Origin of the sequence: Nostoc sp. ChiQUE02, from assembly GCF_034531305.2 — a bacterium.
In the GTDB taxonomy this organism is placed as follows: Bacteria; Cyanobacteriota; Cyanobacteriia; order Cyanobacteriales; family Nostocaceae; genus Nostoc.
In genome coordinates this window covers 1-57,671 of sequence record NZ_JAVRBN020000023.1, presented here as the reverse complement: position 1 = coordinate 57,671, position 57,671 = coordinate 1, and the positions used below count along the sequence as shown (strand labels likewise).

Here is a 57,671-nt window from a genome sequence, read left to right as displayed (position 1 = left end):
TTAAATTCTACATTGTAGAAAGTATATTCCTGCCCACGAGTTTGACCTACACAAGAAGCATAATTACTGCGTAAAGGTGAAACAAATTCCACAAACTGTTTATTATTGGATGCAACTAACTTAGTTGTATCTGCAAACTCTCTGGTATCAGCCACTACCGTATGTTCAGCACCGCCTTCATAAGGCAGAACAAACCACCACAGCCCAATTTTTTGAGGACATGTACCACTGCTACGTTGTACATTCAGTGTTACATGAGGTGCAGAAATCGCTCCTGGCTCTTGCTGTGTCTGTGCTTGCGCTGTAGTAGCTATGGTTCCTGCTACAACTAAGGGGCATAAAATAGTACCAATAATTGGGAATTGTACCAAATTTCTCATAACTTGAATGTTTTAAAATTTCAGGTATCTAAATAACATCGACTTTCATACATTTGTAAAAGTGCCAACTTATTAAGAAAGGCAAGAGGGAGGAGGAGTCAAGTAAAAGATACAAATTAAAAACAGAAAGCAAGACTAAAACCTTTTACCCTCAATCATCAAATTTATAATCCTCTTTCTGCCTCCTGCCTCCAATTGAAACAATCGTGTTGTCAGCTACAGTTATATTCCAGGAAAGTGAGCAACAATATTGGTAAATAACTAGAAATGCAGCCGTACCTGTAAAAGATGCTGCCGTTTCATGAAACCTCGAATTATTGTTTGTGGCTTAGGACGTACCGGATATAAAACTTTTCGTCTGCTAAGACACCAGGGAGCCTTCGTTGTTGGTATTCATCACCAATCTATCCCTGGCGAAACAGCAGGAGATGTGATTGTTGGAGATTTACAAGCAGCTTCTACCCTAACAGCAGCAGGAATTCAACAGGCACACACTTTAGTCATCGCTGGATCTAAAGATGCTCTGAATTTGTCTATTATGATGCAAGCGCGGGTGCTGAATCCCCAGATTCGGATTATTAACCGTTTTTATAATACAAATTTGGGGGAGCGCCTAGATCAAAGTTTGCCAGACCACTTGAGTATGAGTGTTGTGGGATTAGCAGCACCCGTATTCACCTTTGCAGCACTGGGAAACCGAGCGATCGGACAAATCAAATTATTTCAGCAAACTTGGCCAATTCACGAAGAATACATTGATGAAAACCACTTTTGGAAGGGTCGAAAGCTGAGTGAATTGTGGGAAGACCGATCGCGGATGCTGATTTATTACTTGCCAGTGGAAGGTGAGATGGATTTGGTCTCAGGTGTAATATCTGGACAAGAGATCAAGGTGGGCGATCGCTTAATTATTGGCACCCAACCCCGCATCCGTTCTCCCCGAAGATCGTTGATTAAAAAACTGCTGAAAGTTATGACTAATCTTAAGCAGTTTCAGCAACACGGGCGATCGGTAGTGGTGGGTGCTATTGTCCTATTGGCGGTTATTCTGATTGCTACATTCACCTATATGTCGGCTGAGTTGAGTTTGTCTCCTGTCGATGCTTTATATTTTTCTGTAGGCATGATTACGGGAGCGGGTGGTAATGACAAAGTAGTAGAAAATGCTCCTAACACTATTAAGTTATTTACTGTTGTGATGATGCTGGTTGGAGCAGTGGTGATTGGTATTTGGTATGCAATGCTCACCGATTTTGTCTTGGGAAGCCGCTTTAAGCAATTTTGGGATGCAGCCCGAATTCCCCAGCGATATCACTACATTGTTTGTGGCTTGAGTGGTATTGGAGTGAGAATTGTTCAGCAACTCCACGCCAGCGGACATGAAGTTGTGGTAGTTGAACCCGACTCCAACAACAAATACATCAACACCGCCCGCGAACTGGGTATTCCCGTCATTCAGGGCGATGCCAGTTTCCGCACAATACTCAAAGCCAGCAATATAGAGTCTGCCGCCGCAGTGCTTGCTGTTACTAGCAATGATGCTACCAATCTGGAAATTGCCCTCAAAGCCAAAGGCTTGACACCCAGCATTCCGGTGATTGTTCATTATGCCGATCCCGATTTTGCCGGCATAGCGCAACAGCTATTTGGTTTCGAGGCCGTACTGAGTCCGGCTGAACTGGCAGCCCCAGCTTTTGCGGCTGCTGCACTAGGGGGACGCATCCTTGGCAATGGCATCACAGCAGATAGTCTTTGGGTGGCTTTTGCGACTATAATTACACCTTCACACGTCTTTTGTGGTCAGTGGGTGAAAAATGTAGCAATGTCCGCTGACTGTGTACCTTTGTACGTAGAAAAAAAACACCAAACCCTTCACGGCTGGGATTTGTTAGAAACTAACCTTAGTGCTGGTGATGTTTTATATATGACAATGCCAGCGACGCGGCTGTATCAATTATGGCGGGGCGAGCAAGTTTGCGAATCACACGCTTAAATAATTCGTAATTCGTAATTAATACACTACTTCCCACTCCCCACTTCCACTTATTTGTTAACTACTCGTTGTTGATATAGGACATTTCCTCTAAAACAGTAAATTCTTCATCAGAAGCGGGTGATAGAGAACCTAATTTTTTTGGTTCTTCTTTGGTGTTTTTATAATCGTCAGTTAACTGCTGTAATAGATGAGTGATGTAGTTTCTGGTGATTTCAGGGTTTTGAGTATTGAGCGTTGCTTTAGTCATCATTTACTCATCCCCCTGCTCCCACTCCCTAAATCTCTTTTATGACAATCCCAACTCTTCTGGAAAACCGAGCATGATGTTTAGGTTTTGGACGGCGGCTCCCGATGCGCCCTTACCCAGGTTGTCAAGACGAGCAACTAGCAACACTTCTTTGGTAGTGTCATTGGCGAATACAAAAACCTGAACAATATTGGTGCCGTTGATTGCAATCGCATCCAGAAACGTTCCATCTCTGAGCATAGTAGAATCTTGGAATGGAGCAACCTGTACGAACTTTTCACTTTGGTAGTAGTCAGCAATTGCTTGATAAATGACTTTACCTGATGGTGGATTATCCAAAGTCCCCAATGGCAAAGGCACTTGTACCAGCATCCCCTGCTCGAAATCTCCTACTGCCGGTACGAACAGCGGCGGCGATGCTAATCCTGAGTAATAATGCATTTCCTTAACGTGCTTATGCCCAAACTGCAAACCGTAGATTCCATAAGGATAGAGTGACTCTCCTCCGGCTTGTTGCTTGTGGAAGCTATGGTACTGTTGAATGAGATTCTTTCCGCCACCAGAGTAACCTGACACTGCATTAACGGTGATGGGAAAATTACTCTTCACCAGTCCCTTGGCAATCAACGGACGGATACAAGCCAAGAATCCTGTAGGATAACAGCCTGGATTGCTGACAAACTGGGCGCTGGCGATTTTCTCTCGCTGTCCTGGATTTAGTTCAGGGAAGCCATATACCCAATCCTTAGCTGTACGATGGGCACTACTAGCATCAAGAATCTTAACCTTAGTATTACTGACTAAGCTAACAGCTTCCCGAGCCGCATCATCAGGGAGGCAGAGAATGACAACATCAACAGCATTGATTAGTTTGGCTCGCTCAGTCGCATCCTTACGTTTAGATGCCTCAATGCTAGCTAACTCGATGTCATCCCGTTGGCTGAGGCGTGAGTAAATTTGTAAACCTGTGGTTCCCGATTCCCCATCAATGAAAATCTTCGGTTTAGTAGTCATGCGCTTTTTATATATGAGTGATATTTTGACTGATTAATACTGATTAATATAGATAGATAGTTCAGGGCTTTTAGGGCTGGGGTAAGGTTACACTATATTTGAGAAATCCTCTAGATAGATAGCGATCGCAATCACAGAGATTTTCAAACAATTAGCTTTAGTTGAGAGCATTGAAAATTACTGGTGCTGAAACTATGCCCCTGGACTCTAGCATAGCTGCAACCCGTAAAATTAACGCTTCATTATATGGTGCTGCTATCAATTGTACACCTAAAGGTAAGGCATTTTGGCGCTGAATTGGTACTGATAAAACGGGTAAACCGATGAAAGATAATGGTTGAGTAAATAGTCCCAAATGAGGACGGACAAGAATTTCTTCGCCATCTAAAATCATGGTTTGTTGACCAATTAGTGGTGCGGAAATTGGTGTAGTTGGGGCAAGAATCACATCCACATTTTGAAAGACTTCCCGAACGCGATCGCGATACCATTTTCTAAACCGTTGTGCTTGCAGATACCAGCTATTAGGGATTAACGCCCCAGCCAAAAAGCGATCGCGTGTCGCTGAATCAAAATCTTGAGGACGCGATTGCAATTTTTCCAAATGCAGATTTGCGCCCTCGCTAGCTGTAATTACAAAGGCTGCTGCACGGGCGCGGTGTGCTTCTGGTATTGTGACGTATTCAGTGACTTCTATTGCATCAGCTACTTTTTGCACTGCTGCTAAAGCTTCCGGTTCTGCGCCTTTGGTGAAATAATCAGCTGCGATTGCGATTCTGATATTAGAGATATCTTGTTTGAGTTGTGATAAAACCAATTCAGGCGGACGCTTTGTACAAATTGGATCGCGATCGTCTTCTCCCTGAAGCAGATCAAACACCGTAGCAATATCCTGCACCGAACGCGCAAAAGGGCCAATATGGTCAAAACTGCTAGAAAATAAAGCTACTCCAGCACGAGATAACCTCCCGTAAGTTGGCTTTAGACCAAAAACGCCACACAACGCCGCCGGAACACGAATCGAACCATTAGTATCAGAACCCAGCGTCAGCGGTACTAACCCAGCCGCCACAGCCGCCGCCGAACCACCCGATGAACCACCAGCAACTCGCTGTAAATCATGGGGGTTGTGAGTAGCACCGTAATGAGAGTTTTCCGTCACAAAACCGTATGCGTACTCATCCATATTTAAAGCGCCAACCAGCACAGCACCCGCTTGTTTCAGCTTCGCTACTGCTGTTGCATCTTGGCTAGCTACCGGGTTTTCTGCATTGATTTTTGACCCCGCCAGAGTCGTTAAACCAGTGATATCGAAGAGATTTTTCACCGCAAAAGGCACACCTGCAAGGGTTCCAGGATGATTACCTTGGGCAATTTCCCTGTCAATGCGGGCTGCATCTGTTAAAGCTGTTTCAGCAGTCACAGCCGTAAAACAGTTGAGTTGATTATCCCGTGCAGCAATTTGTGCTAACGCAGCCTTGGTAACTTCCACCGCGCTAACTTTGCCTTCACGCACAGCAGCAGCTATTGTTATGGCATCGGCTGAATCAAAATTCATGCTGAAATATTAGGAGATAGCGCATTTAGCTTTTTGAGTAATAGCAGTCCGCATAGTTTTTGCTAGTTGGTTTCTGACTTCGAGGTACTTCACCTGAAAAGTGGGCACAACTGTTTAGCCATAGTTTAACGCTTCGCGGAAGTTCCAACTCTCAGCGTAGCAGGGTGCGATCGCAACTACCCCCTTGCAGTAGTGTTGCTTGACATCACTTATTAGAATGGCTGTTCTTTCCAGAGTTATTCAGGACAGTGATGTTTTGATAAGTAATGCAAAATCGTATCAGCGATAGATGTTTTGTAATAAAAAAGGGATTCACCCCACTTCCAATTTATTCAGGCTGTTTATGATGATGGATTGGGATTGCTGGTTTGGCATGAGGCGATGCCTACGGTAGCAAACTACATATTGCACTCAGTTCTAAGGAAATAGAAATGCTTGCTGATGAATTCAAGATTAATCAAAACTTGGCTAAGTTTAGAGTTGTAGATTATTACTTTTAATTAAAATTATGTCACCTCACTCTAGTAGATAGAGTTAAGCTAATAGTGTGTGGAGGAGGGTTGTACAAAAGGGGGTGAAGATCATGAAAGCTTACCAAAAAATAATAGGAATTGCTTTGACCACAGCCCTAAGCGTTGCGACCTTCTCAACTGCTGCTAACGCTGGTCTTAACATAAATGGTCTTAACATAAATGGTCTCAATATCAATGGCCTCAAAATGAATGGTGTCAGGGTCAATGGTCTCAATATCAATGGTCTCAGAGCCAACGGTAGTGAGGTCAACAGTGTGAATCTAAAAGGTACACCATTGCATCGCCTTGAAGTGAGAGGCGGAGAACTCGTGGCAGTTTTGTCGCAATAAAAATGTTCGCACAACGAGTGTTGTGAACACAGTCAGACTCACATAACTAAAGGTTGTTATGGAGGTTAATTAATGTGTTTCACCATCAGATAACAAAAAAGTTATGGACATCTCAGCAAAATGTCCATAACTTTCTTTATTTAAGTTATTTCATCCACAAGATGAAAAAAATAGTTTTATCCGTCTTTGTTATCACCCTAACAATATTACTTGTTAGTTGTGCAAGCGGAGATAAAACTGTAATTATTCGAGGAAAAGACTTAAAGAACGCACAGTTGACAGGAGTAGATGAGCAAGGAAGAACGCTGAACTTTCAGATTAGGGATGTCGAACTAGATCCAAAAGATCCTGAAAAAGAGACCTATCTTTATACAGTTTTCTACTTAGATAAATCTGATTCCAAGTGGAAGAATGTGTGTAAACCTGATATAGAAAATGTTGCTAAGGCAATTCCGCTGTCTGGATCGTGGGATCAGACAGGAGCATACATTAAATCAAATAACTTAGTCACATTTGGGTGTACAAGTGGATCTCTTGCTAAATGTGTTCGCTTTGGCTATAAGCCGTGGAAAAGTGTCCAAGGAAAATCACTCCGAGACTTTCACCAAGCTTGCACGCGTATGGTAAGAGCTGATTACTGTGGTAATGGTCAAGCCCATACACAAGAGGGAGTTTCAATCGATGTGTATGATGTGCTTGGCATTCAAAAACAAACTCCCAAAAGCGGGATGGTTTTTGAAGCGGCTTGGCAACCAGATGGGGCAACTTACATTAATCGTCCCCGTTTACTTAATAACCTGTCTGAAATTCGCAAGGAGTGCCCGAAAAAGCTAACTGGTCGTATTAATGAAAATGGTAGTTATTCGACAGCCAAAAAAGCGCTGCAAAAGTGGCCAAGTGCCTTGCTTTTTAATGATTCCTTCCTGAGAAAAACACCACCGACGTAACCGTTTTTGTATAAGCATCTGTAAACCTCGCTCTCTCTGCTCAGTAGTCGGGGAAATAGCGATCGCCACGCTTTCCTCCAGAACTGTAGTGCGTAGGCTAGCAAAAACCGCAGGCATCGCCCTTACAATAGACCTGCCTTGAAAATAAGGCAGGAGGCAGAAGGGAAAGACATTTTCATGGTTCCTTGTGAGCGCAGCTCATGAAGTCTCTTGCAAAAGTCATTCAGGCAGATTCAGTTTTGTTAATAAACTAGAGCATTGAAATTATTCATGCGATCTTTCCAAGGTATAGTCGGCTCATATTTTAGTATTGTTGGTTATATTGCAAACTCAGTAAAATTCCTAAAACATCAATATAGCTATTCTTCAAGCGATTATGGTTCAAAAACTGGTGCAATTTCAATTTCTTCGGGTAAAGGGAAAGAATTTACAAGATTAGCGATCGCCCTAATTCTCTCAAAATTTGCCACCACACCATCACGATATTCATCTCTTATCTCTAAATCCAACAACAACGCCATTTGATCAACATACTCACCCACATCAAACTTTTCTCTTCTCATTCTCCTCCGTGCCCTCTGCGGTAGCCTACGGCAAGCCGAAGCGTCTACGTTATTCTAAACTTATAACTTCCCACGGCATCTGGAAAACTTCTCTAAATCTTTCTCCTAAAAGGCTACTGTGTACACACAAGTCTCTTGACCTGCACCTTTGTTGCATCGACCTGTACCTTTAATGCATCGACCTGCACCTTTAATGCATCAACCTGCACCTTTGTTGCATCGACCTGCACCTTTGTTGCATCGACCTGCAAAAATTAACCTTCTCTAAGTTACACAACAACTCTAAAAGACTTGTGTATACACGGTAGCCTAAAAGGAGGAGCCACTGCGTTGGGCGGCTGTGCCGACTTGAAGCATGTGGCGTCAGAGACTTTGAATTTTCCCCCTTCCCGCGTCGGGAAGGTGGTTAGGGAATTAGGTTTTTGGTGGATTTTTCCTAACGTGAAAAGTCAGATAAGTTCTTACGCCAACTCAAATAAACAATGCGATTAATTTTATACAGTAAACCCGGCTGTCATTTATGTGAAGGCTTGCAAGAAAAGCTAGAACAAATCCAAAATCTCAGTTTCGAGTTGGAAATCAGAGATATTACGACTCGTGAAGATTGGTTTGCTGCGTATCAGTATGAAGTGCCGGTACTTTATTTATCAAACTACAGAGGCGTAGAGGAAAAAGAGGGGAGTGAGAAACCATTGCCGCGTCCTTCTCCTCGTGCTAGTGTGCAACAGTTGGAGCAAATGTTGCGTAAGTATTTAGCCAATTAGAAAAAAATAATGCAGAATAAGCGCAAGATCAAGAATGTGACGAGGTTCACAAAATGAAATTGCGGGAATTACTAACAGCGGTAGACAGTGTTGAGCAATTACCTAGCCATCCAACTTTGGAGGATGTGGAAGTTAAGGGTTTGAAGACGAATTCCCATGCTTGTAGTGTGGGAGATTTGTTTATTGGGATGCCAGGAACGCGGGTTGATGGTGGGGAATTTTGGCAAAGTGCGATCGCATCGGGGGCTGTAGCTGCGATCGTTTCTCCCGAAGCTGCACAAAAAAATCCTCCCACAAATGAAGCTGTGGTCATCAGTGCAAGTAACATAACTCAAGCTTGTGCCCAGATAGCCAGTGCTTTTTACGGTTATCCGGGACGAAAACTCAACCTGGTGGGTGTGACTGGTACAAATGGCAAAACTACAACCACCCACTTAATTGAATTTTTACTCAACAAAGCTAATCTAGCTACAGCTTTGATGGGAACCCTCTACACTCGTTGGGCAGGTTTTGAGCAAACTGCTGCCCACACTACCCCCTTTGCGGTGGAACTACAACAGCAGCTAGCAGAGGCGGTAAATGCTGGTAGTGAGTTCGGCGTAATGGAAGTAAGTTCCCACGCTTTGGCCCAAGGTAGAGTGCTGGGTTGTGAATTTGAGGTGGCGGTGTTTAGTAATCTTACTCAAGACCATCTCGACTATCACAGCGACATGGAAGATTACTTTGCTGCCAAAGCATTGTTGTTTAGCTCTGATTATCTCAAGGGACGGGCAATAATTAATGCTGATGATTCTTATGGCAAACGGTTAATTGCCTCGTTAGATTCCGAACGGGTTTGGAGTTACAGCGTCAACGACAACAGCGCTGATTTATGGATGAGTGATTTAAGTTACCAGCCAAATGGTGTCAGTGGTACATTACATACACCAAGAGGTGACGTGGCTTTTCGATCGCCCCTAGTCGGACAATATAATTTAGAAAATCTTTTAGCAGCCGTAGGAGCAGTTTTACACTTAGGGCTAGATTTGCAGTTAGTGGCAAATGTAATACCTGAGTTTCCCGGAGTTCCCGGAAGGATGGAACGGGTACAGATTAGTCCTGACCAAAATATTAGCGTAATTGTGGATTATGCCCACACACCAGATAGTTTAGAAAATTTGCTGAAAGCTGCACGTCCGTTTATACCTGGGAAGGTGATTTGCGTATTTGGTTGTGGAGGCGATCGCGATCGCACTAAGCGCCCAAAAATGGGTAAAATTGCCGCTGAGTTAGCTGATGTGGCAGTGGTGACCTCAGATAATCCCCGGACTGAAGACCCAGAACGGATTTTGCAAGATATTTTGGCGGGAATTGCTGACACAGTGCAGCCAACTGTAATTTGCGATCGGGCGATCGCAATTCGTACCGCTATTTTACAAGCACAACCCGGTGATGGAGTGTTGCTTGCTGGTAAAGGTCACGAAGACTACCAAATTCTCGGCACCGAAAAAATCCATTTTGACGACCGAGAACATGCACGCGACGCTTTACACGAAAGACTGAAGATACAACGTTAATTTGAGAATTGGGCATTGGGAAGAGGCAGGGAGCAGGGGGAAAGAGGACAAGGAGCAGGGGGCAGGGAGAAAAGGGGAAAAAGAACCTGTTATCAAGCCTTTCACTTTCCCATTGCACCCTGCTCCCTGCACCCTGCTCCCTGCCCCATTCCCCATCCACAAGGGGATAGAGTTTTTTATTGTTTCTTTCCGTGGGGATTTTGTAAAAAATGCACACATAAAGGTGAAAATCGAAGACAGAATTATTTCTTGCTTCATCCTTTTTGTGCTTGACTCATGAATCTTTCTTTGGCTAAGGATCTGTCTGTTTATCAACTGGTTATGGGAGTGCAAGCGCCTCCTAAACCATTGTCCCTCAGTCCTGCGACTCTGCTATCACTGGTGAGAGCACAAATTGACTTACTAATTGAGCAGCAAATTGCAGCTACTTTGTGGGTGAAGCTGCCACCAGAAAAAATTTGGCAATCAGAATTAGCGCGTTATCAATCTTCGGTAGGTGCGTCTAGTCTCATTTATACTTGCCAGATCGAGGAGAGAGGACAAGAGGGAGCAGGGGAAGACAAGGGAGAAGGAGAAGTAAATGCCTCATTGTCTTCCTCATCTCCCCATCATGTCTCCGTTTACCTACCACCAGATAGCCAACTGCGACGAGAAAACTTTCTAATGGTGTTATCGCCTCAGTTTTGCAGTTTAATTTTGGCTCATCGACCACTTAAAAAACGCAAAAATCAGACATCGGGGAAGGTAAATACTAATAAAACCCAGCCGTTGCTGATTATAAATACTTTTGAAGGGAGAGTACTTCAGCAAGTATTACTTGGTATCCAACAAGCGATTGCGCCAGAATCATCCCCAATACCTGCTGATTTTATTTGTCCAACTGCGCCCCAAGCCGCACTTATAAATCAACTGTTTGCAAAACAACTCCTGCGACAAGATGAAATTAATCGTCAAATCATCTCAGTACGCACCACCAAGTTGCAGCAGCACAATCAAGAACTGTACAACAAAGAGCAACTCAAAGATGAATACCTGAAAAATGTGTGTCAGGAACTGCGTACACCCTTGACGCACATGAAGACAGCACTTTCGTTATTGAATTCCCCTAATCTCAAACCCCCCCAGCGACAACGTTATTTACAGATGCTAAATACCCAGTGCGATCACCAAAATTCCCTGATTACTGGTTTATTGGAACTGGTGCAGCTAGAACGCAATTTGGAGGGGACGACTTTGGAGTCGGTGCGTCTCTCAGATATTGTGCCTGGAGTAGTCAGTACCTACCAACCTGTAGCCCAAGAAAAAGGGATTATGTTAGCCTACACTGTACCCACTGAACTCCCATCTGTTTGGTGCGTGAGTGGTGGTCTGAGGCAAATTGTGATTAATCTGCTGCACAACAGTCTTAAGTTTACCCCTAATGGGGGTCAAGTATGGGTGCGTGCCCGTACTCAAGGTGATTATGTCCAATTAGAATTCCGCGACACAGGTATCGGTATTGGCGAAAACGAGATTCCCAAAATCTTTGATCGGTTTTATCGTGTGCGTACAGCAGCAACTGAAGATTATGGTGGTGCTGGGTTGGGATTAACAATTGTACAGCAATTGCTGCTGCGCTGTGGCGGATCTATTTCTGTGAAAAGTAAATTATATGAAGGTTCTACCTTTACAGTGCAACTGGCAAGTGTTGACAATATCCCAAAAGCGATCGCTACAGAAAATGAGCTATGAGTTATGAGTTATGAGTGATGAATTTTTAACTCATCACTCATAACTTTTAACTCCTACTGCTAATTTATTTGCTATAGCAAGTGCTGCCGCATCGTATTTCCAATAAGGAGAAAATTTCATTAGGTCTTGTAACATAACAAAAACTGGTTTATCAACTATGTCATCTATAGTTAAAGAATCTGTTTTTTTATCAATGACAGTTAAAATGAATTCTCCCTGATAACTGCCGACTGCCCAGACACTAGAATCTCCACCTCCTCCAGTACTAACTTTGATAAACTCTTCAAAGAAGAAATCAACATTTTCTCTAAAAACTGGCATAATTAATATTTCTCTTTTTTATGGCAGTAACAAAGGAAAAATTTGGGTTTTATAGAAAGTCATTTTCCAATACAGAAACGGCTAAAAATCCTCTCTAAAACTGATTCTGTTACTTCTTCTCCAGTAATTTCTCCTAAAGCTTGAATCGCACCCCGCAAGTCAATTGTCCAAAAATCAAGCGGTAACTGCTGGGCAATTGTTGCTTGTACCTGTTCCAAAGATATTTTAGCTTGGGTTAAGGCTGCTGCCTGTCTTTGGTTAATGGCTAAGTCCATATCAGCAGCTTGCACTTTTCCAGATTGAACTATTTCTAAAATTGCTGTTTCTAAATTATCAATACCTTGATTCTGGGCTGCGGCTGTGAAAATTTTTGATTTTGAGTCGCCACCTTGGTGCGCTTCTAACACAACTGGGATTTTGGATTGAAGATTTTTCCTATCACTTTCTTGTACTAAATCGATTTTGTTAATCACTATAATCAACGGACGGTGTTGTACCTTTTCGTAAATTTCTTCATCGCCTTCTGTCCAACCTGCGGAAGCATCGATGGTCAGCAAGACTAAATCAGCTGCATTGGCAGCAAGATGCGATCGCTCGACGCCAATTTTTTCCACTTGGTCTGTTGTTTCCCGAATCCCCGCTGTATCTAGCACTTGTACGGGAATTCCCCCGACAACTAACTGGGATTCGACAACATCGCGGGTTGTACCAGGTAAATCAGTCACAATGGCGCGATCGCTCCGGCTCCAAGCATTCAATAAACTCGACTTACCCACATTCGGACGCCCAACAATTGCCACTTTTAAACCAGTACGTAGCAACTCACCTTGATCTTTGGTTTCCAATAACCTAGTTATTTCTGCGGCAATTTTATCGATTTCTGATATGATTGCTTTATCATCCAGCGGAGGAAGGTCTTCCTCAAAATCAATTCGAGCTTCAATTTCTGCCAAAATATCCAAACAGTTAGCGCGTAACTGCCGAATCGGATGAGCTAATTTTCCTTGTAAACCAGCTAAGGCACTTTGAGCCGCTTGGGGCGATCGCGCTCCCACTAAATCAGCAATACCTTCGGCTTGAGTCAAGTCTAATCGTCCATTCAAAAAGGCGCGAAGAGTAAATTCTCCAGGTTGCGCTAGTCTGCTTCCGCTTTCCAAACACAGTTGTAATACCTGCTGCACTGCCATAATTCCCCCGTGGCAATGGAATTCCACTACATCTTCACGGGTGTAAGAACGGGGTGCTTTCATAATCAACAACAGGGCTTCATCCACCAATTCTTGCGTCTGGGGATGGCGAATGTAACCGTAGAGAATCCGGTGACTTTCCCAAACTTGTCGCCCTGGTGCATGAAAAAGATTTTGGGCGATTGCCATTGCTTGAGAACCGGATATCCGCACAATACCAACACTACCCTGTTGGGGGACAACAGCAGTGGCGATCGCGGCTATAGTTCCAGTAGTAGCAAAGAGTTCCGACATGAGCGCCCTTTATAAGAGTGAGGAGAGACGTGATTAATCGCGTCTGTACTTAAGAGTAAAAATCATAACTCATAACTCATAACTTTCTAAATGGTAGGTATTTAGACTAATGAGATGGCAACTGGCAAGGTAAAATTTATCTGGAGGCTAGTGCCTGATAGTAAAGAGTTAAGAGCGAAGAGTTAGGGACGAAAATTATAACTCACAACTTATAACTCATAACTTTTAAAGAGAGGAATTTACTGTGGAGCAAAAGATTAACTGCGCTGTAGCCTGTGTTAACGGGTGTGTTTTAAGGGATAAATGCCCCAATATCGAGTTTAGAGAGGCAGCCGCAAAATTTATTGAAGAGACTCCTTTAGACAAAATGCTGGAGTTGGCACAAGAACGTCTGCGGAAAAAAATGACGGAACCGCCAAAATGGGTTTTTCCTGAAGATCCATAGCATTCGGGGCAACAGGCCCAAGCAAGACAGCGTGGAGGTTAAATAGTATCTGGATCTATATTAATTCTCGCAGTTTTGGCCGCCAAGCGATCGCTGTGTTACTTCTCCTGTTGTGCCACTTCTCCTTCAGGAGTGTCAGGGTTAAAGCATTCTAGAGAACCTAATTCTTCATCACCGCATCTAAAAGCACATTGGCATCAAAGCGGACTACATCGGTGCAAGGTAGCCCAGTTTCTGCTATTGTTTGAGCGATGCTTTCCTCAGCCGCAGACTCATCTAAATGGGCTGTGTTCAGCGCTATCCCAACTACAGGAACACTTCCAAAAGCACCACCAGCGCTAGCAACAGTTTCATAAACCCGAATCACCTCTGGTAAAGGTGGAATTAGTACATGGGGATGATTACGTACATGAACTTGTCCCGCCCGATGTACCAACACCAGTTGGGTTGGTTGGGAACCACGGATTAGCGGTAGAGTTGCCGTTGAACCAGGGTGTAGCAGTGAACCTTGCCCTTCAATGTGCAAGATGTCATAGTTTTTGCCATAGCGCATGACTATCTGTTCCACAGCACCAGCGGCAAAGTCTACCCGCACGGCATCTAAAGCCACACCATCCCCTTCTAACATCACCCCAGTTTGACCTGTGGCGAGGAATTTAGAACGCCAACCCCGCAGTTTTGACGCCCAATGTAACTCTAGGCTAGTTGACATTTTACCGATCGCCATGTCGGTTCCCACTGTCAACACCCGCCGACACGGAAGGGTACGTGCCATTCCACTAGCAACACTTATATTAGGCGGCTCTTTACGTACATCCCAAATTAATTGCCCTGGTTTGAGCAGTGCATTTAACTCTGGTATATTTGCCATTGGTGTATGTAAACCATTCACCAGCGACATTCCCGCTTCTAAAGCGTGTTTGATTTCCAGCCAATAATCATCTGGTACAGCACCACCTCCTGGGGCAATGCCAATTACCAAAACTTCCGGCTTGTACTCCAGGGCTGCGGCTACCGATGCCACAATTGGTACATCACGCTTGATACCTGTTAATTCTGGTAGGGATTTGCCAGCACACTCGCGATCGATTACGGCTACGATTGGGGCTTCACCATAGCGTAAAATAGATAACCCCGTTTTACCCTGAGTCCCAGTAGTTCCTTCATGTAGCAAGATAGCTACTCGTTGATTAAGTGGTAGACGCACTGTGTTGTACCCCCAAACCTGGTAAATCGTTTGGCAAAACTCTCCCTTCTTTTAGCAATGCACCCGTAAAAGGGTCATCAATTAAGTTAAGGTGACTGTCTAAATCTAAATAATCAGCTAGTGGTGCTAGCTGTAATGCTGCTGTATTAGCTAGCGAACTGTCAGAATAGCAACCGAACATTACTTGCAACCGATATGCTCGTGCTGTATGTACCATTCGCATTGCCTCTGTTAGTCCCCCTGATTTCATCAGTTTGATATTAATACCATCCACGTAATTTGCCAAATCGGGAATATCGGCGCTTGTGAAACAACTTTCATCAACAAAGATAGGCAGGGGAGAGTGCTCTTTGAGTTTTGCTAAACTTTTTTCCTGCCCCCGTCGTAATGGCTGTTCTACATACTTTATACCTAAATCAGCCAGCCAATTGCACATTGCGATCGCATCTTCTAAACTCCAGCCTCCGTTGGCATCAACGAAAAATTCTGGTTCAGGCGCTGCTTCTCGTACTGCTAATAGCATTTTTTTATCTGCTTCTATGCCATCAGGGCTACCTAGCTTCACCTTGAAAAGGCGGACATCAGTAAATTGTAACCAGTCTCGTGCTCTAGCCTTGGCACCTTCTGGTGAATTAATCCCAATTGTGACAGAAGTCGGAACTATTTGATTGCGATCGAGTCCCCAAATTTGCCACAAGGGTAATCCTACGCGCTTACCGAGCCAGTCATGCATTGCCATATCTAAGGCAGCTCTTGCAGCAGAAGGAACCTGGTTTTGTGTTAAAACTTGCTCAATTTCCTGCCGCTGTAAGGGGCTGAATGCTTGCAACAGGGGCACAACTTGCTGTAGGGCGTCTTTGATCGTATCAGTTGATTGTCGATGATTACCTACACCGAATGGTGATGCTTCCCCCCAGCCTTCGATGCGATCGGATGAGATCCTCACCCATACATTTGTTGTCTGTGCAGTTGTGCCCCGACTAATGGTCAACGGAAATCTCTTATTTACTGTAAATAAATTTACATTTATTTGCATAGTTTTTATACATATTATGTTATTGCAAAAGCTAGTGTAAGTTCAAAGTTTAGATTATCGGATGCATCTGTTATACTTTTTTACATTCATTGCTTAATGACTAAATATTTTATAGATTGTTTTTATTAATAACTGAATTTATGAACAATTTAAAAAAATGGAAAACTTTAAAATCAAAAATGGTTTTAGATCATCCTTGGTGTCAGGTGAGGCGAGATGAAATAGAATTGCCCAATGGTAAAATTATCGATGATTATTTTGTCAGTATCAAGCCTGACGTCGCGATGGTTTTACCGATCACTAGTAGTAGGGAAATTATTTTTGTTCGTCAATATAGACACGCCATAGGTGAATTTTTCTTAGAACTGCCAGCAGGGAATTTTGACCCTACAAGAGAGAGTGCAGAAGTAGCAGCAATTAGAGAACTTACAGAAGAAACTGGTTATATTCCCCAAGAATTTAGAAAAATAGTAACTCTATACGATAAGCCGAGTAAAGATACCAATCAAATACATTTATTTTTAGCAGAAAATGTGAGTAAAGTTGGAGAGCAACAATTAGATATTACAGAAGATATTGAAGTTGTATTTATTCCTGTAGAATCAGTTTTAGAAAAAATTATTCAGGGAGAAATTTCTGTTGCAGGAACAGTAGCGGCTCTCTTCTTAGGTTTAAATTTTATTAATTATTAATAATTCTTGTAGCTATCTTCTGTTTTGTAAAAATAATGTTTGAGACGAATTGTATACTGAAACTTTTATAGCAAATTATTAACGTTTTGGCATAGAATAATCTTAATATACTTTCCATATAATGTCCTCGTATAAATGATATACAGGGAAATTCTGTATCTAACTGTTACTATGCTAAGGACAGAGGGCAAGTAGCTAAATTCAGATTGGCGGTTCGTAACGTGGATGTTCTAATTGAGTCAACAAGGAGCTTTGAAAAGGATCTTGGCAGGCTGAGTGAAGATGAGAAAACCGCAGCGGTTAAAAAAATCAATGATTGCGCCAGCCTCTTCCCAACTAAAAAAGGTGAGGTTTATCGTAAGTTGCGTCGTCTCCCCCTATCGTCAGATATTAATGGCTATGAATCTTCGCTGTACACGCTAAGGGTTTCCCAGAAACTAAGGGTGATTTTGACAGTTGACGAAGATCCAATTTTTGGGCAAGTTATTTTTACTCTTTTTCGAGTGGTCAAACATGATGACCTCGATAAAGCCTATAAAGGTGTGGCAAAGTCTTTGTATCAAGGATTACTCCACCACAATCAAGAAACTGCCCGGATCTTGTAAGTTGGTTTATGGCACAAACCCTTACTCTGTGTGATGAATACGGCATTATTTATCAAGCCATGAAGATTTTGCCAGACGACGAGCTAAAGATTGCTTTTCTTGAAGCCTTGGCAGAGCTTGAAGATAACGAGTGTCACAGAACAAGAAAATTTCCAAAAACGAGGCTGCATAAAGTAAAAGGTGTGAAGCAGGCAATTTATCGTGCTGATATCGATAAAGCCTCAGGTTGGCGCATCCATGTTCAATACATTAATGGGCAAATTCATCTCAAGGATATTATCGAGGGGCAAAGACACGATGATGTAATTGAGGTGATTAAATCTAAAAAGGCACGCTATGAGTAATTCTCAGTCTTAAATAGTACCGTACCCAAAAAAGTCTTGTCTTTGCACCGGAATGCCCCAATATGCTCGGTTGAGTTACAGAGGTTGTCTGCGTCCGGTGAGTTTGGTCTTTAGTTTTCGGTAGCGAGTTTGAGTATGCACGCCACCTAGTTTTTTATCTTGCCCATTGCTGCAAGATATAAGCATAAAAAGCCTCTTTATCTACCTTATTCATTGCAGAAATTTTCCGACCACCAGGAACTACCTTAGTACGCCCCTGACTAACACCAGTGGTGATAATTTCTGTTTCCCACTCGCGTAATTGATAGAATTCCGGATGTCCCAGATAAGCTGTTGCCAGCACATCCCAAAAATAATAATCTTGGGGGATAACTAGTGCATAACATTGTCCGGCTAAATCAGAAATTGGATAGTGGCGTTGTCGTCCCATTTTGTATACTAGCTCCGATGTGACTGGGACATTATTAGTCAAATCTAAAGGACACATAATAATTTCAATTTGAGTTTGCCATACCCGCGCTGCTGAAACCGCATCCCAATAAACATTCCATTCGGCGGAACCATCTTGTCCTGCTTCCAGACTTTTTTCCACATTGCCACCAACATTCAACGCACCCCCCATCCAAACAATTTTGTGAATCTTGGCTTCAATGTGCGGTGCTTTGTCCAAAGCCACTGCTATCGTTGTCAACGGCCCAGTTACCATCAACGTTACGGGGTCTGATGCCTCCTGCAACACCTGTATCATAAAATCTTGACCTGTTTCGGCAACCAGAGGCGTAGTGATGGTTTCGCTTTGATTGAGAATGGGGAGATGGTCAACTATAAACGAATCACGGCGATAGAGAGTAGGAAATGGATTGATACCGCGCACAGTGCTTTCTGCTACCGGGATATGAGAAAATCCCATCAAATCTATAATTTTACGTGTGGCGCTAACAGCTGGTTGAACGTAGCAATCTGCTGGAGTGACGACAACACCAAGGAGTTCAATATGATCCATCGTCAATAGCAGCATAGTTGCTAAATAATCATCTACACCGCCATCGTGATCCATTAATACAAGTTGTTTTGACATAAAAGGAGAATTAATATGGATGAGTTTATACAAGCTGCAATTCAAGAAGCAAAACAAGGCAGACAAGAAGGTGGAATTCCCATTGGTTCGGTTCTCGTCAAGGATGGCAAAGTTCTCGGCAGAGGACACAATAAACGTGTGCAAGACGCCGATCCTGTCACCCACGCCGAAATCGATTGTCTCCGCAATGCTGGAAGAGTTGGCAGTTATAGAGGTACAACACTCTATTCAACTTTAATGCCGTGTTACCTATGCGCTGGGGCAGTGGTACAATTTGGCATTAAAAAAGTCATCGCTGGAGAATCCAGAACTTTTCCTGGTGCTAAAGAATTTATGGTATCTCACGGTGTGGAAGTAATTGATCTTAATCTTGACGAATGCGAACAAATGATGAGTGAGTTTATTGAAACTAATCCCGAACTCTGGAATGAAGATATTGGTAAATAGTCATTGGGCATTGGGAAGAGGCAGAGGGGAGGGGTGCAGAGGAGAGGAATTTTCCCCTTGCTCCCTACTCCCAATCCCCATTCCCCTTTCCTTAAGAAATGCATCAAATGTAAACCTATCCGGTAGCGAAGTTTGTGCGCCTGGTTTTGTCGCCGCTAAAGCACCCGCTGCTGCACCCCAAATTACTGCCTGATGTAAAGAAAGTCCTTCAAAAAGTGCTGCCGCTAAAGCGCCATTGAAAGCATCGCCTGCGGCTACTGTATCAACCGCATGAACTGAAAACGCGGGTACAAAAAATCTTTCCTCAGCAGTGGCACAAAAAACACCCTTAGTACCCAGTTTGACGATCGCACATTTCACACCCCGTTGTAATAAAACCGCAGCTGCTTTGGCGGCTTGTTCCTCTCCATCCACACGAAAACCAACCAACTGCGCTGCTTCAACTTCATTTGGTGTAATAATTTCTACCAATGGATACAGTTCATCTGGTAAATTAGATTGTGCAGGTGCGGGGTCGAGAATTACTTTTATGTTTGCACGTCGTGCCACTTGAGCAGCAGCAACCACGGCAGTAAGAGGAATTTCTAGTTGTAAAAGTAGTGCTGTAGCTTCTGCTAAAAAGTGGGATAATCGCTCTACATCTTCTTGATTGACGCGCCCATTTGCACCAGGAATGACGACGATTTGATTTTCACCAGTATCACTCACGGTGATAATAGCAACTCCAGAACTAACAGTTTCATCCACAAAAATATTATCAGTCTGTACACCAGATACTTGCAAATTGTTAACAAGTTCTGTACCAAAATCGTCTGCACCTACACGCCCTACTATATGGGTAGGAATTCCCAATTTTGCTAATGCTACGGCTTGATTAGCTCCTTTACCTCCGGGTATTTTTAAAAAGTCTTTTCCTAGTAAAGTTTCTCCTGCAACTGGCAACCGGGATGTTGTTGCTACCAAGTCTATATTTATGCTGCCGAAAACGATAATGCTCATTATACTTAATTTTTATTCATCTTAAAATTATTCGACCTAATACTATAGGAAAAGGAAAAAATTGGAAATATTTGATTCTCTTATCTGAGTTTTTATTAGGACTTACGCAAGAGTTATTGAATAACGAACCACAGAGGCACAGAGGGGACGGAGAAATCAGAGTTTGAGAGATATTTTGCGTAAGTCCTATTTATATTAGGCACGATTATCCCCTTTTTTATTACTCAGATTATGGCGAACAGCAAGTGGCTAATAAGAGAGAGCGTACTTAGAAAAATTACAACGACAGGTAAGAATTCTGCGTATAAAATTAGTAGCAAGCAATGGAGCGATCGCACTTGGTAGTACTGAAGGCAATCAACCCTCTTTGGTTACATTTGTTGCTTCAGCAAACCAACTCTATTTTGTAGAGATTACCAAATTTGCAACTATGGCAGAGGATGAATGGCAGTATTCTGAGCCGAAATAATTTTCCAGCGCCCTGCCTGCTTCTGAAGAACATATTTCATACGCGTTTTGAGTATTCCCGGCTCGGTCGGTTGTATACCTGGAGGCAGGGCATCATAACCGCGTAGTGTTTGTACTGTCTCCACAATAGCTGCTTGGGAACCGAGTAGACGCACCTTCCAAATTTTGATCTCAAGGTGAGTGTTCTTGAAAATGCCACTAAAAAGTGCTGCGTGCCGTGATTTTGTAGCATCCTGTCCGTTAAAGTACGTGCCGATAATGTTAACAAAGTCAGCATCCTGGCTAAAGTCCCGAACCCATGCTTGGGCATCATGTTGATTCCAAGCTTTGGTTTGCTCACTCAGTAGCCTGCGGATAGCAATTTCATCCGGAACTTGAGCAATTACTAACGATGGAATCAAGACGAGTAAAGCAGCATTTATCCCTATCCAGCTAGGGCGTGGATAAATCATCATCAACTCAAATTAGATTAATGACTATAGAATGACACAACAATGAGACGCTTGCTCAAGGCAATTTGTATCAAAAATCTTATTTTGCAAGGTAAATCTGCAAAAGTTTTACTCCTGTCAAACTTCAAAAATTCAATATTTTGCGATGCCTGCGGTTTTTGCTAGCCTATGCACCTGCAAAATGTGGGTTTAAAATCCTTACTGTTGCGTCAGCTTCCCGCAGGATACGGCTCTTAAGGTGGCTCCAAATCAGGACGGGTCAAATTCCTTGGGAGTTTGCTCCTTCTGCCTCTTGCCTCCTTCAAATTCCTTGAATAATTCCGCCATCTACTTGCAGCATGACTCCATTCACAAATGAGGCTGCTGGCGAACTCAGAAATACTGCGACATTGGCAAACTCTTCTGGTGTCCCTATGCGACCTAAAGGAACTGTTGCATTAACTTTAGCTATTTCTGCTTCTTTCGTTTCACCACTTTTAGCAATCCGCGCGTTGATCAATTCTTCTACCCGTTCTGTATATGTCCAGCCTGGTAAAATGCTGTTGACGCGAATTTTATCGCTACCTAGTTCTTGGCTGAGAGTTTTCGTTAAACCAATCACCGCTAACCTAATGGAATTAGACAACACGAGATTTTGAATTGGTTGTTTAGTTGAGGTTGAGGTGATGGTCAGAATCGCTGGTGTTGTAGATTGGCGTAAGTGAGGTAAAGCGTACTTTACCAGACCTACAGCACTCAGCAAAGTCAAGTTGATTGAAGTTTCCCAGGTTGCCAAATCGATATCATCAAAAGAGCCAGCGGGTGGGCCTCCGGCGTTGGTAACGAGGATATCCAACCCGCCGAATTTTTCTACTGTGGCATTAATTACCCGTTCAATATCTTCTTGACTAGTAACGTCGGCACGCAGAGATAGCACTTCTGTGCCTGTTTCGCTTTCTATCTCCGCAGCGGTTTTGTCAATTAACTCACTGCGGGCGCAGATGGCAACTTTTGCACCCTCACGGGCAAATTGCCTCGCTGTAGCTTTGCCCAATCCTTTACTAGCAGCTGTCACTAAGGCGACTTTGCCACGGAGTTGCAAATCCATAATCTTGATTCTTCTTGTTTACAGCAATTTAAAGCCGAGATTATTGAGAGCTTCACGCAAGCGATCGCGTCCTCTCAATGATTCTACACTTGCGATGCGTTGGGCTGAGTGTTCTGACCAATCGCCAGCAACATTCATCTTTTGTTCAGTATAGAATTCTTTGATGATGTCGTTGTAGTGAGCGATCGCTTCTTCTTGATCTGCCAATTTATAGGTTTCACGGTGCAGTATTGCTGATTGGGGCAACCTTGGCTTAATCGCTGCTTCTACCTCAGGATTCGGATAGCCTACACACAGCCCAAATACAGCATACACAGAGGAGGGCAAATTCAATATTTCTGCTACCTCTTGCGGGCGGTTCCGGATTCCGCCGATGTATACTGTTCCCAAACCGAGTGACTCAGCTGCAACTGCTGCATTTTGCGCCGCTAAAGTTGCATCGATTGTTGCCATCACAAACATTTCCAAGTATTCCAGCGCATCATGAGATATGCCGCGACTGTCAGCAACATGAGCCAGACGCGCCAAGTCTGCTAACCAAACCAAGAATAAAGGAACCTGCTTAATATGTGCTTGGTTTCCCGCTAATTTAGATAACTCCTCTTTGCGCTGTTGATCTTCGACTGCTATTACACTCCAGGTTTGCAAATTAGAGGAAGTAGATGCAGATTGGGCGGCTGCAATTAGCAACTCCAGAGTTCCCTGAGGTAGAGGATCGGATAAATAAGACCGGATTGAACGGTGAGATAGTAATGCTGTCAGGGAATCATTCCATTCAATTTCGGGATTGAAGGGAATTTCACCGTAGCGCGATCGCAGTAGTTCTGTAGGATTAGTCATAATCAATTCCAAGATTCACATTTCAAAAATTTTCAGTTGTTTTATTATTAACACCAATTCCATTTGTAAGGGCATACATCTGTCCGCCCCTACAGCCGATTCATTGCACTCTTTTAAGTTTTTGGTGAAAATGCAGCATATTCTTCTTTTGTCAACACAGCATCTTTCACATTTACCTTTTTAGGAATTAACTTCAATTTATAATATGTATCTGCAACACTTTGTTGGAGATTTATTAGATTCTCGTCAACTGGTACAAGCCCAAAAGTCCGCCTGTTAGTTGCTTTCCTCATCGTTTCTAAATCAATTCCTAACACAGGTGATAGAGTTTTTGCGACTTCTTCTCGATTCTGTTTAGACCATTCTTCTAGACTTTGAATTTCTTCCAGTATTACCTTGACAGTTTGAGGATTTTCAGTGACAAATTTGCGGGTCATCAAATAATATCCTCCCTGTTTATTAATTCCTGTGCCATCAATCAGGACTCTGGCTTTTGTTGCCTCTTGAGCTGCTGCATAGAAAGGATCCCAAATTACCCACGCATCTACACTACCCTTGACAAATGCAGCGCGGGCATCAGCCGGTGCCAAATATTTAGGTTCAATGTCAGTATATTTCAATCCCACTTTTTCTAAAGCTTGGACTAACAATAAATGGGCACTAGACCCTTTTTGAAAGGCAACTTTTTTACCTTTGAGGTCAGTAAGTTTTTGAATTTGTGAATTTTGAGGAACAAGAATTGCTGAACCAGCTGGACTAGCAGCAGTACCAACAACATAAATTAGTGATGCTCCGGCTGCTTGAGCAAATATTGGCGGTGATTCTCCTACAGGGCCGATGTCAATACTACCCACATTCATGGCTTCTAGTAGTTGGGGCCCCGCTTGAAATTCAGTCCATTTTACAGTGATCCCTTCTGGTGCCAAACGCTTTTCTAAAACACCTTTAGTTCTAAGTAAAATGGTCGATTTTTGATAACCAAATCTGACTACTGTTGCTTTACTGGAAGCAGAATTGCCAACAGATGTGGCACTAGGATTAGGGGAATTCACAGTCGGTGTCGATGAACAGGCGGCAAATAGCAAGCTCAAACACAGCCCTGTGACAAAAGCCCCCGCAATTGGCAAAGGAGAAGAAAAGAATAATTTATGTTGGTTGTTAAAGGGGATATTCCTGATTCTTATCAACGATATCCACTTGGTAATTAAGCGGCGAAAGATTAGGTTAATCATCAAAATGATTTCTTTGAACTATATTAATACTATAAACTTATAGGTTTACCGGAGTATAAAAATAAATTTAGGTTAAATTGACATAAAAATAGCGGCACGTAGAGTAAATTGATACTTCTCTGCCTATTATCCTAGTACAGCACCACCCAAATCCAGCCACCATCTCGATTAACAAGATAAGTAGCTCTGAGCAACTGGTTCAAGGCAGGCAAACTTACGCCACAGTATATTAGTGCCAAAAAACACAGCACTAATTTAGCAAATCAGGTTCTTCGCGCACAATCCTGTCGTAAAGGGGCTGGAAACTGAACCACCCACTTACATGTGACCCCACTTGAGTTTGTGTTAAACGGGCTGTTTCGTGTTTGATAGTAGTGGGTCTACCCGCAGCTTCTGCCAGCAGTTGAGCTTGGCACGATCGCTCTAAGCTAATGTACCAAAAGGCAGCCTCATCTACTGTATGTCCTACAGTTAAAATACTGTGGTTACGTAGGATTATGGCTTTCTTTGGTCCCAAGGCTTGCGCCAGCCGCTGACCTTCAGAAGTTTCTAAAACAACACCAGTGAAATCATCAAACAGGGCATGGTCTTCGTAAAAAGCACAAGAATCTTGAGTCAAAGGGTCAAGGAGACGCCCCAAACTAGACCAGGCTTTACCATAAAGTGAATGGGCGTGAGCTGCTGCGATTACATCAGGTCGAGCTTCATGAATCTGAGAATGGATGGCGAAAGCAGCTCGATTTACCTCAGTATCACCTTTAACCACCTCACCTTCTCTGTTAACCAAGATCAGGTCAGAAACTCGGATATGACCGAAGTATGTTCCGAATGGATTGACCCAGAAATGGTCTGTAAACTCCGGATCGCGAGCCGTAATATGGCCTGCGATTCCCTCGCTGAACCCAAACTTACCAAATAGGCGAAAGGCGGCGGCTAGGCGTTGCTTACGGTGCAGGCGTTCGTCTTCAACTCGCTCGAATACGGGGGGTTGTGGTCTAGCGTACCTGGGCATGTTCTTTTTCCTCTTCCTCTTTACAGGGAGCGTTGGAATATCCAGAGCGAAAGGATTTGACGCTGTGGGATTCTGGGATGAATTGGTGACGCAAAACGCAACCAGTATCATTACCCAGAAGATGGATGGATACAGATGCGCTCTGGGATGTGGTTTTAACAGCGTGGATATCACCATCTGGGGGTAAGAGGCGGTAGATATCCCCTGGTTGAAGCGGTCGCACTTCAGTTACTTGTAATTGTGCGTGTCCTTCAGCATCGCCGCTATCTACACGGCGATAGACTGTTTCTTCTTGATTGCCTTTATATAAACCAATCAATCCCCAGGCCAAATGGTCGTGGACAGGAGTCGTTGAACCTGGGGGAATCACCAAACTGAATACTGACAGGGAACGGTCTTTGGCGCGATAAAGCAACCACTGACCAATACCGCCGCCCATCCTGCTTTCGGGATTGACTTGAGCAAATTTTTCAGTTAGCCATTCCTCTTGGGCGAGCAGCTCTTGAAAATAGGGTTCTAATCTAGCTAGAGTTTGTGTGCGATCGTCAACAGTACTAGCGCTAATTTCACGCACCGTTGCTACCAAGGATCTTAGTTCTTGGCTCTCGATAAACCATTGGTCTTCTGGTAATGGTTCCAAGATGGTGTGGTTCGTCATCTATATTCCTCGGTTTGGGAGGCGACTAACATTAATAGGAATTTTGTAGTCTTTGCTGACTATAGTACTAGTAGTTTTAACACCAGGGTGAATCTTGAAGCCAAGTTGCTCAAGTTTTAGATGAGAAAGGGACTCCTTCAAAATTATAGTAAAGGGGTACCGCTGGAATACGGTAGCTTTACCTTGTGACAATAGCAGCCTAGCACGGCTGATGCGTACTGGATATAACGGTTGTTGGTTGGCATCGAGAATGAATACTTTGGTCATGCAATTTTGAATTTTAGATTTGTTTGCGATCGCGAGTTGAAAGAGCTTGAGCTTAGAGAACGGAAAAATCATTCTCCCCTACTCCCCCTACTCCCCCTGCTCCTACTTAGCCGTGGGGCAGATAGTAGCAGCAACATCTACCCTTTTCGGTAGAATCTTTTGCTCCAGCATCCAGTCAGCCGTCTTCTGAAGTTTGGCAATATCATCAGCATTAGGTGTGACAAGTAGCTGTGGCCCTTGATTCTCAGTTACCCGCTTGGCTACGGCTGGGGATATTTTGATGTCCTTGACCAGGAATTCCGCTGATTTTGCCGTATTTACATTCAACCAATCGTATTCCTCACTTAAACCCCTAAAAGCAGCTTTCACGGCTTCTGGAGATTTAGCCGCAGCCTCATTACGCACAAGCATTACACTGTAGGTCGGAGCAGGATGGGTTGTGGTGATTCTCCTAGCACCATGCTCTAATTCGGCAACTGAGATGTATGGTTCCCAAACTGCCCAAGCGTCCACATTTCCTTGGTAGAGGGCGGGTGCAGCATCAGTTGGAGCTAAAAAAACGCGCTGAACTTTATCTTTAGAAATGTTCTCTTTTTCCAATACTTTTAATAACAGGTACTCCCCTGCACCAGCCTGATTGACAGCAACTTTTTTACCTACAAGGTCAGCGGGCTTACGGATAGGAGAATCACCACGCACGACGATCGCACTGGACAATGATTCAGGTCTAGGACGCTGGACAGCCCCAATGCAAAGCTCCTGACCGGCGGCAATAGCTGACAATCCAGGAATGTCTCCGCACCCGCCAATATCCGCTTGATTAGCGCTAATTGCTTGGAGTAAGGTAGCACATCGGTCAAAGGGGCCAGCCCATTCAGCTTTGATATTCTGAGCCGCAAGCCTCTTTTCTAACTCTCCTCGTTGACGTGCAATTGGTACTACACCTCCCTTTTGGTATCCCAGGCGAATCAAACTTGTTTTCTCTTGAGTCTGGTTACTCACATTTTGAGCAGTGGTATTAGTATTTGCAGAGTTACTGGGAGCGCAGCCATAAATCGCTAAACCTAGCCAGGAACTAGCAATCAATAAGGCACTAAGGGAATTACCGCGTTGTGGCAATAAAAATAAGAACTTTTTGAATTGGTTCAACAACTTTTTTATTACTCCTTTTATTAAAGAAAAGATAAGAATGAGAGTCTAGAGGTCAACTCCAGCACTCTCGTCTTTACAGCTCATTAGGGATTTCCAGGGAATAAATCATCCAATCTTATGCAGTAGTCTCACAATCAGTAGTTGGATATTTTTTATTGGGAAGTCTCTTAGCTGTGATATTAATTTATGTAAATACGGTAAGTCGGTCGGCTAACCGTTGAATTAACTACAAGCAGAAATTATCACATACAAATTTAAAAAGCAATAGGTTAGCTGTTAGAGGAGGGAATTAAGGGAAGCCATTGCGTTTCCTCATTCCCAGGCTACCGGGAATGCATTCATCTGGACTGGAGACGAAGCCTCTAATCAGCCATTCCCATGATCCGCACCTTTAAGTGAAAATTTTGCATAGTTCTGGATCGTAGTGATAATTATTCTCATAATCAGAGTTGCTGGAAATTTACCAAAATATTAAATTCGATTCGTTTTTGAAATCGGAAACATAAAAATCTGGAATCATGCGTAAATGTTTTGAAGCTTACTGAAGAATCATCAGTGACATTAAAAGCTAGAAGAAACCACAGGAGATTGGACTGCTGATAAATCTATAAATGTTAGCTGTGAGAAAAGGACGGCATTCAAACCTGAAGGAGAAGTGCATGAATGTAAGTTTAAATAACTTAGCAAAAAATTTAGTAAACACGGAACAAAGCTTTGGGACTTTAGTTGACTTGCTACGCTATCGAGCGGTTGCTCAGTCTAACCGAATCGCCTACACCTTTTTGGTGAACGGAGAAACTGAGGAAATTAATATAACTTATCAAGAGTTAGATCGATTAGCGCGAGCGATCGCAGTGCGGTTACAGTCAATGGAAATGGCTGGTTCTCGGGCTTTGCTGCTGTACCCCATAGGTTTGGATTTTATCGCGGGGTTTTTCGGATGTTTGTATGCTGGGGTAGTTGCGGTTCCAGCTTATCCTCCCCGTCCTAATCAATCGTTGTCACGTTTGCAAGCGATCGCAACAAATGCAAAAGCGGCGATCGCACTGACCAATACCACCGTTTTATCCAATTTTGGGCGAGGATTTAGCGAATTTCCCAATCTCAAAGTTCTGTGCTGGCTGACAACTGACGACATTAACACCGATTTGGCAACGCAATGGCAAGAACCTGCGATTAATAGCAATACCCTAGCTTTACTTCAATACACTTCCGGTTCTACAGGAACTCCCAAAGGAGTAATGCTCAACCATAGAAATTTGCTGCACAATTGCACTTTCATCCACGAGTGTTTTCAGGATACGCCCGAAAGTATGGGTGTAAGTTGGCTGCCACTATATCACGACATGGGACTCATCGGCGGTGTACTGCAACCTTTGTATGTTGGTGCACCAATGACATTGATGTCTCCAATGGACTTTCTGCAAAGTCCCGTCCGATGGCTGCGGGCGATTTCCCGCTACAAGGCTACTACTAGCGGCGGCCCCAACTTTGCTTATGACCTCTGCGTTCGTCATATAACTCCCCAACAACGGGAAACTCTTGACTTGAGTAGCTGGAAGGTAGCCTTCAACGGAGCCGAACCCGTGCGGGCGCAAACATTAGAACGGTTCGCAGAGGCTTTTAAATCCTGTGGTTTCAGCTACAACGCCTTCTATCCCTGTTACGGTATGGCGGAAGCAACTTTGATTGTGTCTGGTGGTTTAAAAACAGAGCCGCCAATCCTAAAAATCGTTCAGGGAGAAGCTCTAGAGCAAAATCGAGTAGTTCCAGCCAAAAAAGCTGAAGATGGAACCCGAACTTTGGTTAGCTGCGGACAAAGCAGACTAGATCAGCAAATTGTCATAGTTCACCCTGAGACTTTAACTATTTGTGCACCTAACGAAGTCGGTGAGATTTGGATATCGGGTAAGAGTGTGGCGCAGGGGTACTGGAATCAATTAGGAGAAACAAAAACTACTTTTCAAGCTTATCTATCAGGTACGACAGAAAGACCATTTTTGCGGACAGGAGACTTGGGATTCCTGGAAAATGGGGAGTTATTTATCACCGGACGAATCAAAGATTTGATTATTATTCGAGGTCGCAATCATTACCCGCAAGATATTGAATTTATCGTAGAACAAATTCATCCAGCATTGCGATCGGGTTATGGATCTGCATTTTCTGTTGATTTAGATGGAGAGGAACGACTAATTGTCGCACAGGAAGTAGAGCGTAATTATTTGGCAAATCTAAATTTAAATGAAATTTTTACAGCAATTGTACAAGCAGTAGCACAACAACATGAAATTCAAATTTATGCCATCTTGCTATTAAAACCTGGTAGTATCCCTAAAACTTCTAGCGGCAAAATTAAACGTTTTGCTTGCCAAAAAGCTTTTATAAATAACACCTTAGATATAGTTTATGACTGGACAATAAATCCTCGCTTCAAAGCAGAATATCGCAACTTAGAGGAAGAAATAGCACTTCTAAAAATGCAACTACTCTCTTCTTAAAAAACCACCCAATTTTATCTACGTTCTCTGTCTTAAAAAATGACGTACCTGCGGATGCTCCTTCCGGTGCTCCAACTTTTTGCTGCGTCTTTACGGTTCAATCAATCTTCTAAAAACTTTTCGAGGTATCTAATGTTCTGGTTTTTTTTATCCTTAGCAATCGTCTCAGAAGTAACCGGCACAACTTGCATGAAATTGTCAGCAGGTTTTACACGCTTATTACCTTCAGTAGCGATGGCAATATTTTATTGCATCAGCCTAACTTCATTAACATTCGCTCTCAAAAAAATTGATGTCAGCGTTGCTTATGCAATTTGGTCTGGCGTCGGCACAGCTTTAATCGCAATTATCGGTATTTTCTGGTTTAGAGAACCCGCAAATATATTCAAAATTCTCTCGCTCGCTCTCATAATTTTCGGAGTAATTGGTTTAAACCTTAGTGGCGGAACTCATTAATTAAAAAGCATTCAAGCATGAACAGGAGAAAGAACAGTGACATCTACAGAGCGGATCGTAAAACATATTGACTTTCTAGACGGCTTGCGTGCGATCGCTGCTCTGTTTGTTCTATTTAGTCATACATGGTATCAAATTTGGCCCGCTGTTTTGCCACCTTATGGATACGGCAATCGCCCAACTGGATTAATACTAATGTTAACAAGTTGGCTTTATTACGGGCATTTTGCTGTAATTGTATTTATTGTGCTGTCTGGATTCTGTCTCATGTTACCTGTGATTAAAAATAACGGTATCTTGCGCGGCGGCACTTTACAATTCTTCAAAAGGCGAGCGAAAAGAATTTTACCTCCATATTACTTTGCTCTTTTGTTTTCGCTACTTTTGATTTGGTTTTTTATCGGTTTAAAAACAGGTTCGCAGTGGGATATTAGCTTACCAGTGACTCAAGAAGGATTGCTTTCTCATTTATCGATAACGCAAGATTTTGTGACATCGACTCAAATTAACTATGTATTTTGGTCAATCGCTGTTGAAGCACAGCTATACTGTTTTTTCCCACTACTTGTACTTGGTTGGCGGCGGTTTGGTGGCGTTAAAACTACATTAGGTGCAGGCTTAATTATCTACACTACAATTCTGCTGCTAGAAATCACACAGTCAAAAGATATACCGCCACAATTTGTTGGTTTGTGTTTTTATTTTGTACTGGGAATGTTAGCCGCGACTATTGTTTTTTCTCCAGAAAAATTTTGGTATATCATGCGTCAATATTTCCCTTGGCGTTTTACTGTAGTGGGTTGCGTTTTAGCAATTATCTTTTTCTGCTATCTCTGGGGATTTGATAAAGCAGAAAAGATATTTTCGCTTTTAGATACGCTTTGTGCATTGGGTACACTATCTTTACTTGTTGATGCTTCCAATTCAGAAAATAACACAATCCGCAAAATTATCAGTTCAAAGTTTTTAGTGTTTCTCGGAACTTTTACTTACAGTTTATATCTCATTCATGCGCCACTGTTACAACTTATCTGGCAGTATATTGTACATCCATTAAATTTTGGGAAAGGCACAGAGTTTGTTTTACTTTTATTGATAGGCACGCCACTGATTTTGATAGTGTCATATATTTTCTTTTTTTATTGTGAGCGACCATTCTTGAATATACGTCGAATAACTGCATGATAGAAAGAAAAGAAAAGACTATTGTAATTCTATAATTTATAAACTTAATTTTTGAGGATAAAAAATGTACTTCTCGCTGATTCAATCCAATTCAATTATGATAATTTAATTCTGGTATTTACCTTATGCCTCAAAAAACAATCACAGACAAAGGAAAAATGCGAGAAGAATTATTATTAAAACCTCGTAAATATTGGATTATTGCTTTATCAATTTTCGCAGCTTTAATCCCATCTGGTATTAGTTTCTATATGTTGCAAAGTAACCAAAGCAATTCGCAAAATGGCTCTTTGACAGAAGCTGCTGCGAATGCAAGTGTGAATAGTGTTGCTGCTTTGGGGCGTTTGGAACCGCAAGGGGAAGTTATTCACTTATCGGCGGCGAGTTCAACCGAAGGTTTGAAAGTGGCAAAACTGTTGGTGAAAGAAGGCGATCGCGTCAAACTTGGGGAGGTAGTTGCAATTTTAGACAATCGCGATCGCCTACGTGCAGCCCAAGAACAAGCCAAGCAACAAATCAAAGTTGCTCAAGCTAATTTAGCCAAGGTAAAAGCTGGGGCGAAACAGGGGGAAGTCGTGGCTGGGGAGGCGACAATTTCTCGTTTGCAAGCCCAACTGCGCGGACAAATGTCTACCGGACAAGCTACAATTGCTCGTCTCCAAGCCCAACTCGAAGGCGAAAAAACTAGCCGCCAAGCCACAATTGCTCGTCTCCAAGCTCAACTGCTAGGAGAAAATAGGGTGCAACGAGCCAAGGTTTCGCGATCGCAGGCAGAGCTGCGTAACGCCCAAGCGGAGTTTGCCCGTTACCAAAAATTATATGAAGAAGGTGCGATCGCTGCTTCTCAAATTGATAGCAAGCGTTTGACAGTGGAAACCGCAACTCAGGAGTTACAAGAAGCACAAGCAGCCCAGGGACAGACAATAGAGACATTGCAACAACAAATCAATGAAGCCCAAGCCTCGCGCAAGCAGATAGTAGAGATATTGCAACAACAAATTAACGAAACTCTTGCCATCGAGAAACAAACTATAGACACCTTGCTACAGCAAATTCAAGAAGCCCAAGGAAACTTGAGCCAAATTACCGAAGTTCGTCCGACGGATGTACAAGCAGCCCAAGCAGAAGTTGAAAATGCGATCGCCTCTGCAAAAAAAGCTGAAGCCGATGTTGCTTTAGCCTACGTACGCGCACCCGCAGCCGGCCAAATTTTACAAATTCAGGCTCGTCCTGGAGAAGTTGTAAGCGATCGGGGAATTGTAGATATCGGGCAAACAAGTCAAATGTATGTAGTTGCAGAGGTATACGAAACAGATATTAGTAAAATTCGTATTGGACAACGTGCCACAGTTAACAGTCTCGCTTTTGATGAAAAATTACAGGGAGTTGTAACTCAAATTGGCTCACAAATTGAGAAGAAAAACCTTCTTGATACTGACCCCAATGCAGATTTAGATGCCAGAGTCGTAAAAGTCAAAATTCGTCTTGATACAGAAAATAACCAACAATTAGCAAATTTAACTAACTTACAAGTAGAAGCGATAATTCATGTTTCAGGCAAGCATCAAAACTCAAAATTTTCTCGTCCAGAAATTAGTCTATTTAATCCGCTTTAAATTCTGGAATTTTGATGATTCCAAAAGGATGACCTGATGAAATTTAAAAAATTAAAAACTCCCCTTGCTTGGCTACAATTAACACAAGCAAAAGGGCGCTTATTAGCAGCAATGGCAGGAATTGCATTTGCTGATTTACTGATGTTTATGCAAATGGGTTTTCAGGATGCTTTATATGAAAGCAATACACAACTACACAAAAATCTCCAGGCTGATTTATTTTTAATTAGTCCTCAATCTCAAACAATTGCCTATATGGAAAGTTTTTCCCGGCGTCGTTTGTACCAAGCACGAGGAATTGATGGAGTCGAGTCTGTTAGTTCTTTATATATAGATTTTATTAGATTTAAAAATCCTGAAAATCGCCGCAATCGGACAATTTTAGTTTTAGCTTTTAATCCCCATGAACCAGTTTTAAAATTACCTGGTATCGCCGAAAATATAAACAAAACTCAATTACCTGATGTAGTGCTGCTTGATATGGCATCTCGCCCGGAGTTTGGGACTGTGGAAATAGCTGAAAAAACAGCTAAAAATCAACTGGTTAATACTGAAATAGGCGGTAGCAAAATTAAAGTAGCTGGAGTATTTAAATTAGGTAACTCTTTTGCTGCTGATGGTAATTTAATTACCAGTGATTTAACATTTTTGCGTTTATTTAAATATAAAAATCGTCGTCCCGATCAAATAGAAGTAGGTTTAATTCGCCTGCAACCAGGAGTTGATATTAAAATAATCCAGAGAAATTTAGTCGCTAAATTGCCCAAAGATGTGAGAGTACTTAGTAAACAAGAATTTATCGACTTTGAACAAGAACACTGGGCTAGCAGTACACCGATTGGTTTTATTTTTAGCCTGGGTGTAATTATGGGTTTTATTGTTGGTGCAGTAATTGTATATCAAATACTTTATACAGATGTCTCCGAACACATGGCAGAATATGCAACCCTCAAAGCGATGGGTTATGCTGATATTTACTTTTTAGGTGTGGTTTTACAAGAAGCTTTTATTTTAGCTGTTATTGGTTATACGCCAGGTTTTACTTTATCTTGGGTTTTATATTATTTGGCACAAAATGCCACTTTATTACCAATTACAATGAATGTTGCTCGCGCTTTTGGAGTATTATTTTTGACAATTGTCATGTGTTCGATGGCGAGTGGGTTTGCCATCGTGAAACTGCGTGCCGCAGATCCAGCAGATATTTTCTAAGTAGTTATATTTAATTAATTTATCTAAATTACATAACTTTTTTCCTTCTGCCTTGTTTTTATAATGAGAAAGATATTCATTTAGTAACTTAGGATTTGAAATATGAAGAGACTCAAGAAGTTTTTTATAGTCACTGATATCGGATTTATTTTGTATTGGCTAATTACCGTATTTCATTGGATTCCAAATCAATATTTATTTAAGGATTATGACAATCCTATATTGGTCGCATGGAATTTCTCGTTTTTACCTTTAGATTTATTAATATCATTTACAGGGTTGACAAGCTTGCTTCTTTATAAGCAAGGTATAAGCATTTGGAGGCAAACTGCGTTAATTTCATTAATACTAACCTTTTGCTCAGGTCTACAAGCGATCGCCTTTTGGACACTGAGATTAGATTTTGACATCAGTTGGTGGCTACCTAATCTGTTCTTACTGATATACCCGCTATTTTTTATACCTCAATTTTTGTCTGGGAAATGAGGGGGAGACAAGGTAGGCAAAAAATAGGCGTTGCTGAACTCGGATATGAAATCACAAATTTATCGTAGAGACGTTTTCCGCAACGTCTCTACCAGCATTGGTTTCACATTATAAAACATAAAAATTTACAATTCATATTTTAAATGAGCAACGCCAAAAAGTAACACATTCAACCCTCTTTCCCCATACCCAAAATAAAAATTTATTAGAGTAATATAAAACTTGCGTAAAGTGTGCATAACTTTTACCTTTGTAGCCGATATATCATCAAGCGGAGATAAAAGAGCAATCAGCATCAGCTTACAACTCTTATAGTGTAAGTCTTAAAAGTTAATTTTTCCGATGTTTTATTTAAACAAGCCAATGCACAGTACAAAGAACTTTACTGGCATTGAAGATAACTCCGGCTGGGAATTTATTGTATTTTTTTAAACTAATCAACAAAAATACCGTAATGCATCATTGTCTTGTTGTATATACCAAATAGGCGTTGCATACATGCAGGAGAAAATGCCAATCGCAGGGTAAACATCGCCCAGCAGAATTGAGCATTGTGGGCAGTAGTCACCATCCTTGTCAATGTGCAACGCCACCAAATAAGAATTGACTGAGGTGTGATATTTTTCTTAACTGCAAAAACGGTTAATTTTTTGAAGGAAAAGAAGTAATGGTAATTTCTGCTAATAATGTCAGTAAAAATTGTATAGAATTTTCTAATTTAATAGATTTAGCTCGTTACAGGGCTGAACATCAACCAGAGGACACAGCTTATAGCTTTTTGGTAGATGGAGAAAATGAAGAAGTTAGCTTGACTTACTTTGAGTGGGAACGGCGAGTGAGAGCGATCGCATTTCAACTACAATGTCTTGGTGTTAAGGGTGAACGGGTGCTACTACTCTACCCGCCAGGATTGGAATACAGTATTGCTTTTTTTGGCTGTCTGTATGCTGGAGTGGTTGCTGTCCCCGCCTATCCGCCTCGAAATAATCGCTCTTTGGGACGCATTCAAGCAATTGTCAAGGATGCTCAAGCTTCGGTAGCGTTAACCAATACATCCTTGCTGTCTAATTTGGAACAATGGTTTGCTTTGACTCCAGAGTTGACAAGTCTGCAATTGCTAGCTACAGATAACCTTGATTGGAATTTGGCTGATGAATGGCGCACTCCCACTTGCGATCAAAGTACTTTAGCCTTTCTTCAATACACCTCTGGCTCAACTTCTGCACCAAAAGGTGTGATGGTTAGCCACGGCAATTTGCTACACAATTCTAAACTAATTTACCAGTATTTCCGGCACACGCCCAACAGTCAAGGAGTAATTTGGCTGCCACCCTACCACGATATGGGACTCATCGGTGGCATCATTCAACCCCTCTACGGCGGTTTTCCAACAGCGCTGATACCGCCAATGGCTTTTCTGCAAAACCCTTTTCGGTGGTTGCAAGCTATTTCCCGTTACCAAGGGACAACTAGCGGCGGCCCCAACTTCGCTTATGATTTGTGCGTGCAAAAAGCTACACCAGAAAAGTTGGCAAACCTTGATTTGAGTTCCTGGAAATTAGCTTTTACAGGCGCTGAACCAATTCGCGAGCAAACTCTGAAGCGGTTTGCTGATACCTTCGCTCCCTGTGGTTTCCGGTATGAAGCTTTTTACCCCTGCTACGGTTTGGCAGAAGGTACATTGTTTGTCACCGGTGGCTTGAAAGATGCTCCCCCTGTAATTCACAGCGTTCAAGGGGTGGCACTAGAACAAAATCGGGTGGTGGCTGCTGCACCGGAAGAAGAAGGTTCCCGGACATTGGTAGGTTGCGGTCAGGTTCCAGAGGAGGTGAAAGTTGTAATTGTAGAACGCGAATCTTTAAATCCTTGTGCAGATGGGGAAGTGGGTGAAATTTGGGTCTCAAGTGCGAGTGTCGCCCAAGGTTATTGGAATCGAGTCGAACAGACAGAATTTACTTTCCAAGCAAGGCTAGGAGTTTCTGAGGAGACAGGGGAAATTAATCGCTTTCTCCGTACTGGTGACTTGGGTTTTATGCTCAATGGTGAATTGTTTGTGACCGGTCGCCTGAAAGACTTAATTATTATTCGCGGACGCAACCATTATCCCCAGGACATTGAACAGACTGTTGAAAAAAGCCATTCAGCATTGCAACCAGGTAGTGGTGCAGCCTTTGCAGTTGCAGTTGCTGGTGAAGAACAATTAGCGATCGCTTTTGAAGTAGAGCGCACTTCTCTGCGAAAGCTGAATGTTAGTGAAGTCGTCGGGGCGATTCGTCGTGCGATCGCCGAACACCACGATTTACAAGTTTATGCCATTGTATTGCTAAAAACTGGCAGCATTCCCAAAACTTCTAGCGGCAAAATTCAGCGTCATGCCTGCCTTGCTGCCTTTCTCGACGGCAGTTTGGATGTGGTGGGAGAGTGGAGGCAAGAAGGAGGACAAGGAGGACAAGGGGGACAAGGGGATAAGGAGAGAAGGGGAGTTATTAATCGTTCGCGGATGGCAATTCAGGATTGGTTGGTTTCGCAAATTTCGCAACGGTTGAATCTGGCTTTTCATCAAATAGATATCAAGGAGTCATTCGCTTGCTATGGTTTAGATTCTGTGGCGGCGGTCAGACTAACAGGTGATTTGGCAGAATGCTTGGAATGTCAGCTTGAACCGACTCTTCTCTACGATTACCCAAATATCGAAAGTCTGGCAGAATACCTGGGCGAGAAGCCGAATCTGAAAAAATCAATTGCTCCATCTGTCAGCGAAAAGCCTGTAAGAGAACCGATCGCTATCGTGGGTATGAGTAGTTGCTTTCCTGGTGCAAATTATCTAGATGCCTATTGGGAACTGTTGCGTTACCAAAAAGATGCGATCGTTGAAGTACCCGCCAACCGTTGGGATGTAAACTCCTTCTACCATCCAAGACCGGCAACTCCTGGCAAAATGAGTAGCCGTTGGGGCGGATTTTTAGCACAAGTAGATCAGTTTGACCCCCAATTCTTCGGAATTTCCCCACGGGAAGCCGAACGTATGGATCCCCAACAACGCTTGTTGATGAAGGTAGCTTGGGAAGCTTTGGAAAATGCGGCAATTCCGGCTGAAAAGCTTGCAGGTAGTCTCAGTGGGGTGTTTATTGGCATCAGCACCAGTGACTACTGGCGGTTGCAAACTACCAACATTGACGCCTACGCCGGTACGGGTAATGCCCACAGTATCGCCGCCAACCGTCTATCTTATTTCTTTGATTTCATCGGGCCTTCTTTAGCTGTGGATACCGCCTGTTCTTCGTCTTTGGTCGCAGCGCATTTAGCTTGTCAAAGTCTGCGTTCTGGTGAATGCAATTTAGCGCTGGTGGGTGGAGTGAATTTGATTCTGTCGCCAGATTTGACCATTGCTTTTTCCCAAGCGCGGATGATGGCGGCTGATGGACGGTGCAAAACTTTTGATGCTAGTGCTGATGGTTATGTGCGGAGTGAAGGTTGCGGCGTCGTAGTTTTGAAACGGCTTTCTGATGCTTTGCGGGATGGAGACAACATCTTGGCAACGATTAGAGGTTCGGCGATTAACCAAGATGGACACAGCAATGGATTGACAGCACCCAATGGATTGTCCCAGCAAGCAGTGATTCGCCAAGCCTTGGAAAATGCTGGTGTGACACCAGATCAAATTAGCTATGTAGAAGCTCACGGTACCGGTACACCTTTAGGCGATCCGATCGAAATCAACTCCTTAAAAGCTGTATTGAGCAAAGGGCGATCGCTAAATCAACCTTGTGCGATCGGTTCGGTAAAAACCAACATCGGTCATTTAGAAGCTGCTGCTGGTATTGCCGGTTTGATTAAAGTCGCCCTGGCTTTATATCACCGTGAAATTCCTGCTCACTTGAATCTCAAACAACTCAATCCACATATTTCTTTAGAAAACACTCCCTTTTTCATCCCCACGGAACACCAACCTTGGAACTCAGTGAATAATTCCCTATTTGCTGGTGTGAGTTCCTTTGGATTCGGTGGTACTAATGCCCATGTCGTCTTGGAAGAGTCATTTGTCATTAGTCATTAGTCATTTGTCATTTGTCATTGGTCATTGGTCATTGGTCATTGGTCATTTGTCGTTAGTCATTAGTCATTGGTCAAAAGTCAATAATTCTGCCCAATACCCAATTTTAAAACAAGGTAAATTATGTTTTCCGAACCCTCACAACACATTCTTACCGTATCGGCGAAAACTCCAACGGCATTGCGATCGCTTGCTGGTAGTTACGCAAATTATCTTAACTCTCATCCTGATGCCAAACTTACTGATGTTTGCTTCACTGCAAATACTGGGCGATCGCATTTCCAACACCGCGCCACCTTTGTCGCCGATTCTACTGTCGAACTTTGCCAAAAACTAAGCGCCTTCACCACCAGCGAACCTACCAATCACAAACCCTTTCACCGCCCCAAAATTGCATTCCTATTCACCGGTCAAGGTTCTCAATATGTAGGTATGGCACAACAGCTATACAATACACATCCGGTATTTCGTCAATCTCTAGATATCTGCAACGAAATTCTCAATCCTTATTTGCAAAAGCCTTTATTGCAAGTACTAGATCCGGCATCCGAGGCGTCTGAATTATTACACGCAACCGCTTACACCCAGCCTGCACTCTTTGCCGTGGAATACGCTTTAGCAGAGTTATTGCAATCTTGGGGAATTGTACCAGAAGCGGTGATGGGTCACAGCGTCGGTGAATATGTAGCAGCTTGCGTGGCGGGAGTATTCAGTTTAGAAGATGGACTTAAGCTGATTGCTTCTAGAGGAAAGCTGATGCAAGATGTTGCCACTGGGGGAATGATGGCGACAGTATTTTTACCAGCATTGCAAGTAGCAGCTATTATTGCCGAGTATCAAGGAAAAATTGCGATCGCAGCCGTGAATGGGCTTTACAACACAGTTATTTCCGGTGAGGCAGAGGCAGTATTAGCAGTGCAGCAAAAATTACAAACACAAAAAATAGAAGTGCGATCGCTTAACGTTTCTGGAGCATTTCATTCACACTTGATGGAACCAATGTTAGACGCCTTTAAGCAAGTAGCTGCTTCAGTGAAATTTGCTGCACCAAATCTGCCATTAGTTTCCAATTTAACAGGGGAATTTATGCCTTCTGGATTTATTCCTGATGCTAATTATTGGAGTCGTCATCTGAGAGAAACAGTGCAATTTGTGTCGGGAATTAACACATTAGCAAAACAGGGTTATAACAGCTTTTTAGAAATTGGGCCCCATCCCACTTTAGTGAATATGGGTAAGCGTTGTTTCCAGTCAGAAAATAGCATTTGGTTGTCGTGTTTAAAGAAAGGTCAACAAGATTGGCAAATGCTTTTAGAAAGCTTAGGTGAATTGTACATTAATGGCGTCAATGTGGACTGGGTTGCATTTAACAAACCCTATTCTCGCCGCCGGATTTTCTTACCAACATATCCCTTTGAATGCCAACGCTATTGGATAGCAGAATCAGCACCTATAAAACCGCTGGTTTCAACTCATCCATTACTGGGGAAGGTAGTTAATGGGTAGTTGTTAGCGCTGAAATATTTACAACTATCTACTAACAAAAAATAAGGAGTAAATTATGACGATTGATATACCAACTAACCAAGTACAAAAATTTGAATCGGAAATTAGCACTCAAAGCTTGTTTTACCTCAATGAACATCGAGTGCAGAATGCTGTTGTCGTACCAGCAGCAGTCTATATAGAAACAGGTTTATCTTTAGCTAAAGCATTAACAGAAAATACTTCACCTACAGTTTTAACAAACCTAGAATTCGTCCGTCCTTTGATTTTGCGCGAAAATGATACTCGCCGTTTTCAAACAAGTCTGTCTCACACCAATGAAGAAATCACTTTCCAGATTTCCAGTTCCCCTTTAGGCAAAGATTTCTGGAAAATACATTCAACGGGTAAAATTCAGACTTCACAAACCACTGAAGAATTTACACAAGTCAGTATCAATGAACTAAAAAACCTTTGTACTGAAGAAATATTTATAAAAGATTACTATTTAGAACTCCATAAAATGGGGTTAGAATATGGTCAATCCTTTCAAGGTATAAAAAGAATTTGGCGTGGTAAAAAAGAAGCTATCGCTCAAATAGAAGTTCCCCATCTTATCGAATCAGAAGTTGGATATTACCAATTTCATCCAGCAATATTTGACGCTTGCTTACAAGTCTTAGGAGCAGCAATATCTTCTGAAACAATTGAAAGTAACAGCAATGTTTACTTGCCAGTCAGTGTTAAAGAAATCAGGCTATATAGTCGCCCCAACCTGCATTTATGGAGTTACGCTCGTTTGTGTTCTAATGCAGACAATTTTCTAGAAGGAGATATTCTCATTCTAGATGAAAATGAGCAAGTTATTGCCGAAGTTTTAGGTTTGTGTCTGCAAAAATTAGAACGCAAGTCTGCGGAAAAACTTGATAATTTATTGTATAAACTTGAGTGGGAAGAAAAAGCATATCCAATCATTAAATCTCCCACTTCTCTTGGTAGCTGGTTAATATTTGCTGACAACCAAGGTGTTGGAGAAATTCTCCAGTCACAGCTAGAAGCACAAGGCGAAACTTGTATTAAAGTTTCACCAGGGAAGACATTTGAAGTTTTAGAACCCCAACATTATCAAATTAACCCTGATTCTAAGGAAGATTTCCAAAAGTTACTGAATATTGTTCCATCTTACCGGGGAATTATTCATCTTTGGAGTTCGTTTGCTGCGGCTATAACGACTTTGGAAGAATCACAAAGATTAGGGTGTATTAGCGTACTGCATTTAGTACAAGCCTTAAGTCATGCTAACTCCTTATCTCGGCTTTTTTTGATAACATTTGGGAGTCAAGCAGTAGGTAAAGAAAGCGTATCAGTTAATCAATCAGCTTTGTGGGGCTTAGGAGGAGTAATTTGTCGCGAAAATCCGGAATTGCGCTGCGTGCGAGTGGATTTAAGTTTAACAGCTACTTTAGAAGAGATTGCACAGCTTGGCAATGAATTACACTGCGAAGAGAATGAAGAACAAATTGCTTTACGAGGAAGCGATCGCTATGTATCAAGATTAGTACAAACTTCTCTCAATCCTACACAAAACCTAAGTTTTTATCCTGATGCAACTTATTTAGTTACTGGCGGACTCGGAGGACTTGGTTTAAAAGTTTCTCAATGGATGGTACAGCAAGGAGCACGAAATTTAGTCTTAATGAGTAGAAGCGATGCTAACTCGGAAACTGAACAAATTTTGGATGAAATTAAATCCTCTGGCGTGCGACTTGTTGTGGTTAAAGCAGATGTAGGTTGTGAAAAACAAGTTGCTAAAACTCTTGCAGAAATTGACAACTTTATGCCACAATTAAAAGGCATCATTAACGCAGCAGGAATTTTAGATGATGGCATTTTACTAGATTTAAATCAAGAACGATTTAAGTCAGTAATGGCTCCCAAAGTTAACGGTGCTTGGAATCTACATAATTTAACCTTAAAAATACCGCTAGACTTTTTTGTAATGTTCTCTTCTGCTGCTTCCATACTTGGTTCTCCCGGCCAGGGAAATTATGTTGCAGCAAATGCCTTTTTAGATGGTTTAGCTCATTACCGTCATGCTCAAGGTTTACCAGCTTTAAGTATTAACTGGGGGCCATGGTCTGAGGTTGGTATGGCTGCACGAAATAATCGAACTATACACCGACAAATTGACAGCATTACACCCAAAGTAGGAATGCAGGTGTTGAAAAACCTCTTGCAACAAACTAATCCTCAAATTGCTGTAATGTCCGTTAACTGGGAAGCAATTAATTATTCATCATTACTTGCCAATTTAATTAGCAACGAACCTAAAAACACACCAGAAAATGATAATTTTATCCGTGAAAAAGTTCTAGAAGTAGAATCAGGCGATCGCCAAAACTTAATTCAGCATTATTTACTAGAAGAAGTTGCGAAAGTACTGCGAATTCCTGCTTCTAAACTCGATGCCAATCAGCCTCTAAATGACTTGGGTATGGACTCTTTAATGGCTGTGGAATTAAAGAATCGTATTGAAGCTGATTTAGGTATAGACGTACCCATTGCCAACTTTCTTCAAGGGCCAAGTATTTCTATATTTGCCACACAACTGCTAGCTGACATGAAATTAGCAGATTCTATCTCAACCGAAAACCATTTAATTAGTATCGATGAACTTTCAGATGATGAAGTTGATTCTTTACTAGCCAATTTATTAAATTAGGAAAAAATAATGAGTAATCAAGCTCAAAACCTCTCAACTTTGTCGCCAGAAGAAAAGCGAGAATTGTTAAAAGAACTCATGCAGAAAAAAGCTAGTCAAACTCAAACAGTGGCTGCTCAAACTGATGATATTCCACCAGAAAATTATGACTTTTTTCATTATCCCCAATATCGCAACCTAGAACAGCTAATTGCAGGAATGCAAGCTAATGGTGTTGTTGACCCATACTTCAAAATTCACGAAGGAATAAATGGCGATCGCACGAAAATTGCCGGACAAGAATTTATTAATTATTCCAGCTACAATTATCTAGGATTATCCGGCGATTTTGATGTATCTCGCGCAGCCAAAGAAGCAATTGACCGCTATGGTACATCAGTTTCAGCAAGCCGTTTAGCATCAGGAGAAAGACCATTACATCGGCAATTAGAACAAGCGATCGCTTCATTAATTGGTGTAGAAGATGCTATTATTTACACAGCGGGTCACGCCACCAATGAAAGCACAATCGGTCATTTATTTAGCAAAGGTGACCTCATTCTTCATGACGCACTCATCCACAACAGCGTCATTCAAGGATGCATAATGTCAGGCGCAACTCAAATTAGCTTTCCTCACAACGATTGGCAAAGTTTAGACAAAATACTCTTTGAACAACGCCGTCGCTACAAACGAGTGCTAATTGCGATCGAAGGCGTTTACAGTATGGATGGTGACATTCCCGACTTACCAAAATTTATCGAAATCAAAAAGCGTCATAAAACCTTTTTAATGGTAGATGAAGCACACTCCATCGGTGTTTTAGGAGAACATGGTTGCGGTATCGGCGAATACCACAACATTAATCCCACAGATGTGGATTTATGGATGGGAACAGTCAGCAAATCCTTCGCTAGTTGTGGCGGTTATATAGCTGGCTGTCAAGCTGTAATCAAATACCTAAAATACACATCCCCTGGCTTTATTTATAGCGCCGGAATGTCGCCAGCAAATACAGCAGCTGCACTAGCCTCAATCCAAAAGTTAAAAGCTGAACCACAACGAGTTAAGTGTCTGCATGAACGCGCCAAATTGTTTTTGGAATTAGCAAGCGATCGCAAACTAGATACTGGTATGAGTAAAGACTCTGCCGTCATACCCATTATTGTTGGTAACTCCGTGCATTGTATCCAACTTTCTCAAGCATTATTTCATCACAAAATCAACGTTCAACCAATGATTTATCCAGCAGTAGAAGACAAAGCTGCTCGTTTGCGCTTTTTCATTAGTTCAACTCATACACCAGAACAAATTAACTTCACAATTAATACAGTTGCCGACGAATTAGCAAAAATTAGACAACTTAACTTAGTAGGATATACCACTTGATTTGCTATTACCAAAAAACCAGATCGCCACCGCGAAAATTAACTGGTTTATCTAGCCATTAACTGGCAAAAATAGCTTTCTATGACCACCTTTAAGGAAAGGTGAAAGGCTTGATTTGATTAAATTTGTCTTTTTTCCATAAAATTGAACAAAAATCAGAATTTATTTCTGTATAAATCAAAAATAAATTCAATTATCAATTTATGGAAATTATCTTCAGTCCATCCAAACAAATAACCACATTTTTTGAATTTAGAGGTAAAACAATGACTACAATTTGGAACGCACCTAAACTGCTTTACAGAACTGCTATGCTGAAACTCAGCAACGTTAAATCAGACCAAACTGCTGACTACAACGTTGCCGCCGCATCCTACGATGACTATTATTCAAAATATCTCGGAAAATGTGCTTTAGAGTTATGGGATAAACTGCCTGTGACTAAAGGTCAATATATTCTAGATTTAGCTTGTGGCACAGGATTTTTCACTGAAAAGTTAGCTGAAAAAGTAGGACAGAATGGTGAAATTGTCGCGGTAGACCTTTCAATTGGAATGCTAGAACGCAATAAAGAAAAAGCTGCTGAACAAAATTTATCAAATATTAGCTTTGTTCACTCTGATGCTATTTCTTATTTGTCCAACGTAGCCGATAAATCAGTTGACGGAGTAGTTTGTGGCTGGGGAATTTGTTACATGGATCACGTTCAATTATTGCGAGAATTAGAAAGAGTAGTAAAACCAGGCGGCTTTATTGGATTGATTGAAAATAAAGCCAGTTCTCTCAAAGACGTTTCAGATATCTTTACAAAAGTGTTAATGGACTACCCGGAAGCAATGATTAAAGATGTAGTATTGCATCTTCCCAAAAACAAAGACTACCTTGTTAAGACATTCTGTAGAGGTGAATTTAAATCAGAATATGCTTGGGATGGTGAAGGAATTGTTCCTTGTAAAACTGGAGAGGATGTAGCTGAATATATGTTGAAATCAGGGGCATCTGCTGGATTTTTAAATGCCCTAGAAAAGACAAAAGTCACTCAAGTTTTTGAAACTTTTATTACCTACGTCGATCAACGTTTAGCAGCAGGCAAAAAAGTGGAAGTTAAACATGAATTTTGCGCTGTTGTTGGGGTAAAAGCTTACCAATATAGCGGTTTGTAATTGAGTCCAATACAAGCCTAATCTCCAAGCTTTTTCCTATAATGTTCGTGGATTAAGAATCAAAGCCTCTCTCCTCGTAGGAGAGAGGTTAAAAGAGCACTTTAAAATTCAGAATTGTATGAGCCTCACTCCAGTAATTTCAGTAAACAACCTCAATCATTACTTTGGTAAAGGCAATCTTAAGAAGCAAGTCCTCTTCGATATTAACTTAGAAATATATCCTGGAGAAATTGTAATTATGACTGGCCCATCTGGTTCAGGAAAAACAACTTTACTTACCTTAATGGGTGGCTTACGCTCTGCTCAAGAAGGCAGTTTAAAGATACTTGAGCAAGAAATGTGTGAAGCCAGTAAACAAGAATTGACAATGCTTCGCCGTCAAATTGGATATATTTTCCAAGCCCATAATTTAATGACATTCTTAACAGCAAAACAAAATGTGCGAATGTCATTAGAACTCCATGATGAAATGCTAAACCAAGATTTAGATGCAAAAGCAACTGCTATTTTAGAACAAGTTGGTTTAGAACATCGTGTTGATTATTATGCCGAAAACTTATCAGGTGGACAGCGACAACGGGTAGCAATTGCTCGTGCTTTGGTGAGCCATCCTAAAATTGTGCTAGCAGACGAACCGACAGCAGCACTCGATAAAAAATCTGGACGTGATGTGGTAGTTTTAATGCAAAATTTAGCCAAAGAACAAGGTTGTACCATATTAATGGTGACACACGACAACCGTATTCTTGATATAGGCGATCGCATAATTTATATGGAAGATGGTCATCTGGTTAGCAATAGCGTAGCCCAAATCAATTAAATTTATTTACAATCAATTTACTCATCTATGAATTACCAAAAACTGCGTTTATACAAGAAATTTGCCATCGTTATAATGGCATACCTGAAGCGATTCTCCAAGAGAAGGAAATAATAAAAATTGATTCTTCAGTACTTGTTATGCCAAACTAATAAACTAAATGCCAATTTAATAAGCATCTAACCCACGCTCCACAGGTTAGTTAAGAAAGAAGATAATATTTTCGGCAAGCAACACCAAAAAACTGGAGAATCCATTGCCTTTCCTGAGTTATGAAATGACGTGTCAAAAGGGCGTGATTGCTTGCAAATGCAGGGTTTTTTCTAACTGTGGATGCTCGAAGCGAAGTTCTCTGGCGTGTAGATGTAAGCGATTGGTAACCGCACAGCATCCATAAAGACGATCGCCTAAAATAGTTACCCCAAGTCCTCGCGCATCAGCCGCATGAACCCTCAACTGATGAGTGCGTCCTGTTGACGGCGTAAATTCTACGCGAGTGTAGTCTGCTTCCCTCGCCATTACCTGGAAGTGCGTCAAACTAGGTTTACCGTGCTGCCAATCAACTTTTTGAGCAGGGCGATTTTCAGGATCTCCCCACAGTGGTAGGTCAATCACACCTTGCTCAACTGTCACAGCACCGGCAAGTATGGCTTCATAAACCTTGTGAACCCGCCGTTGCTGAAACTCCTGGCTAAGTTGTCGATGGGTTTGGCGATCGCGTGCCAACAACAAAATCCCAGAAGTTTGCTGATCTAAGCGATGCACAGATGCAAGCGCCATGCCATCAGGTAACAGATGACGTAAGCGGCTCAAGACACTATCTTGGCGATCGTGATAACGACCAGGCACTGAAAGTAGCCCAGCAGGTTTGTTCACAGCAATCAGCCATTCGTCTTCATAAATAATCGGGATCTCTTCCTTGATAGGGGAGAAGGTTGGGAAATTACAATCTTTTTCATTGGAGCTACACAAATATGTTAATTTATTTAACAACAGTGGGGTAGTTGTGTAAAAATCCCTATTAGGGATTGAAATAGGTTTCAACCCAGAGAGCAAAAACCCCATCAATGGCTGACATCGCTCGGTACATGCTCCATAAAATTCTCCCTGGATTTTATCCTGATTTAGGGAAGATGCACCCCACCAAAATTCTGCCATTGCCAGTGGTTTGAGATTGTGTGTTGCCGCATAATGGAGTAGCTTTGGGGCACAACAGTCTCCTGTGCCAGTGGGCGAGCCTCCTGGCATCAATTGTTGCAATGATCGCGATCGCCCGGAAAAATTGGTCAGGCTGTAGGTGGCGTGCATCTGAGCTTGGAGTTGACGAGATAGCGCTTTACGTTGTTGTTTCAGTTCGCTAATTCGTGCATCCGCCGCTGCAATTAACTGTTGGAGAGGCTGTAATACTGCATTTTGCTGGCGTTTAAGTTGTCGTCGCTCAATTCCCTGCTGACGACTCTCTTCGTCGAGTTGTTCAACGGCAATAGTCAGTGCTTCTGGACTGAGTGTATTACAGATTTGCTGACGCTTTTCCTGTCGTTGATGTTTGCAATCGCGATGGCGATCGCTCATTGCTTGCAATTGTTGCTCAAAGTCATCAAACAGGGTTTCATACTGCTGGCGTTCGGTCAGTTGCTTCAGGGTAATAATTTCCTGCTTGATCGCGTCCAACTGTGCCAAAGTGCGGGCTTCCTCTAAAGCGACTTCGTCTCTTCCGGGAATTGGTGGCACCCAGCCCTCAACGACACTGCAACCATTCAAAAGACCGGAGAAGGCTTTGAGTACCCGTTGTTCGCCATTAGGCAGTTCAACCAATAGGATTCCATACATCTTGCCTTCACGAGAATAACAGTCATTGTTGATAAAGGATTGCATTAATCCGTGGGCGATCGCTTCAGCCATTGAGGTGCGGGGTAATTTCAGGCGATGTCTACGACGGGCTACGCCTACGCCACTTTGGAGACAACGCCCTTCGTACCAATAGCTACAAGATGAGTCGCTGATAGCAAAATCGCAGTCGATGAAATCTGAAAGTGGGTACAGAATTACCATACAAAGTATGATTGCAAATCTAGCTGATCCTAATATATGAAGCTTTATTAACCACTTATTTAATAGTAATAGTTGATTAAGATAAATTCAGTAACTCGCAAAGTTTTTTAGAAGTTTTGCTACATGGGGCACATATAGCGTAGCTGTCAATAAGGGCAAGCTGAACGGTATAGTTTACACGTAAAAAATCCCACTGCGCCAGACTAGGCACTGAGGATTGGGAGTTAGGGATTAGAAACAAGCATGGGTGTAGGAGCGATCGCAAAATTTGCTTCCATGCGGCAGGTGAGACAATTCGCCATTCATGCCCATAAACATCATAGTGTCTTTCCCCGACTGTAAAATCAGTTTCAGAAAGTCTTGTTAAGTCCTAGTAGCTAGGCTCTGGTGCAGGGGTCACCAAAGATTCATTTCTTTAGTTTATCTAAAGTCGCATCTAAGTTCTCAAATTACCTTTCTAAGATAGAAGCAGCAACTATAAGTTGCCATACACGACTAAAACCCAACTAACAGCTAGTGGCTGCGGAGAACATTAAAATGGCTAAAGCGCCGGAATCTCTTGACTTATCTACCTACGATGCTACAGATAAATCCCTAGATCGTGATTGTACAACCTTATCCCGTCACGTTCTCCAGCAACTTCAGAGTTTTTCGCCAGATGCACAGGATTTGAGTGCGTTGATGAATCGCATCGCCCTTGCTGGCAAACTCATTGCTCGCCGTATGAGTCGCGCCGGTTTAATGGAAGGTGTTCTCGGATTTACTGGGGAAGTGAATGTGCAAGGAGAGTCCGTCAAAAAGATGGATGTCTATGCCAATGATGTGTTTATTTCAGTGTTTAAGCAAAGCGGCTTAGTCTGTCGCCTCGCTTCTGAGGAAATGGAAAATCCCTACTACATCCCAGAAAATTGCCCCATTGGTCGCTATACTCTGCTGTATGACCCAATTGATGGCTCATCCAACACTGATAACAATCTCAGCTTAGGTTCCATTTTCGCCATTCGCCAACAAGAAGGAACTGATAGCGATGGTAAAGCAACTGACCTCCTAACCAACGGACGTAAACAACTCGCTGCCGGATACATTCTGTATGGGCCAAGCACAATGCTGGTTTATACTATAGGTAAAGGTGTTCATTCCTTTGTTCTTGATCCCAGCTTAGGAGAGTTTATTCTCACAGAAGAAAATATCCGGATTCCCACCCACGGTTCTGTTTACAGCGTGAACGAAGGTAACTTCTGGCAGTGGGAAGAATCAATTCGAGAATACATCCGCTACGTTCATCGCACAGAAGGCTACACCGCTCGTTATAGCGGAGCAATGGTGAGCGACATCCATAGAATTCTAGTTCAAGGCGGCGTGTTTCTCTACCCAGGCACAATTCAAAACCCAGAAGGGAAATTGCGCTTGCTTTACGAAACCGCTCCTCTCGCCTTTTTGATTGAGCAAGCAGGCGGTCGTGCGACTACAGGACTGGTAAATATATTGGATGTGGTGCCGAAAAAACTGCATCAGCGCACCCCTTTAATTATTGGTAGCAAAGAGGATGTAGCAAAGGTGGAGTCTTTTATTCAAAACGGACACTAGTGTCAGAAAGCAGAAGACAGAAGAAAAAAAGCTTGTAAATTACGCTTTTGAACTTTTTTCAACTGGATAATTATTTTTGCCATGCTGCACTAGAAGACGGTGACAAAATTATCAAGGATGCGTCTAGCCTATGGCATTAATTAAAAGTTAATCATGGTGATTTAGGATTGGGAATGCAGAATAGCACTTTTTGAAGATGTATTAAAGATTATCTCAGCTGGCCGATGCAATAAGTAATTGGCAACGCCACAATTCAAAAGTCACCATCAACATTTGATGGGTTTTGCCAACTTCACTTGGGAACATCACTATACAGGAGTGAAACAAATTAAAGCTATGGCCACCAATCATCTACTAGAAATTAACCAATACGGTCAAAGTATCTGGATGGATAATTTGACCCGTGACATTATTCAATCAGGTGAACTCAAAGACTTGGTTGAAAATCAAGGGATCTCTGGGATTACCTCTAACCCCGCTATCTTTGAAAAAGCGATCGCTGGTAACGTTATTTATGATGCCGATATCGAAGCCGGAGTTCGGGCTGGCTTACCGACATACAAAATTTACGAATCGCTAGTTTTTGCAGATATCCGTAATGCCAGTGATATTTTACGCCCTGTTTATGAAGCCTCGAATAGACGAGATGGTTATGTGAGTATCGAAGTACCGCCAACCATTGCCCATGATACTGAAGCAACCATAGCCGAAGCTCGACGCTATTTCCAAGAAATTGATCGGGAAAATTTGATGATTAAAATTCCCGGCACAGAACCTGGCTTGCCAGCAGTGGAACAGGCGATCGCAGATGGTATTAATGTCAACATTACGCTACTGTTTTCTGTAGAAAGCTATGTAAACACAGCTTGGGCTTATATTCGTGGCTTAGAAAAACGGGTAGCTGAAGGTAAAGACATCAGTAGAATTGCTTCAGTCGCTAGCTTCTTCCTCAGTCGGATTGATAGCAACATTGACGCCAAAATTGATGCTAAGTTGAAGAAAGGCGTTGATGATATTGCCGTGGAAGCAAAGCTCTTGGCTGTTAAAGGGAAAGTAGCGATCGCTAACGCTAAGATAGCGTACCAAGAATACAAGAAAATCATTAGAAGCGAGCGTTGGCAAGCTTTAGCAGCCAAAGGAGCCAAAGTACAGCGGCTACTTTGGGCTAGCACCAGCACCAAAGACCCCAACTACAGAGACGTGATGTATGTCGAAGAGTTGATAGGCCGAGATACCGTTAACACCTTACCACCAGCGACCATTAAAGCTTGTGCCGATCATTGTAACGTAAGCGATCGCTTAGAAACGGATGTAGACAAAGCTTACACGCTGATCGAAAACCTCAAAGATCCCGACATCAACATCGATCTCGATGCCGTCATGGATGAACTGTTACTCGAAGGTATTGACAAGTTTATCCAGCCCTTCCAGTCCTTGATGAACTCTTTAGAAGAAAAGATCAAGGTATTGTCACCAGTGTAGGGACTAGGGACTGGGGACTGGGGACTGGAGACTGGTAAACAATTTTCCTAATATCCAGTACTCAATACCAAACCCTCAATACCCAGTCCCTAATACCCATTGCCCCTTATACCCAGAGGGGGCCCCGAGTTCCCCAATCCAAAATCCAAAACCCAAAATCTAAAATTGTTATGGTTAGTCTGCTAGAAAATCCCTTGCGCGTTGGTCTGCAACAACAAGGGATGCCCGAACCCCAGATTATAGTCATTTTTGGCGCTTCTGGCGATCTCACCTGGCGCAAACTAGTGCCAGCACTTTACAAATTGCGGCGAGAACGGCGTATTCCCCCAGAAACGACTATTGTCGGTGTGGCACGTCGAGAATGGAGCCACGAGTACTTCCGTGAACAAATGAAAAAAGGCATGGAAGAGGCACATCCTGATGTCGATTTAGGGGAACTATGGCAAGACTTCTCCCAAGGTCTGTTCTACAGTCCTGGGGATATAGACAACCCCGAAAGCTATCAAAAACTGAAAAACTTATTGAGTGAATTAGACGAAAAACGGGGCACGCGAGGGAATCGGATGTTCTACCTCTCGGTTGCCCCCTCATTCTTTCCGGAAGCGATTAAGCAGCTAGGAAGCGCCGGAATGCTAGAAGATCCCTACAAACATCGTCTAGTAATTGAAAAACCCTTTGGTCGGGACTTGGCTTCTGCTCAGAGTCTTAACCAAGTGGTACAGAAGTTTTGTAAAGAAAACCAAGTCTACCGCATTGACCACTACTTGGGTAAAGAAACAGTCCAGAATTTGCTGGTGTTTCGCTTTGCCAATGCGATTTTTGAGCCGTTGTGGAATCGTCAGTTTGTTGACCACGTGCAAATTACCGTGGCAGAAACAGTGGGAGTGGAAGACCGCGCTGGTTACTATGAAAGCGCCGGCGCACTACGGGATATGTTGCAAAATCACCTCATGCAACTTTACTGCTTAACGGCGATGGAAGCACCCAATGCAATGGATGCCGACAGCATCCGCACAGAAAAAGTGAAGGTACTCCAAGCTACTCGTCTAGCTGATGTTCACAATCTGTCGCGGTCAGCAGTACGCGGTCAGTACAGTGCTGGCTGGATGAAAGGTCAAGCAGTGCCAGGGTATCGGACAGAACCAGGCGTTGATCCCAATTCCACCACACCCACCTACGTTGCAATGAAGTTTTTGGTGGACAACTGGCGCTGGAAAGGTGTTCCTTTCTACTTGCGTACCGGGAAGCGGATGCCGAAAAAAGTCAGTGAGATTTCCATTCACTTCCGCGAAGTTCCGTCTCGGATGTTCCAATCTGCCGCTCAACAGACAAACGCCAACATTTTAACAATGCGGATTCAGCCGAATGAAGGTATTTCCCTACGTTTTGATGTGAAAATGCCAGGGGCAGAATTCCGCACCCGTTCCGTTGATATGGACTTTAGTTATGGTTCCTTTGGCATCCAAGCAACATCCGATGCCTACGATCGCTTATTCCTTGATTGTATGATGGGCGATCAAACATTATTCACACGGGCGGACGAAGTAGAAGCAGCTTGGCAGGTAGTAACACCAGCCCTTTCCGTTTGGGATGCACCCGCCGATGCAAATACTATTCCCCAGTATGAAGCCGGTACCTGGGAACCAGCAGAAGCAGAATTCTTAATTAACCAGGATGGCCGTCGCTGGCGCAGACTGTAGAAACTTAGGAGTTAACAGCAAAGCCGGAGACACTCGGCCTCCGGTTAGGAGTGATAAATTATGAGTAATAAGTTATAAATTATGAGTTTTTGAGTTAAGAATTTCAGTTATTCTAACTTTTAACTCTAACTTCTAACTTCTAACTTTTAACTCTTGTACAGACGCGATTAATCGCGTCTCTCCTAACTCCTAACTTCTAACTTATTCAACAAAACAAAGCTGACAACTCAAAACTACTATGGCTCCCCAAGCTTCTACAATTTTTTCACTTCAGGCACCAAAAGATATTTCGCTTAACGAAATAGATACGGAACTGAATCAAATTTGGCAAAGTTACGGTATTACTGGCGAGGACGGTGGGCTTCCTGCTGCTACTCGGGCCACTACATTTACCTTAGTGGTTTACGAACCGGAAGAAACCCAGTATCTTCTAGCTACTTTGGGATTTTACAACGGCCCGCTTGACGGGATTTTAGGGCCTCAGATGCAAGCTGCCTTGCGGCAAGTGCAAATAAAATACGCACTGCCAGAAACTGGAATAACAACACCTGAAACCCTGGCTATCTTGAGAGAAGAATTCGCCAAACGTCAAGGAAACGGGGCTACGGGGGATAATGGTTCTGTTGGTATTCACAGCTTAAATGCTCCAAGCCCCAGAATTGCCGATGAAATCGCCCTCCGCAACCCTTGCCGAATTATTGCGCTGTTTCCCATTGCTGGTGAAGATGAAGGGGTTAAAGCTCAAGTTTCTGCCTATTGCCCGATTCAAAAGCAATCGTCAAGCACACTAATTTGCTGCGAATATATAACTCTCAGTGGAACTGCTGCTGCCTTGGAACGGGTAGGGGGCATGATTCCAGCATTGTTAATTGGCGGCTTACCAAAGTTTCTCTGGTGGAAAGCAACACCAGATCCCAATAACACTCTATTCAAGCGGCTGGCAGCAGTTTGCAATAATGTTATTGTGGATTCTTGCCGCTTTAACGAGCCAGAAAGTGATTTACTCCGCCTACAAGAATTTGTGGAAAGTGGAGTTCCCCTAGCTGACCTAAACTGGCGTCGCCTCTCAGCATGGCAAGAATTAACAGCTGAAGCCTATGACTCTCCTCACCGTCGGGCTGCTATTAGGGAAATTGACCGAGTAACGATTGATTACGAAAAAGGCAACCCCGCACAGGCATTGCTGTTTTTGGGTTGGCTAGCAAGTCGTCTACAATGGCAGCCAGTTTCCTATCAAAAGGAAACTGGAGATTACGAGATCACTCGCATTCGCTTTATTACCCAAGGCCAACGGCAAGTAGAAGCCGAATTAGCTGGTGTCCCCCTTGCTGATGTGGGTGAGATTGCTGGCGACTTAATTGCCCTGCGCCTCAGTTCGACAAATCCGCAGGCAGACTGTGGTACAGTAATTTGTTCGGAAACTGGTGGCTGTATGCGGATGGAAACCCACGGTGGTGCCCAATCCGCCGGTCTGTTTCAACAAGTGACTTCACTTTCGGAACAAAAGGCGGAAGCATTGCTGAGTCAGCAGGTGCAACGTTGGGGCCGCGAGTCACTTTTTGAAGAAAGTTTGGGAGTGACAGCGAATATTTTCAAGTTGGCGAATTAATTCAGACCGAAACCCCTACCTCCCCCCTTTCCGACGCAGAAAGAGGGGGAATTTTTTTAATTATTTATAGTTCAATACGGTTCAGTTAAGGCTAAAAACTAAAACTGGCGTAGGTTGGGTTGAGGAACGAAACCCAACATTTCTGAGGCTTTGTTGGGTTTCGCTGTCGCTCAACCCAACCTACTATTCCTCTTAACCCAAGCGTATTGATTTATAGTTTTATTGAAAGGATACGTCGTATTTGCCTCCACGCTCAAGGGCACGTTTGTAAGCAGGTCGCGCATGAATGCGAGCGATAAATTCTTTGAGCTTTGGCCGGCTCTCGACCTCTTCGGGGAGCGTAGCGACTACTTCTAGGGGAAAGCTCATTTGGATATCGGCAGCAGTAAATTCTTTGCCCACAAACCAGGTATTTTTGCCGAGTTCGCCTTCTATGTAGTCAAAGTGAAGTTTGATCTGGGGCGCGACGAATCCGCTAACCACACTGCTGTTCCCTGCCCCGAAATTGTTCAATATCAGCCGCATCACCAGCAGTGGCATTGCAGAGCCTTCGGCGTAATGTAGCCAATACTTGTAGCGCACATGCTCCGGCGTACCCGATGCCGGAACTAGCCGACCATTACCGTAGCGATCAACTAGGTATTCGATAATTGCACCCGACTCAGCAATCGTCAAGTCTGCATCTGTGATTACTGGTGACTTGCCGAGGGGATGGACTTGGCGCAGCGATTCCGGTGCCAGCATCGTCTTTGCATCGCGTTCATAGAATTTGATCTCGTATTCGATACCTAATTCCTCAAGCAGCCACAGCACACGCTGCGATCGCGAGTTGTTAAGATGATGCACAACTATCATAAAACGTTCCTTTTCTGGTAGCTTATTGCTATCTGAAGTCTTGGCTAATCTCCAACTATATTGTTAAACAGACTTTTTCAGCCTAACTCCCCTAATTGGCTGGTTTTATTGTTTCTAATTGGTATAAGTTTGAGTTAGTCGGTTTGAGAAACTGGTGCATCTGCTTTTGCAAAAAGCGACGATAGACACACAGATAATAGTCAAAATAGTTGCTGCATAAAAACCTAAATTGTTTCATTTATGGCTTTAGTCATTGCTGGGGAACGTAGTGGGGTGGGCAAGACAACAGTCACGCTCACCCTTTTAGCATCTTTACGTCGTCGCGATCGCCTGGTGCAATCTTTCAAGGTAGGCCCAGACTACATTGATCCGATGTTTCATCAACACGTAACTGGTCGTGCTTGTCGCAATTTAGACCCGGTACTGACTTCCGAAGCCTACGTTCAGCAATGTTTTGCCCGTCATAGTCAACTGAGTGAATATGCCCTAGTGGAAGGGGTGATGGGATTGTTTGATGGTGTTTCGTCATCGGTCAATAGTCATACCCTGCGGGAAGGCGTTCGCGTAGCGTCTCGTAGAGAAGCGCCTATGTCATTTGTAAAAAACAAAGGACAAAGGACAAATGACAAAGGACAAATTACTGATTTTGCCAGTACGGCACACATCGCGCGGCTTTTAAATTTACCTGTGGTGTTGGTAATTGATTGCAGTCGTTTATCTGGTTCTGTAGCTGCGATCGCTCACGGCTACCAATCTTTTGATCCCCGAATTAAAATAGCTGGGGTAGTATTAAATCGCGTCGGAAGCGATCGCCATCTCTCTCTCCTCAAAGATTCCCTAGAACCTTTACAATTACCTATTCTCGGCGTACTGCGGCGTCAAGATAACATCACAATTCCCGACCGCCATTTGGGTTTAGTTCCCACAGCAGAACTTCCCGAACTCAACGCTTTAATTGATCGCCTCGCCGATTTAGGAGATACTTGCTTCGACTGGCAACGCTTATTACCTTTGTTAAAATCAGAACCACTCCCCAGTACAGACGCGATTAATCCCGTCTCTCCCTACTCCTCATTCCCAGTCAGGATTGCAGTAGCGCGCGATCGCGCTTTTAATTTTTACTACCAAGACAATCTCGATTTGCTGCAACAGCTTGGTGCAAAACTGGTTTTCTGGAGTCCCTTAGAAGATGCTGGTATACCAAAAGATGTGCAGGGAATGTATTTTGGCGGAGGTTTCCCAGAAGTTTTTGCCCAGCAACTAGCAGAAAATTCCAGCGCTCGTGATGCAGTGAAAACGGCAATACTTAAAGGAATGCCTACAGTTGCCGAATGCGGAGGATTGATGTATTTGTGTGAGCAAATTATCGATTTTGAGGGGAAATCTTGGTCGATGGCGGGAGTGCTACCAACATCTGCTGTGATGGGTGGGCGTTTAACTTTGGGGTATCGGCGTGCAGTAGCTTTGCAAGATAATCTGTTAGTTAAGGCAAATACAACTGTTTACGGACATGAGTTTCATCGTTCCCATTTAACCTTAACTCCCACTCAGCCCCTATTTGAAACTTCTCACTACGACTGTGAGGAAAATATGGGATGCGAGGGATGGGGTTTACCCGCAAATGTTCATGCCTCTTATGTGCATTTGCACTGGGGAGAAAGTGGAGAAATTCCCCAGCAGTTTCTTAAAGAATGTCTGAAAGTAGCATCTTTAGGAACGTGGATTTAGCAACTTCCAAAATTCTCCCCCTGCTTCCTCTGCTTAGGGACTTCCAACTAAAAAAATATCCTATCGCTGTGAAGGCAGGGGCTAGTAAGTCAAAAGGTAAAAGTAAAAAGTAAAAAGAAAAGAATTAAGAATTAAATTTCAAGACTTCA

At 42.7% G+C, this 57,671-nt stretch carries 49 protein-coding genes (1 of these 49 running past the window's edge); 28 read left to right on the top strand and 21 right to left on the bottom strand.

The window, feature by feature from the left end; genetic code table 11:
• On the bottom strand, positions 1-380 hold the 5' portion of the coding sequence (locus tag RM347_RS22360) for a hypothetical protein (RefSeq protein WP_322718399.1). Its footprint begins 118 nt before the window's first position; 380 of the gene's 498 nt are visible here — the first part of the coding sequence; it begins with the start codon at positions 378-380; its stop codon lies beyond the left edge, outside the window.
• 301 nt (positions 381-681) lie between these two features.
• Between RM347_RS22360 and RM347_RS22355 the strand changes: the two genes are divergently transcribed.
• Positions 682-2,373 carry an NAD-binding protein gene (locus RM347_RS22355; RefSeq protein ID WP_322718400.1) on the top strand — a complete coding sequence of 564 codons (1,692 nt, stop codon included), beginning with the start codon at positions 682-684 and terminating at the stop codon, positions 2,371-2,373.
• 61 nt (positions 2,374-2,434) lie between these two features.
• On the opposite strand, the gene RM347_RS22350 is transcribed toward RM347_RS22355, so the two are convergent.
• The 3 genes from RM347_RS22350 to RM347_RS22340 form a co-directional block, all read right to left on the bottom strand.
• Positions 2,435-2,626 (bottom strand): hypothetical protein, encoded by a 192-nt coding sequence (locus tag RM347_RS22350; RefSeq protein ID WP_322718401.1) that lies wholly within the window; start codon positions 2,624-2,626, stop codon positions 2,435-2,437.
• Positions 2,627-2,662: 36 nt separating this feature from the next.
• Positions 2,663-3,637, bottom strand: a complete 975-nt coding sequence (argC, locus tag RM347_RS22345; protein WP_322718402.1) for an N-acetyl-gamma-glutamyl-phosphate reductase — start codon at positions 3,635-3,637, stop codon at positions 2,663-2,665.
• A 157-nt stretch (positions 3,638-3,794) separates the two neighbouring features.
• Positions 3,795-5,195 (bottom strand): AtzE family amidohydrolase, encoded by a 1,401-nt coding sequence (locus RM347_RS22340; protein ID WP_322718403.1) that lies wholly within the window; start codon positions 5,193-5,195, stop codon positions 3,795-3,797.
• Positions 5,196-5,778: 583 nt separating this feature from the next.
• Between RM347_RS22340 and RM347_RS22335 the strand changes: the two genes are divergently transcribed.
• Positions 5,779-6,057: a hypothetical protein gene (locus RM347_RS22335; protein WP_322718404.1), complete on the top strand. Its 279-nt coding sequence runs from the start codon at positions 5,779-5,781 to the stop codon at positions 6,055-6,057.
• A 161-nt stretch (positions 6,058-6,218) separates the two neighbouring features.
• Positions 6,219-7,004: an ADYC domain-containing protein gene (locus RM347_RS22330; RefSeq protein WP_322718405.1), complete on the top strand. Its 786-nt coding sequence runs from the start codon at positions 6,219-6,221 to the stop codon at positions 7,002-7,004.
• 374 nt (positions 7,005-7,378) lie between these two features.
• Here RM347_RS22330 and RM347_RS22325 read toward each other — a convergent pair whose 3' ends face one another.
• Positions 7,379-7,567 carry a DUF4089 domain-containing protein gene (locus RM347_RS22325; RefSeq protein WP_322718406.1) on the bottom strand — a complete coding sequence of 63 codons (189 nt, stop codon included), beginning with the start codon at positions 7,565-7,567 and terminating at the stop codon, positions 7,379-7,381.
• 482 nt (positions 7,568-8,049) lie between these two features.
• On the opposite strand from RM347_RS22325, the gene RM347_RS22320 reads away from it, so the two are divergent.
• The 3 genes from RM347_RS22320 (at position 8,050) to RM347_RS22310 (ending at position 11,618) form a co-directional block, all read left to right on the top strand.
• Entirely contained in the window at positions 8,050-8,331 is a 282-nt protein-coding gene (locus RM347_RS22320; RefSeq protein ID WP_322718407.1) for a glutaredoxin family protein, read from the top strand.
• Between the two features lie 53 nt (positions 8,332-8,384).
• A complete protein-coding gene (locus RM347_RS22315) occupies positions 8,385-9,887 on the top strand; it encodes a UDP-N-acetylmuramoyl-L-alanyl-D-glutamate--2,6-diaminopimelate ligase (protein WP_322718408.1) in 1,503 nt (500 codons plus the stop codon).
• Positions 9,888-10,163: 276 nt separating this feature from the next.
• Entirely contained in the window at positions 10,164-11,618 is a 1,455-nt protein-coding gene (locus tag RM347_RS22310) for a DICT sensory domain-containing protein (protein WP_322718409.1), read from the top strand.
• Between the two features lie 33 nt (positions 11,619-11,651).
• Here the strand turns inward: RM347_RS22310 and RM347_RS22305 are convergent, their stop codons facing one another.
• Positions 11,652-11,939 (bottom strand): hypothetical protein, encoded by a 288-nt coding sequence (locus tag RM347_RS22305; RefSeq protein ID WP_322718410.1) that lies wholly within the window; start codon positions 11,937-11,939, stop codon positions 11,652-11,654.
• 59 nt (positions 11,940-11,998) lie between these two features.
• Positions 11,999-13,420 carry a tRNA uridine-5-carboxymethylaminomethyl(34) synthesis GTPase MnmE gene (gene mnmE, locus RM347_RS22300; protein ID WP_322718411.1) on the bottom strand — a complete coding sequence of 474 codons (1,422 nt, stop codon included), beginning with the start codon at positions 13,418-13,420 and terminating at the stop codon, positions 11,999-12,001.
• Between the two features lie 244 nt (positions 13,421-13,664).
• Here mnmE and RM347_RS22295 point away from each other — a divergent pair, with 244 nt between their 5' ends.
• A complete protein-coding gene (locus tag RM347_RS22295) occupies positions 13,665-13,865 on the top strand; it encodes a hypothetical protein (RefSeq protein ID WP_322718412.1) in 201 nt (66 codons plus the stop codon).
• 160 nt (positions 13,866-14,025) lie between these two features.
• On the opposite strand, the gene RM347_RS22290 is transcribed toward RM347_RS22295, so the two are convergent.
• Together RM347_RS22290 and RM347_RS22285 are read right to left on the bottom strand one after the other, a co-directional pair.
• On the bottom strand, positions 14,026-15,072 hold the full coding sequence (locus RM347_RS22290; protein ID WP_322718413.1) for a DUF1611 domain-containing protein: 1,047 nt from the start codon (positions 15,070-15,072) through the stop codon (positions 14,026-14,028).
• A complete protein-coding gene (locus tag RM347_RS22285) occupies positions 15,056-16,108 on the bottom strand; it encodes a dipeptide epimerase (RefSeq protein WP_322718414.1) in 1,053 nt (350 codons plus the stop codon). Before RM347_RS22285 ends, RM347_RS22290 begins: the two co-directional genes overlap by 17 nt.
• A 140-nt stretch (positions 16,109-16,248) precedes the next feature.
• Between RM347_RS22285 and RM347_RS22280 the strand changes: the two genes are divergently transcribed.
• The 3 genes from RM347_RS22280 to RM347_RS22270 all read left to right on the top strand — a co-directional run bounded on the left by RM347_RS22280 (position 16,249) and on the right by RM347_RS22270 (position 17,749).
• A complete protein-coding gene (locus RM347_RS22280; protein WP_322718415.1) occupies positions 16,249-16,800 on the top strand; it encodes an NUDIX hydrolase in 552 nt (183 codons plus the stop codon).
• Positions 16,801-17,021: 221 nt separating this feature from the next.
• Entirely contained in the window at positions 17,022-17,405 is a 384-nt protein-coding gene (locus tag RM347_RS22275; RefSeq protein WP_322718416.1) for a type II toxin-antitoxin system RelE family toxin, read from the top strand.
• 8 nt (positions 17,406-17,413) lie between these two features.
• Positions 17,414-17,749: a hypothetical protein gene (locus tag RM347_RS22270; RefSeq protein ID WP_322718417.1), complete on the top strand. Its 336-nt coding sequence runs from the start codon at positions 17,414-17,416 to the stop codon at positions 17,747-17,749.
• A gap of 154 nt (positions 17,750-17,903) precedes the next feature.
• Here RM347_RS22270 and RM347_RS22265 read toward each other — a convergent pair whose 3' ends face one another.
• Positions 17,904-18,827, bottom strand: a complete 924-nt coding sequence (locus RM347_RS22265; protein ID WP_322718418.1) for a nucleoside hydrolase — start codon at positions 18,825-18,827, stop codon at positions 17,904-17,906.
• A gap of 15 nt (positions 18,828-18,842) precedes the next feature.
• Here RM347_RS22265 and RM347_RS22260 point away from each other — a divergent pair, with 15 nt between their 5' ends.
• On the top strand, positions 18,843-19,274 hold the full coding sequence (locus tag RM347_RS22260; protein WP_322718419.1) for a nucleoside deaminase: 432 nt from the start codon (positions 18,843-18,845) through the stop codon (positions 19,272-19,274).
• Here the strand turns inward: RM347_RS22260 and rbsK are convergent, their stop codons facing one another.
• The 9 genes from rbsK to RM347_RS22215 form a co-directional block, all read right to left on the bottom strand.
• Positions 19,275-20,273 carry a ribokinase gene (gene rbsK, locus RM347_RS22255; RefSeq protein WP_322718420.1) on the bottom strand — a complete coding sequence of 333 codons (999 nt, stop codon included), beginning with the start codon at positions 20,271-20,273 and terminating at the stop codon, positions 19,275-19,277.
• A 428-nt stretch (positions 20,274-20,701) separates the two neighbouring features.
• Positions 20,702-21,196, bottom strand: a complete 495-nt coding sequence (locus tag RM347_RS22250; RefSeq protein WP_322718421.1) for an SgcJ/EcaC family oxidoreductase — start codon at positions 21,194-21,196, stop codon at positions 20,702-20,704.
• A 298-nt stretch (positions 21,197-21,494) separates the two neighbouring features.
• On the bottom strand, positions 21,495-22,280 hold the full coding sequence (locus RM347_RS22245) for an SDR family oxidoreductase (protein ID WP_322718422.1): 786 nt from the start codon (positions 22,278-22,280) through the stop codon (positions 21,495-21,497).
• An 18-nt stretch (positions 22,281-22,298) separates the two neighbouring features.
• Entirely contained in the window at positions 22,299-23,120 is an 822-nt protein-coding gene (locus RM347_RS22240; RefSeq protein WP_322718423.1) for an NADPH-dependent oxidoreductase, read from the bottom strand.
• 113 nt (positions 23,121-23,233) lie between these two features.
• On the bottom strand, positions 23,234-24,352 hold the full coding sequence (locus tag RM347_RS22235) for a sulfonate ABC transporter substrate-binding protein (RefSeq protein ID WP_322718424.1): 1,119 nt from the start codon (positions 24,350-24,352) through the stop codon (positions 23,234-23,236).
• 250 nt (positions 24,353-24,602) lie between these two features.
• Entirely contained in the window at positions 24,603-25,364 is a 762-nt protein-coding gene (locus tag RM347_RS22230; RefSeq protein ID WP_322718425.1) for a class II aldolase/adducin family protein, read from the bottom strand.
• Positions 25,348-26,022 carry a cysteine dioxygenase family protein gene (locus tag RM347_RS22225; RefSeq protein ID WP_322718426.1) on the bottom strand — a complete coding sequence of 225 codons (675 nt, stop codon included), beginning with the start codon at positions 26,020-26,022 and terminating at the stop codon, positions 25,348-25,350. The genes RM347_RS22230 and RM347_RS22225 overlap by 17 nt, the downstream gene beginning before the upstream one ends.
• Entirely contained in the window at positions 26,023-26,289 is a 267-nt protein-coding gene (locus tag RM347_RS22220) for an RRXRR domain-containing protein (RefSeq protein ID WP_322718427.1), read from the bottom strand.
• 102 nt (positions 26,290-26,391) lie between these two features.
• Positions 26,392-27,441 carry an aliphatic sulfonate ABC transporter substrate-binding protein gene (locus RM347_RS22215; RefSeq protein WP_322718428.1) on the bottom strand — a complete coding sequence of 350 codons (1,050 nt, stop codon included), beginning with the start codon at positions 27,439-27,441 and terminating at the stop codon, positions 26,392-26,394.
• 659 nt (positions 27,442-28,100) lie between these two features.
• Between RM347_RS22215 and RM347_RS22210 the strand changes: the two genes are divergently transcribed.
• The 12 genes from RM347_RS22210 to RM347_RS22155 all read left to right on the top strand — a co-directional run bounded on the left by RM347_RS22210 (position 28,101) and on the right by RM347_RS22155 (position 46,509).
• Positions 28,101-29,942 carry a fatty acyl-AMP ligase gene (locus RM347_RS22210; RefSeq protein WP_322718429.1) on the top strand — a complete coding sequence of 614 codons (1,842 nt, stop codon included), beginning with the start codon at positions 28,101-28,103 and terminating at the stop codon, positions 29,940-29,942.
• A gap of 132 nt (positions 29,943-30,074) precedes the next feature.
• Positions 30,075-30,398: a DMT family transporter gene (locus RM347_RS22205; RefSeq protein WP_322718430.1), complete on the top strand. Its 324-nt coding sequence runs from the start codon at positions 30,075-30,077 to the stop codon at positions 30,396-30,398.
• 36 nt (positions 30,399-30,434) lie between these two features.
• Positions 30,435-31,583: an acyltransferase family protein gene (locus RM347_RS22200; protein WP_322718431.1), complete on the top strand. Its 1,149-nt coding sequence runs from the start codon at positions 30,435-30,437 to the stop codon at positions 31,581-31,583.
• Positions 31,584-31,708: 125 nt separating this feature from the next.
• Positions 31,709-33,199 (top strand): ABC exporter membrane fusion protein, encoded by a 1,491-nt coding sequence (locus RM347_RS22195; RefSeq protein ID WP_322718432.1) that lies wholly within the window; start codon positions 31,709-31,711, stop codon positions 33,197-33,199.
• A gap of 36 nt (positions 33,200-33,235) precedes the next feature.
• Entirely contained in the window at positions 33,236-34,411 is a 1,176-nt protein-coding gene (gene devC / locus RM347_RS22190; protein WP_322718433.1) for an ABC transporter permease DevC, read from the top strand.
• Positions 34,412-34,513: 102 nt separating this feature from the next.
• Positions 34,514-34,897, top strand: a complete 384-nt coding sequence (locus RM347_RS22185; protein WP_416211896.1) for a DUF5360 family protein — start codon at positions 34,514-34,516, stop codon at positions 34,895-34,897.
• A gap of 667 nt (positions 34,898-35,564) precedes the next feature.
• Complete coding sequence (locus RM347_RS22180) at positions 35,565-38,954, top strand: beta-ketoacyl synthase N-terminal-like domain-containing protein (RefSeq protein WP_322718434.1); 3,390 nt, start codon at positions 35,565-35,567, stop codon at positions 38,952-38,954.
• Between the two features lie 120 nt (positions 38,955-39,074).
• Positions 39,075-40,457, top strand: coding sequence for an acyltransferase domain-containing protein (locus tag RM347_RS22175; protein ID WP_322718435.1), 1,383 nt, complete (start codon positions 39,075-39,077; stop codon positions 40,455-40,457).
• Positions 40,458-40,512: 55 nt separating this feature from the next.
• Complete coding sequence (locus RM347_RS22170; protein ID WP_322718436.1) at positions 40,513-43,158, top strand: type I polyketide synthase; 2,646 nt, start codon at positions 40,513-40,515, stop codon at positions 43,156-43,158.
• Positions 43,159-43,167: 9 nt separating this feature from the next.
• Entirely contained in the window at positions 43,168-44,526 is a 1,359-nt protein-coding gene (locus tag RM347_RS22165) for an aminotransferase class I/II-fold pyridoxal phosphate-dependent enzyme (protein ID WP_322718437.1), read from the top strand.
• Positions 44,527-44,792: 266 nt separating this feature from the next.
• A complete protein-coding gene (locus tag RM347_RS22160; protein WP_322718438.1) occupies positions 44,793-45,689 on the top strand; it encodes a class I SAM-dependent methyltransferase in 897 nt (298 codons plus the stop codon).
• A 118-nt stretch (positions 45,690-45,807) separates the two neighbouring features.
• On the top strand, positions 45,808-46,509 hold the full coding sequence (locus tag RM347_RS22155; RefSeq protein WP_322718439.1) for a DevA family ABC transporter ATP-binding protein: 702 nt from the start codon (positions 45,808-45,810) through the stop codon (positions 46,507-46,509).
• Between the two features lie 285 nt (positions 46,510-46,794).
• On the opposite strand, the gene RM347_RS22150 is transcribed toward RM347_RS22155, so the two are convergent.
• Positions 46,795-48,561: an RluA family pseudouridine synthase gene (locus RM347_RS22150; protein ID WP_322718440.1), complete on the bottom strand. Its 1,767-nt coding sequence runs from the start codon at positions 48,559-48,561 to the stop codon at positions 46,795-46,797.
• A gap of 537 nt (positions 48,562-49,098) precedes the next feature.
• Here RM347_RS22150 and fbp point away from each other — a divergent pair.
• The 4 genes from fbp to opcA all read left to right on the top strand — a co-directional run bounded on the left by fbp (position 49,099) and on the right by opcA (position 54,939).
• A complete protein-coding gene (gene fbp, locus RM347_RS22145) occupies positions 49,099-50,148 on the top strand; it encodes a class 1 fructose-bisphosphatase (RefSeq protein WP_322718441.1) in 1,050 nt (349 codons plus the stop codon).
• 336 nt (positions 50,149-50,484) lie between these two features.
• Complete coding sequence (gene tal / locus RM347_RS22140; protein WP_322718451.1) at positions 50,485-51,630, top strand: transaldolase; 1,146 nt, start codon at positions 50,485-50,487, stop codon at positions 51,628-51,630.
• A 170-nt stretch (positions 51,631-51,800) separates the two neighbouring features.
• The gene (zwf, locus tag RM347_RS22135; protein ID WP_322718442.1) at positions 51,801-53,330 is read left to right on the top strand and encodes a glucose-6-phosphate dehydrogenase; all 1,530 of its coding nucleotides are present in this window, start codon (positions 51,801-51,803) and stop codon (positions 53,328-53,330) included.
• Between the two features lie 238 nt (positions 53,331-53,568).
• Positions 53,569-54,939 (top strand): glucose-6-phosphate dehydrogenase assembly protein OpcA, encoded by a 1,371-nt coding sequence (gene opcA, locus RM347_RS22130; RefSeq protein WP_322718443.1) that lies wholly within the window; start codon positions 53,569-53,571, stop codon positions 54,937-54,939.
• Positions 54,940-55,158: 219 nt separating this feature from the next.
• Here the strand turns inward: opcA and RM347_RS22125 are convergent, their stop codons facing one another.
• The gene (locus tag RM347_RS22125; RefSeq protein ID WP_322718444.1) at positions 55,159-55,794 is read right to left on the bottom strand and encodes a glutathione S-transferase family protein; all 636 of its coding nucleotides are present in this window, start codon (positions 55,792-55,794) and stop codon (positions 55,159-55,161) included.
• Between the two features lie 240 nt (positions 55,795-56,034).
• Between RM347_RS22125 and RM347_RS22120 the strand changes: the two genes are divergently transcribed.
• On the top strand, positions 56,035-57,522 hold the full coding sequence (locus RM347_RS22120) for a cobyrinate a,c-diamide synthase (protein WP_322718445.1): 1,488 nt from the start codon (positions 56,035-56,037) through the stop codon (positions 57,520-57,522).
• The last annotated feature ends 149 nt before the right edge of the window (positions 57,523-57,671 follow it).

Bases quoted from the DNA above. Each gene is read 5' to 3' on its own strand.
- RM347_RS22335 (WP_322718404.1), top strand. From the start codon at position 5,779: ATGAAAGCTTACCAAAAAATAATAGGAATTGCTTTGACCACAGCCCTA.
- RM347_RS22260 (WP_322718419.1), top strand. From the start codon at position 18,843: ATGGATGAGTTTATACAAGCTGCAATTCAAGAAGCAAAACAAGGCAGA.
- RM347_RS22265 (WP_322718418.1), bottom strand. From the start codon at position 18,827: ATGTCAAAACAACTTGTATTAATGGATCACGATGGCGGTGTAGATGAT.
- tal (WP_322718451.1), top strand. From the start codon at position 50,485: ATGGCCACCAATCATCTACTAGAAATTAACCAATACGGTCAAAGTATC.
- fbp (WP_322718441.1), top strand. From the start codon at position 49,099: ATGGCTAAAGCGCCGGAATCTCTTGACTTATCTACCTACGATGCTACA.
- RM347_RS22320 (WP_322718407.1), top strand. From the start codon at position 8,050: ATGCGATTAATTTTATACAGTAAACCCGGCTGTCATTTATGTGAAGGC.
- RM347_RS22125 (WP_322718444.1), bottom strand. From the start codon at position 55,794: ATGATAGTTGTGCATCATCTTAACAACTCGCGATCGCAGCGTGTGCTG.
- RM347_RS22230 (WP_322718425.1), bottom strand. From the start codon at position 25,364: ATGCCCAGGTACGCTAGACCACAACCCCCCGTATTCGAGCGAGTTGAA.
- RM347_RS22150 (WP_322718440.1), bottom strand. From the start codon at position 48,561: ATGGTAATTCTGTACCCACTTTCAGATTTCATCGACTGCGATTTTGCT.
- RM347_RS22220 (WP_322718427.1), bottom strand. From the start codon at position 26,289: ATGACCAAAGTATTCATTCTCGATGCCAACCAACAACCGTTATATCCA.
- RM347_RS22160 (WP_322718438.1), top strand. From the start codon at position 44,793: ATGACTACAATTTGGAACGCACCTAAACTGCTTTACAGAACTGCTATG.
- RM347_RS22250 (WP_322718421.1), bottom strand. From the start codon at position 21,196: ATGATGATTTATCCACGCCCTAGCTGGATAGGGATAAATGCTGCTTTA.
- RM347_RS22240 (WP_322718423.1), bottom strand. From the start codon at position 23,120: ATGACTAATCCTACAGAACTACTGCGATCGCGCTACGGTGAAATTCCC.
- RM347_RS22310 (WP_322718409.1), top strand. From the start codon at position 10,164: ATGAATCTTTCTTTGGCTAAGGATCTGTCTGTTTATCAACTGGTTATG.
- RM347_RS22205 (WP_322718430.1), top strand. From the start codon at position 30,075: ATGTTCTGGTTTTTTTTATCCTTAGCAATCGTCTCAGAAGTAACCGGC.
- RM347_RS22285 (WP_322718414.1), bottom strand. From the start codon at position 16,108: ATGCAAATAAATGTAAATTTATTTACAGTAAATAAGAGATTTCCGTTG.
- RM347_RS22325 (WP_322718406.1), bottom strand. From the start codon at position 7,567: ATGAGAAGAGAAAAGTTTGATGTGGGTGAGTATGTTGATCAAATGGCG.
- RM347_RS22170 (WP_322718436.1), top strand. From the start codon at position 40,513: ATGACGATTGATATACCAACTAACCAAGTACAAAAATTTGAATCGGAA.
- opcA (WP_322718443.1), top strand. From the start codon at position 53,569: ATGGCTCCCCAAGCTTCTACAATTTTTTCACTTCAGGCACCAAAAGAT.
- argC (WP_322718402.1), bottom strand. From the start codon at position 3,637: ATGACTACTAAACCGAAGATTTTCATTGATGGGGAATCGGGAACCACA.
- RM347_RS22155 (WP_322718439.1), top strand. From the start codon at position 45,808: ATGAGCCTCACTCCAGTAATTTCAGTAAACAACCTCAATCATTACTTT.
- RM347_RS22120 (WP_322718445.1), top strand. From the start codon at position 56,035: ATGGCTTTAGTCATTGCTGGGGAACGTAGTGGGGTGGGCAAGACAACA.
- RM347_RS22350 (WP_322718401.1), bottom strand. From the start codon at position 2,626: ATGATGACTAAAGCAACGCTCAATACTCAAAACCCTGAAATCACCAGA.
- mnmE (WP_322718411.1), bottom strand. From the start codon at position 13,420: ATGTCGGAACTCTTTGCTACTACTGGAACTATAGCCGCGATCGCCACT.
- RM347_RS22280 (WP_322718415.1), top strand. From the start codon at position 16,249: ATGAACAATTTAAAAAAATGGAAAACTTTAAAATCAAAAATGGTTTTA.
- RM347_RS22305 (WP_322718410.1), bottom strand. From the start codon at position 11,939: ATGCCAGTTTTTAGAGAAAATGTTGATTTCTTCTTTGAAGAGTTTATC.
- RM347_RS22270 (WP_322718417.1), top strand. From the start codon at position 17,414: ATGGCACAAACCCTTACTCTGTGTGATGAATACGGCATTATTTATCAA.
- RM347_RS22175 (WP_322718435.1), top strand. From the start codon at position 39,075: ATGTTTTCCGAACCCTCACAACACATTCTTACCGTATCGGCGAAAACT.
- RM347_RS22185 (WP_416211896.1), top strand. From the start codon at position 34,514: ATGAAGAGACTCAAGAAGTTTTTTATAGTCACTGATATCGGATTTATT.
- devC (WP_322718433.1), top strand. From the start codon at position 33,236: ATGAAATTTAAAAAATTAAAAACTCCCCTTGCTTGGCTACAATTAACA.
- zwf (WP_322718442.1), top strand. From the start codon at position 51,801: ATGGTTAGTCTGCTAGAAAATCCCTTGCGCGTTGGTCTGCAACAACAA.
- RM347_RS22210 (WP_322718429.1), top strand. From the start codon at position 28,101: ATGAATGTAAGTTTAAATAACTTAGCAAAAAATTTAGTAAACACGGAA.
- RM347_RS22165 (WP_322718437.1), top strand. From the start codon at position 43,168: ATGAGTAATCAAGCTCAAAACCTCTCAACTTTGTCGCCAGAAGAAAAG.
- RM347_RS22195 (WP_322718432.1), top strand. From the start codon at position 31,709: ATGCCTCAAAAAACAATCACAGACAAAGGAAAAATGCGAGAAGAATTA.
- RM347_RS22245 (WP_322718422.1), bottom strand. From the start codon at position 22,280: ATGGATTTGCAACTCCGTGGCAAAGTCGCCTTAGTGACAGCTGCTAGT.
- RM347_RS22340 (WP_322718403.1), bottom strand. From the start codon at position 5,195: ATGAATTTTGATTCAGCCGATGCCATAACAATAGCTGCTGCTGTGCGT.
- RM347_RS22225 (WP_322718426.1), bottom strand. From the start codon at position 26,022: ATGACGAACCACACCATCTTGGAACCATTACCAGAAGACCAATGGTTT.
- RM347_RS22180 (WP_322718434.1), top strand. From the start codon at position 35,565: ATGGTAATTTCTGCTAATAATGTCAGTAAAAATTGTATAGAATTTTCT.
- RM347_RS22355 (WP_322718400.1), top strand. From the start codon at position 682: ATGAAACCTCGAATTATTGTTTGTGGCTTAGGACGTACCGGATATAAA.
- RM347_RS22235 (WP_322718424.1), bottom strand. From the start codon at position 24,352: ATGATTAACCTAATCTTTCGCCGCTTAATTACCAAGTGGATATCGTTG.
- RM347_RS22315 (WP_322718408.1), top strand. From the start codon at position 8,385: ATGAAATTGCGGGAATTACTAACAGCGGTAGACAGTGTTGAGCAATTA.
- rbsK (WP_322718420.1), bottom strand. From the start codon at position 20,273: ATGAGCATTATCGTTTTCGGCAGCATAAATATAGACTTGGTAGCAACA.
- RM347_RS22330 (WP_322718405.1), top strand. From the start codon at position 6,219: ATGAAAAAAATAGTTTTATCCGTCTTTGTTATCACCCTAACAATATTA.